Source organism: Flavobacterium sp. P1_E4 (assembly GCF_056405915.1).
The window spans coordinates 115,344-168,583 of sequence record NZ_JBFUBE010000009.1 but is presented as its reverse complement, the minus strand read 5'-3'; the positions used below and the strand labels follow the sequence as shown (position 1 = coordinate 168,583).

Sequence of the window (53,240 nt, the reverse complement as noted above, 5' to 3'; positions counted from 1 at the left end):
GCTTCAGATACTGATGGTACAGTTATGCTAGGGCAATTGGCTTGGAGCAGTAATTTCAAATTAGATTTTGAAATTGATTCGTCAAAAAATCTTCGTCTTATTGCAGGGGTTAATCCATATGCTTCTGAATATCTTTTGCCTGCGAACCAAGTTTTTAAAACACCCTCTCTGATATATGCTTTATCTAATAATGGTACTGGCGAGGCGAGTAGAAATCTTCATGACTGGGCAAGAAAATATAGAGTATTAGATGGGGAAGGAGAGCGCCTTACATTGTTGAATAATTGGGAAGCGACCTATTTTGATTTTGATGAAAATAAAATTGCAGGTTTGTTTAAAGATGCAAAAGATATTGGAGTAGATATGTTTTTATTAGATGATGGATGGTTTGGAAATAAATATCCTAGAAATGATGATAAAGCAGGTCTCGGTGACTGGAAAGAAAATGCAAAGAAGTTACCTCATGGATTAGGCTATTTAGTGAAAGAAGCCAAAAAAGAAGGTGTTAAATTTGGAATTTGGATTGAACCTGAAATGGTAAATCCTAAAAGCGAGTTATATGAAAAACACTTAGACTGGGTAATTCGCCAACCAGAAAGACCAGAAGTGTATTATAGAAATCAATTAGTGCTTGATCTGTCAAATCCGGAAGTACAGGATTTTGTGTTTGGAATTGTAGACGACCTTTTTGTAAAAAATCCGGAACTGGCATTTATAAAATGGGATTGTAATGCTGTTATTTACAACGCATACTCAGCCTATCTAAATAAAAAAGGTATTCCACAATCTAATTTATATGTTGATTATGTAAGAGGTTTGTATAAAGTACTAGAGAGAATCAGAGCTAAATATCCTAAAGTTCCTATGATGTTATGCTCTGGTGGTGGTGGACGTGGTGATTATGAAATGTTGAAATACTTTACGGAATTCTGGCCAAGTGACGATACCGAACCTATTGAAAGAATATTTATGCAATGGGATTATTCTTATTTCTTTCCTTCTATCACAACGGATAACCATGTGACTGACTGGGGAAAACAACCTTTAAAATTCAGGGTTGATGTTGCAAGTATGGGTAAGTTGGGATTTGATATTGTGGTGAGTCATTTAAATGACAAGGATAAATTGTTTTGCAAAGAAGCAATAAAAAATTATAATTCATTCAAAGATGTTGTTTGGCATGGTGATTTGTATCGTTTAGTGAATCCTCATGAAAATGATATTTCGGCATTAATGTATGTTGATAAAAACAAAGGCAAAGCAGTTGTTTTTAATTATTTGGTTAATAATCGATTTATGTTAACAGCAACGCCACTTCCGGTAGTTTTGAAAGGATTGGATCCAAATAAAAAATATGCAATAAAAGAATTGAATGTATATCCAGGAACTAGTTCGACGATACCTACTGAAAATGTTTTTTCAGGTGATTTTCTTATGAAGGTAGGTGTTAATCCGAATGTTAATTTAATGAGAACTAGTGTGGTACTTGAAATAACAGAAGTGAGATAACGCTGTTAAAAAAATAAACGGATACTCATTTTAAAAAGAAACCTCGAATGATAAGCATTCGAGGTTTCTTTTTAAAATCATAAACTGGTAGGTACTGGTATGTATAATTTAGATTTTATTCTACATTTGGATTTCAAATTTCATAATAAAACAATGGAAATAAAACGCAATTCACAAATTAAAACTACTTCTGTAAAGGATTTGTTTGGTTTAATGCCAGATGGAGAAGAGATATACTCTTACGAATTATCCAACAAAAATGGTATGAAGTTAAAGGTAATCACTTATGGGGCAACAGTAACCGAATTGAAAATGCCTTTAAAAAATGGAGAAACTGTTGATGTTGTTTTGGGTTTTGACACTTTAGAGTCTTATATACAGTCATTTAATTTGGTGAGTGCTCCTTATTTGGGTACTACGGTAGGAAGATATGCTGGTAGAATTCACAACAGCGCTTTTAATTTGAATGGACAAAAGATTGTTTTGAATAAAAACAACAACGATAACTCCTTACATGGCGGTATTATTGGATTTAGTCAAAAAATTTGGACAGTCAAAAAAGTACATTCAGGCAAGAAATCGGCAATAACCCTAACCTATTCCAGCCCAGCAGGAGAAGAGAATTATCCAGGAGAATTAACGGTTGAGCTTACTTATACACTATCAGAAAAAAACGAATTTATTATTCAATATAGTGCCAAAACTACAGCGGATACTGTTGTGAATTTGACACATCATAGTTATTTTAATCTGGACGGTCATTCATCTAGTGTGACAGACCAAGAATTAATAGTAAATACCCACCGAATGCTGGAAACTAATTCAGATAATATTCCAACTGGTAGGTTTTTAGAACTGGAAAATACCGCCTTTGATTTTTTTACACCAAAAAAATGTCCTTCCAAAATAGACAACACTTTTGTAATGGACAGAAAGGATGAATTTGCTGCGTCACTTTTTAATAAAAACAATAATTTAAAAATGACAGTGTATACCGATCAGCCTGGAGTTCATATCTATGTTGGAGGAAATTGTTTTAATACAGTAAAGGGAAAAGAAAATGCCGATTATCATCCATTAAGCGGAATTTGTTTTGAAACACAAAATTTCCCGGATGCGCCTAATCACGAACATTTTCCTAGTGCCATTCTAAAAAAAGACGAGAAGTACTCTCATAACACGATTTATAAGTTTCAATCATTTTAAAAATAGAAGCATAATGAAAAAAAACCTAATTATACTCTCACTTTTCGCTCTGCTGTCTATTCAATTTGCTTGTTCCAGCAGCGATTCTCCAGATACACCAGTTGTAGTAGATCCACCGGTTGTAACCGATGATTTCATCCGTGCTGCGGATATTTCATTTCTTCCTGAGATCGAAAGCGCAGGTATCGTTTTGAGTAATAATGGCAAAACCGAAGACATGCTTACTACTTTGAAAAATGCAGGTTGCAATACTGTCCGAATTCGTTTATGGAAAAATCCAACGGGCGGGCATTCTGGATTGACTGAGGTAAAAGCACTTGCCGCACGTGTTAAACAAGCGGGATTGAAAGTATGGCTTACTGTACACTATTCTGATAATTGGGCTGATCCAGGAACTCAAACTACCCCAGCAGAATGGAAAGATTTATCTTTTACAGATTTGAAAACGGCTGTTGCAACTTATACATCTACAATCATAACCGAGATTAACCCTGACATTATCCAAATTGGGAATGAAATAAACAGCGGTTTACTTTGGCCTCAAGGGCATTTGATTAACAAAGAAGCACAATGTATTGATTTATTAAAAACGGCTAGTGCAACCATTAGAAGCAAAGCACCAAAAACGAAAATCATGATTCATTATGCAGGCGTAAAAGCTTCAGATACGGATTGGTTTTTTGGAAAAGTAAAAACAGTCGATTATGATTATATCGGACTTTCATATTACCCGGTTTGGCATGGTACTGATTTAGCGGTTGTAAAAAGTACTATCAATGCTTTGGGAAGTAAGTATAGTAAAAAAGTTATCATTGCCGAAACTGCTTATCCTTTTACTCTTAACTGGAATGATCAGACAAATAATATCGTAGGTAACGCAGACCAATTGGTTTCGGGATATCCCGCAACGCCAGATGGACAAAAAAAATATATGCTGGCTATCAAAGATCTTGTAAAATCATCTAATTCCGGAATTGGATTTGCTTACTGGGGAGGCGAGTGGATTGCTTTTAAAGGAAAAGAGGCAACTAATGGTTCTACGTTCGAGAATCAAGCACTATATGATTTTAGCAATAAAGCATTGCCCGTTTTTGATGTTTTTAGTTTAAAATAAAAGAATATGAAAAAGTTAATATCTTCATTAGTAATTTTTTTAGTATTGGTTTTTACATATTGTACTACTAATAAAATAATACAGCAACCTAAAGAAAATTCTTTTGCCAAAGGGGCTGATGTGGGTTGGTTGCCACAAATGGAAGCCACCGGATATCAATTCTATGATGCCGACGGAACCAAAAAAGATTGCTTGCAATTGTTGAAAGACCGAGGAATGAATACCATTAGACTTCGTGTTTGGGTAAATCCTTCGAATGATAAGGCAAGTGGACATTGCAGTAAAGAAGAAACGGTAGCAATGGCAATTCGTGCACAAAAAATGGGAATGCGAATCATGATTGACTTTCATTACAGTGATTCTTGGGCGGATCCCGGTAAACAAAATAAGCCTGCGGCATGGAAAAACCATACTTTCTCAGAATTGTTGAATGATGTTTATTTCCATACAACAGATGTTCTGAAAGCTTTAAAATCTGTAGGGATTACACCAGAATGGGTTCAAGTTGGGAATGAAATTCCTGGCGGTATGTTATGGCCTGAAGGAAGTACAGAGAATTTTGGTCAATTGGCTCAATTGCTGAATAAAGGTTATGAAGCGACAAAGACTGTCGATAAGAGTATCAAAGTTATTGTTCACTTAGATGAAGGGAACAATAGTAAAAAATTTAGATGGTTTTTTGATAATGCAAAAAGTCATAATGTTAAGTATGATGTAATTGGAATGTCATATTACCCTTTTTGGATTAAAACTGATTATAAAGAAAATATTGCTGATTTGGCTAGCAATCTAAATGACATGGCTACTAGATATGACAAAGAAGTGATGGTCGTTGAGGTTGGTGGCATTGATACTTTGGAACAAAATACACATGACATGTTAGTAGCTGTTATAAAAGCCGTAAAAGCAGTGCCAAATAATAAAGGTTTAGGTGTAATTTATTGGGAACCTCAAGGAGCAAAATCATGGAGCCACTATGAATTGAGTGCTTGGAAATCAGATGGAAAACCGTCAATGGCTTTGGATGCGTTTAAAGAATAGTTTTGATTAGATAGCCGTTCTCCCTTTTGCGGAAGCGTGAAAAGAATTGAGATGAACATAGTTATTAAATAATTATAAAGATTTAAAAATGAAGAAATTGATATGTATTCTTGTTGTGTTTTTATCATTTACACAAATGGCTTTGTCTCAAACGAGAGAGGTTAAAGTGTTAGACACGAATTGGAAATTTCAAAAAGGCGATTTTGAAGATGCCTTTAAAGTAAATTTTAATGATACGAAATGGGAATCTGTAACCGTTCCGCATGATTGGGCAATTTACGGGCCTTTTGATAAAAATGTCGACATACAGAAAGTTGCCATTGTTCAAAACGGAGAAAAAGTTGCCACCGAAAAAACTGGACGTACAGGGGCTTTACCTCATATTGGGACAGCGTGGTACCGCAATAAATTTACATTGCCTAAAGATTCGAAAGGAAAAAAAATAATTTTACTTTTTGAAGGTGCAATGAGCGAACCTCAAGTGTATTTGAATGGAAAAAAAGTTGGAGAATGGGCGTATGGCTATAGTTATTTTTACTTTGATGTTTCTCAATTTATACAAGAAGGAGAGAATACATTATCAGTAAAGCTAACCAATAAAGAATTTGCTTCACGTTGGTATCCTGGTGCAGGTTTATATCGAAATGTGAGTGTTATTATAAAAAATAACGAAAGCATTGACCAGTGGGGGCAGTTTGTAACTACACCTTTTATAAGTGAAGAAGTTGCTAAAGTTAACATTAAGACAAAAACTTCTGGAGAAAACAGTCGTTTAGTTACCACTATTTTTGATGCCGAAGGGCATAAGCTAAATTCAGAAGAGTCGGATATTAAATTCGGAAGTGAGTTTGATCAAAATATAAAAGTAGAAAAGCCAAAATTGTGGAGTCCAGAAACTCCTTATTTGTATAAAGCAGTTTCCCAATTGTATGTTGGAAAAGAACTGAAAGATGAGATTTCAACGCGTTTTGGAATTCGAGAAATAAAATATGAGGCTAATAAAGGTTTTAGTCTTAATGGAAAGGTAAACAAATTTAAAGGAGTTTGTCTTCACCACGATCTTGGTCCCCTCGGAGCTGCAGTAAATAAAGCCGCGTTGCGTAGACAGATGGTAATATTGAAAGATCTTGGCTGTAATGCAATACGAAGTTCGCACAATATGCCTTCTTTCGAGCAGCTTGAATTGGCGGATGAAATGGGCTTTTTGTTTTTGGCAGAGAGTTTTGATGAATGGGCAAAGCCAAAAGTAGAAAATGGTTATCATCGTTTTTTTGATGAATATGCCGAAAAAGACATCGTGAATTTAGTGCATGCAACCAGAAATCACCCTTCTATTGTAATGTGGAGTGCTGGAAATGAAGTGCCGGATCAATGGGGAGAAGCGGGTGTAAAACGCGCCAAATGGTTGCAAGAAATATTTCATAGAGAAGACCCAACACGTCCGGTAACTGTTGGTATGGATCAAGTAAAAGCAACTATGGAATCTGGTTTTGGAGCTTTGTTGGATATTCCAGGATTGAATTATCGTGTGCATTTATATGATGAGGCCTTTTCAAAATTTCCACAAGGGTTTATTTTAGGTTCAGAAACAGCTTCAACTGTTAGTTCTAGGGGAATTTATAAATTTCCTGTGGTTCAAGAAAAAATGAAACAATATCCTGATTTTCAGTCTTCGTCTTATGATTTGGAAGCATGTGATTGGTCTAATGTTCCTGATGAAGATTTTGTGCTTCAGGATGATAAGCCTTGGGTAATTGGTGAGTTTGTTTGGACTGGTTTTGATTATTTAGGAGAGCCAACTCCTTATGATGAAATGTGGCCTTCTCGAAGTTCTTATTTTGGAATTAACGATTTGGCCGGTTTGCCAAAAGACCGTTATTATTTATACCGAAGCCGTTGGAATACAGAGAAACCAACACTACACATCTTGCCACATTGGAACTGGGAAGGACGCGAAGGACAGACAACCCCCGTTTTTGTATATACGAACTATAACAGTGCTGAGCTTTTTATAAATGGTAAAAGCATGGGAGTGCAGAAAAAAAACAAAAACACCCCTCAGAATCGCTACCGTCTGATGTGGATGGATGTGAAATATGAGCCAGGAACGGTAAAAGTTGTGGCTTTTGATGACAATGGTAAAGCTGTTGCTGAAGAACAGGTGCGTACTGCTGGAAAACCTTATCAAATTGTTTTGGATGCGGACAGGAAAACAATCACTGCCAATGGCGAAGATATATCCTTTGTAACAGTATCTGTAGTTGATAAAAATGGAATTCCTTGCCCTACAGCGACTAACCAGTTAAAATTTAAGGTTTCAGGAGCGGGTACTTACAGAGCAGCCTGTAACGGAGATGCCACTTCACTCGAAATGTTTCATAAAGACACTATGAAACTTTTTAGCGGAAAGTTGGTAGTACTTGTAAAATCGACAACAACTGCTGGCAATGTACAACTTGAAGTAAATGGTGCTGGGCTTAAGAGTGGTAAATTAACCTTGGAAGCTAAGAAATAAATAAAAAACTGAGTTGGATATTGCAACTATGTTTTTTAAATCAAAGATTTTAAAAATTTCAAAATAATAGTAATTTAAAGAAAATGAACGATTTATTAATTAAAAAAACGACTGCTTTTTTTCAGGAGAAATTTGGCAACGCTCCCGAAAAAGTAGTTCTTTCTCCGGGAAGAATTAACATCATTGGAGAACATATTGATTATAATGATGGGTATGTTTTGCCTGCAGCAATAGACAAGATTATTTGTTTTGCTTTTGCAAAAAGCAATTCAAAGCAATCCAAAATTGTAGCCATTGATTTAAATGAAGAATTTGAAGTTGATTTGACTGAAACCATTTCATTGAGTAAAGTGGTTTGGAGTAATTATATTTTGGGTGTAATCAAACAATTGCAGGATAATGGCTTTTCGTTCGATGGTTTCAATTGCGTTTTTAGTAGTAACATTCCAGTTGGTTCGGGATTGTCTTCATCTGCAGCTTTAGAATGTGGGACGATTTTCGGAATCAAAGAACTTTACAATTTGACAATTCCTAAAGTAGATATTGCTCTAATGGGACAAAAAGCGGAGCACTGGGTTGGAATCAACTGTGGGATTATGGACCAGTTTTCGAGTGTTATGGGTTTAGAAAATAAAGTCATAAAAATTGATTGCAAAACATTGGAATACGAATACCACAACGCCGATTTTAATGATTATTCCCTTATTTTATTTGATAGTAATGTAAAGCATTCTCTGTTTTCTTCGGCTTACAATACCAGAAGAGAAGAGTGTGAAGAAGGTCTTTCGATTATAAAAAGTAACTTTCCAGAGATTTCAAGTTTTAGGGATTGTACTGAAAGCCATGTGTTACAATTAAAAGATAAAATGACTCCGAATGTATTTGTGAGATGTCATTATGTGGTTAAAGAAATTCATCGTGTAGCACTTGCCTGCGAGGCTTTGGATAAAGGAGATATCGAAGCGTTAGGGAAATTGCTTTTTGAAACACATGAAGGTTTGTCCAAGGAGTATTTAGTGAGTTGTGATGAGTTGGATTTCATAGTTGATACTCTAAAACAAGAAAAAGCAGTAATTGGGTCTCGATTAATGGGAGGCGGTTTTGGTGGTTGTACCATCAACTTGATTAAAAAAGGAGAAGAGGAAGCCATTAAAACCAAACTTACTAAGTTGTACAAAGATGCTTTTGATATAGAATTGAGAATTTATGATGTAAAAATCGGAAACGGTACATCATTACATAATATGAATTAAGATGAAAAAGTTTGATATATATGAAGATCCACACAGACGTTTCAATCCATTAATTAACGAATGGGTTTTAGTGTCGCCGCACAGGGCAAAAAGACCTTGGCAAGGGCAAAATGAAACAATTCAGACCGATGCACTTCCTGAATATGATGCAACTTGTTATTTGTGTCCAGGAAACGTTCGTGCCAATGGGGAAAATAACCCAAAATATGAATCTAGTTTTGTTTTTGAGAATGACTTTGCAGCCGTAAAGCAAGAACCAATCTTGTTTGAAGAGGAAACAAAACCTACTTTCTTTAAAGCAAAACCAGAACGCGGTATTGCCAGAGTGGTTTGTTTTTCACCAAGACACGATTTGACTTTGCCAGAAATGGATCTTCCTTCAATTGAGACCATTATTAGAACTTGKCAAAAAGAATACACAGAATTAGGAAGTGTAGATTACATCAACCACGTTCAGATTTTTGAAAATAAAGGAAGCGTAATGGGATGTAGCAACCCGCATCCACACGGACAAATATGGGCGCAATCCTCTTTGCCTACCCAAGTTGAAAAAACGCAAAACAGTTTGAGAGACTATTTCGATAAAAATCAAAGCAATCTTTTGCTGGATTATTTGAAAGAAGAATTAAAACTGAAGGAACGTATCGTAATTGAGAACGAACACTTCGTGGCATTGGTTCCATTTTGGGCAATTTGGCCATTTGAAACAATGATAATTAGCAAAAGACATATCACAAAAATAACCGAGTTCACCTCAGAAGAAGTTTCGGCTTATGCTTATATTTTAAAGGCATTAACGATAAAATACGATAATCTTTTTGAGACCTCTTTTCCCTATTCTTCTGGGATTCATCAAGCACCGACGGATGGGGAATCACACCCAGAATGGCAATTTCACATGCATTTTTATCCACCGTTATTGCGTTCGGCTTCCGTAAAGAAATTTATGGTAGGTTATGAAATGATGGGAGAAGCACAAAGAGATATTACTCCAGAAAAAAGTGCAGCAGTATTGAAAGCATTACCAGAGGTACATTATAAAAACAAATAAAATGAGTAAGATAGTAGTTACAGGCGGTTTGGGTTTTATAGGATCCCACACCGTTGTCGAATTGCAAAATCAAGGTTTTGAAGTTGTCGTGATAGATAATCTGTCGAATTCTTCTATTGAAGTTTTGGATGGTATTGAACGAATTACTGGAAAAAAACCGATTTTTTCTGCAATCGATTTAAGAGAAAAATTGGCTGTTCAAAATTTCTTTATGGAACATAATGATGTTGCGGGAGTAATTCATTTTGCAGCTTCCAAAGCAGTTGGCGAAAGCGTTAAAAATCCTTTGTTGTATTATGAAAACAACTTGGGAGCTTTAGTCTATATTTTGCAGGAATTGGAGAAAAAGAAAGAAGCACATTTTATCTTCAGTTCGTCTTGTACGGTTTACGGTCAAGCCGAAGTGATGCCTATTGCGGAAACAACTCCAATTCAGCCGGCTTTATCTCCTTACGGAAATACTAAACAGATAGGTGAGGAAATTATTTCCGATGTGGTGAAAGTAAGTGGTATTAACGCTATTTTGCTTCGTTATTTCAACCCTATCGGTGCACATCCTTCTGGTGAAATTGGGGAATTGCCTATTGGTGTGCCACAAAATTTAGTTCCATTCATTACTCAAGCTGGAATGGGTTTGCGTGCCGAGTTATCAGTTTACGGAAATGATTATCCAACTGTTGACGGAACTTGCGTTCGCGATTATATTCACGTAGTCGATTTGGCGAAAGCGCACGTAATCGCTTTACAAAGATTATTGAACAAAAAGAATGTTGAGCCGCTGGAGATTTTCAATTTGGGAACAGGAACGGGAAGTTCTGTATTGGAAGTGATAGCCGCTTTTGAAAAAGTGAGCGGACAAAAATTACCATACAAAATTGTGGAAAGAAGAGAAGGTGATGTTACTTCGGCTTACGCCAATACCGATAAAGCGAATAATGTTTTGGGCTGGAAAACTATTTCGACGCTTGAAGAAGCGATGGCCAGTGCCTGGAAATGGGAACAGAAGATTCGATCTACTCCCGAATTTGCATCGAAATAATTATAATTAAACAGGATAATCGTACTGTTTTTGGTTGTTAAGGGTTAAATTTAAAATAAATGTAAAAAATACATTTATAAGTATTAAAAATAAATATTTTTATTTTACATTTGGCTTCAATAATTCATAAAAAAAGAATGGAATTAAAATACATATGATATTTTGCAGTTGATTACATTGTCAAATCGCAATGTTTTTTCTAAAAAGGAAATGTTTTAATACCAAAAAGCAGTAGATTTCAGATTACAAAATATAAGAACAAAAGAATAACCACATTTTATTAATATTAATTTCTATAAAACTATTTACTCATGAGCCAGAACCTCGCTTTTGCGGATTACGCAGTATTTATTATTTATTTTGTCGTGGTATCCACTTATGGATACATGATTTATCGCAAGCGTGAAAAAAACGAACACGATGCCAAAGCTTACTTCCTTGCAGAAGGAACATTAACTTGGTGGGCTATCGGAGCTTCATTGATCGCTTCAAACATTTCGGCTGAACAATTTATTGGGATGAGTGGTGAAGGATTCTTTTTGGGAGTCGCTGTTGCTGCATATGAGTGGATTGCTGCTATTGCTTTGATAATCATCGCGATTTGGTTTATTCCTGTTTATTTGAAAAACAAGATTTATACCATGCCTCAATTTTTGAAAACAAGATATAACGAATCAACGGCTTTAATTATGGCTGTTTTTTGGTTGTTTTTATATGTTTTTGTGAATTTGACTTCTATTTTATACTTGGGGGCTGTTGCTATCAACGGGCTTGCAGGTGGTGAATATCTACACGCAATTATGATTGGTTTGGCTGTTTTTGCTTTGCTTATCTCTTTGGGAGGTATGAAAGTGGTAGCTTATACCGATGTAATTCAAGTAGCGGTTTTAATCATTGGAGGATTAGTTACTTCTTACATTGCTTTGACTACAGTTGGACACTATTTTGGTTTTGGCCAAGATGCAATCGCTGGTTTCAAAGTATTGATGGAAAAAGCACCGGAGCATTTCAAAATGATTATTCCAAGACCTACAGCTACATCTTCTCAATTGGAAATCAATAAGTATCTTACTTTTCCAGGGATGATGTCTTATTTGGCGGGTATTTGGATTATCAATCTTAACTATTGGGGTTGTAACCAATACATTACTCAAAGAGCTTTGGGTGCTGATTTGCAAACGGCTCGTACTGGTATTTTGTTTGCAGGTATGTTGAAACTATTAATGCCTCTTATCGTAATGTTGCCAGGTATCGCTGCTTTTGTTTTGTATGAAAACGGGCATTTACCACAATTAGTTGGTGGAAAAGATGGAGCTTATTCTGCGATGTTGACGTTCCTTCCTACAGGTTTGAAAGGATTGTCTGTGGCAGCTTTAACAGCAGCTATTGTAGCCTCTTTGGCCGGTAAAGTAAACAGTATCTCTACTATTTATACTTTGGACGTACACAAAAAATACATTCAAAAAAGTGCTACAGATAGAGCTCAGGTAAATATTGGGAAATATGCTGTTTTTGCAGCGATGGTTCTTGCAGTTATGTTTACTTGGAATGACTTGCTAGGAATTGGTGGTGTGGGTGGTTTTACTTACATTCAAAAATATACTGGATTTATTAGTCCTGGGGTATTTGCAATGTTTATTCTTGGAATGTTCTGGAAAAGAACAACTGGTACAGCGGCGATTGTTGGTGTAATTTCAGGTTTCTTATTATCGGTTTTCTTCAATGAATTTGCACCTGCAATACTTGGAAATGAAACTTTGTTATATACTGCTTGGCCTAATGGAAAAGGTGGTTTCGAAATTCCATTCCATATCTGTATGGGATTGTCATTCTTGTTTACTATGCTTTTAATGATTGGAATCAGTTTTGCTGGTCCAAAAGTGAATCCAAAAGCATTCGAATTGGATACTGAAATGTTCAAAGTTAAACCGCAAACAACAGTATTGATTGTAATAACATTATTAATTATTTGTGCTTTGTACGTGAAGTTCTGGTAATAAAATTTGTTAGTTAGTTAAAAAAGGGTGAAGCTAAATTCGTTTAGTTTCACCCTTTTTTTTGGTTTGTTTTCCATAATTTTTGAAGCGAAGAGCGGAGATTTTCTGTAAGTTATCTGCTCAATTAGTGGGAGTGTAATTCTTCTTAGTGATTTCTATTAATTATCAATTTGTTTGCAAATTGAAAACTTTTAATTATATTTGTCTAATGAAAATCCTTGTAAAGAAAACGATTTTATATTATATCAAAAAATATCCAATTGCTGAAACGCAATTGTTAATTTGGTACAATGAGTTTTCAAAATTGGAGTTTGGTAATTTTAATGAACTCAAAAAAGTATATGGAAGCGCTAGCATTGTAAATAATAACAGGGTAGTTTTCAATATAAAAGGAAATGATTTTCGATTGGTGGTTTCCGTAAATTTTGCACAAACGACTTGCTATGTAATTTGGTTTGGAACGCATAAGGAGTATGACAAGATTAATGTCGAAACGATAGCTTTTAATACCACAATCTTAACCGATAAATTAATATAACTATGAACTGGAAAGTGTTAAAAACGGAAGATGATTATAATAAGGCTTCAATACGATTGATGGAAATTTTCCATGCAGAACCGAACACGCCAGAAAGTGACGAGTTAGATTTATTAATAGTTTTGGTTAAAGATTATGATGATAAGCATTATGAATTACCTGAACTCGATGCATTAGAAGTTATTAAATATAAAATGCACGAAATGGGAATTAAAGCTAAAGATCTTGAACCAATAATAGGAAGTAAAGGGCATGTTTCGGCGATTCTTTCTGGTAAACGAGAAATAACATTGAAAATGGCTCAGAAACTTAAGGATTATTTTAGTCTACCTGCCGAAGTTTTTCTACACAGTGCTTAATAGAAGTTGTACTTTATTTAGGTTTTGCCTTTTTGATAACAATGCCACAACGGGTTAAACTTAAATGGGCTTTTATCACTTATATGGTTAAAAAAAAACAGAAACACTTACACTTTCTTTATCACATAAGTGACCATTCCCCAAATGATGAGTTGGTTTTCTTCGGTGACTTTTATGGGTTCATAATTGGAATTTTCAGGCATAAGGTACAAGCAGTCTTTTTCGACCTGAATGCGTTTTACGGTAAATTCACCATCAATACAGCAAATTGCGATTTTGTTGTTTTGCGGTTCCAGACTTCGATCCACGACCAATACATCTTTGTCGTTGATACCGGCATCGATCATCGAGTTGCCTTTGACTTTGATGTAAAAAGTAGCTAGAGGATTTTCGCTTAACTCTTTGTTCAAGTCAATATTGGTTTCCATAAAATCGGCAGCAGGCGAGGGAAAACCCGCCGAAACTCCTTCATTTATGTACGGAATTCGACTGTCGCTTTCAAAGTCGGGACGGAAAAAGGTAAGCTTTTGTTCTTTTTTTATAGACATTGTATCTCGAGAATATCTTTGAAATTAGTGGTATATCTTGGCGAAAGATGATTTTGGTTCATATTCTAGGTCAGGCTTAAATTTTGGGAGGCCAATTTTATTTTGGTGTCGCCAATTTTGTGGTTCAGTCGGTCCATCACTTTCATTAAAGCTAAATGCTTTGGGTTTTCTTCTTCGAATAAATGGAATTGCTTTTGATTTTCATCAATTAATTCCGTGAGGATAACTCCCGCTTTTTTGAACCTGATTCCCTCATTGCCTTTGTGTAATTTCTTTAGCATTTCAACGGCTGCATTGGTTATGGTCAAAGTTGAATTGCTCGCATAAGGTAACGTCATAGCCATATTAAAATAATATTTGGATGTTTTAACCGAATGTTTGTCAACCACTAACATCACTATGATGGTGTGACAACAAGAATGTTGCTTGCGTAGTTTTTCGGCACAAACGGCTGCAAAAGTAGTTATACGTTCTCGTAGTAAATCATAATCGGCTATTTGTTTCGGGAAACTTCGGGTGGTGGTAATGCTCTTTTTTTGTTCGGTAGTGGGTTCCAAATCCATAACTGATTTACCTTCCAATTCATATTTTAGGCGAAGGCCGACAACTCCCATTTCTTTTTTAATCCAAGCTTCGTGTTGCGGTTGGATAAAATCGAGTGCGGTATTGATTTTGCGCAGTTTTACTTTTTTGATAGTGCGATAACCAATGCCCCAAACATCTTCAATTTTGGTCCATTTCAAGGCTTTTATGCGTTTTTCTTCGCTGTCTATTACATAAACACCTTTGGTTCTCTCCTGAAATTTCTTGGCTATTTTGTTGGCGACTTTGGATAATGCTTTTGTTTCGGCAAAGCCAATGCAAGTTGGAATACCCACCCATTTTTGGACACGGTTTTTCATTTGAAGACCATAATCGTGATAGTCTAAAATGTCCAAACCGTCAAAATTCAGGAAGGCTTCGTCGATGCTGTAAATTTCAAGGTTAGGAGTGAATTGCCCCAAAATAGACATCACTCGATTACTCAAATCACCATACAGCGGATAATTGGAAGAGAATAAGGTAATATTTCTTTCTTTGACCAATTCCTTAATCTGGAATGCCGGTGCACCCATAGGAACTCCGGCGGCTTTGGCTTCATTGCTTCTAGAAATCACGCAACCGTCGTTGTTGGATAATATCGCAACAGGCTTTCCGTTGAATTTCGGTTGAAAAACACGTTCGCAGGAAGCATAGAAATTGTTACAATCGACTAAAGCATACATGATGTAAAATTACGGAATACTGACGTATGCTTTTGGATAACGAAAGTTAATTTTTGAGATTTAATATTGTCATTTTAAAAATAATCATTAACTTGTAGTCAAATTAACCATAAGATAATTTTTTTTGGAACATATATTTTGTTATAAAAGGAGTCTTAATTAGTTATTGGATCTCCAGACCTGAAAGTGTGATTAGCTTTCGGGTCTTTTTTTTGGATATTTTCTTATGTAGATGAATGTTCTAGCCCTGATAGTAGTGAAAATCCTTATGGGCCGGGGTTCGGCCTGTAAGATTGTAACGGATAGCGGGAATAGCTCCTAAATAATAGAATAGTTTTGATATAAGTTTAAAACTCAAAGTTGAAACCCTTCTGAGTAAGTTTTTCGTAAATTTCTGGATCAAACTTATATAATTGTGCAGCACGATGTGATACGTCTTGTTGTTTTTCGTCCAATGGAACCAGTAATTTCATGTGAAGAATTTTTCGACGGAAATTGGATTTGTCCATTTCGATTCCTAAAATTTCTTCATACAAATGCATGAGTTGCAATAAAGTAAATTTTTCGGGTAACAAATTGAAGCCTAATGGCGCTTGACGCACTCTGTTGCGAAGGTTTTTTATGCTGTAGGCTAGAATTTCATTATGGTCATAAATTAAATCTGGTATTTCATTGATTTTATACCATTTGGCATCCGAAGCCGTGAAACCTGCTTTAATGTTGTAGTCTTCTCTTTTTACCAAAGCATAATATCCAATGGTAATTACCCTTCTAAGAGGAAAACGGTCGGGTTCTCCAAATGCTTTTAACTGTTCAAGATAAATATTGTCCATACCGGTAAGTTCGGCCAACAAACGGTGAGCGGCATCATCTGTACTCTCTTTCTTTTTTATCCAACCACCTGGTAATCCCCATTTTCCTTTACTGATACCTTCGGCATGTTGTACCAAAAGTACTTCCAGAATACCGTTGTCAAAACCAAATATAACACAGTCAATAGTAATGGCATTCATGGCAGATTGTTCCACAATTTGTATTAGATCCCTATCAATAATTTTTCCGCTCATAGCCTTACAAAGTTTAGTACTAAATTAATATTTTTTTAAAGAGTTCAGTCGTACACAAGAAAATATATTTTGTAAAATAATTGTGATTAAACCTCTTTTTTGATACAAACTTTTATTTTTTTTTAATTTTTAAGCTTAATTATATTTAAAATGTTAAAAATCAATATTTTAAGTATTTAAAAAATCCTAAAAACCATATAAAAAGCACTTTTTTATATAAGATATCTGTAAAATCCAATCACTTTTTTTATCAATTACAAATATTTCAATACAATTTTTTGTTAATATGAAAAATTCGTTATATACTTGTAGTCAAATTAACCATAACGTTATGGTTTGTTTGACCAAAAGTACAAAAAACAATAATAAGTCAATCATATAATATTTAAGAATATGTATTTTTTAGGAATCGATTTAGGTAGTTCATCAATAAAATTATCGGTATTTGATGCTGATAAGGGTATTACTGTTGCGGCAGTGACGGTTCCTGAATTTGAGATGGATATTGTAGCGCCTAAATTTGGTTGGGCAGAACAAGACCCTAATAAGTGGTGGGAGTATGTGAAAAATGGTATCCAATCTATTGGTTCAAAACAACATATCGATTTAAAAAAGATTGCCGGAATTGGGATTGCCTATCAAATGCATGGTTTGGTATTGACCGATGAAAATATGAATCCAGTTCGTTCTTCTATCATTTGGTGTGACAGTAGAGCAGCAATTATTGGGAATGAAGTTTATGACAGAATTGGACATGAATCCTGTCAACAGCAAATACTTGGAAGCCCGGGTAATTTTACGGCTTCCAAATTAAAATGGGTTCAAACCAATGAACCAGAGATTTTTCAAAAAGCGGTTTACATGATGCTTCCGGGCGATTTCATAGCTGCAAGACTTTCTGGAAAAGCACAAATAAGTACTTCGGGCTTATCGGAAGCCGCTTTATGGAATTTCTCTAAAGGAGCTCTGGCAACCGAAGTGTTGCAGGCTATGGGACTTCCCGTAGATAAGATTCCTGAAATTGTACCCAACTTTGGTTATCAAGCAACAGTACAGCCTGATGTTGCATCAGAATTAGGATTGAATTCAGATGTAAAAATAACGTACCGCGGTGGTGATCAACCAAATAATGCAATGTCGTTGAATGTTTTAAAACCCGGAGAAATTGCTACAACTGCAGGTACTTCTGCTGTAGTTTATGCTGTAAGTGACCAAGATGTTTATGACAAGGAAAATCGTATCAATACCTTTTTGCATGTCAATAATACCGAAGCTCAAAAAAATAACGGAGTAATGTTGTGCATCAACGGTTCTGGGATTTTGTACCAATGGCTTCGTAAAATCATGTCGACTGACAGAACTGGTTTAATCGCATATGAAGCTCTTAATGCCGAAGCGGCGAAAGTAGCGGCCGGAAGCAATGGTTTGCGTTTTTATCCTTTTGGAAATGGTGTAGAACGCATTTTTAATAATAAAAATGCCAATTCCGGTATTCAAAATTTGAATTTCAATATTCATCAGTCAGGTCATTTGATTCGTTCGGCTTGTGAAGGAATTGTCTTTGCCATGAATTATGGTTTTGATGTTATGAAATCGGTAGGTGCATCCGGGGAAATAGTTCGTGCAGGAAACGCCAATCTTTTTTTGAGTCCTGTTTTCAGAGAAATCTTTACCAATACAACACAAACCACATTAGAATTATACAATACCTCAGGATCCGAAGGTGCTGCCCGAGGAGCTGCTTATGGTTTTGGCTATTATGCTTCTTTGGATCAGGCTTTTGATGGTTTAAAATGCATAGAGAGAATTGAACCGAATCCAATATTGACGTCACAATATCAGGAAATATACCAAGAATGGAAAAATCATATTAAACTAGAATCATAATATAATGACTACAACAAAACAATCTTATTTTAAAAACATCGATACCATAAAATTTGAAGGTAGAGAGAGTACTAATCCTTTAGCTTTCAAATGGTATGATGAGAATCGCGTGGTGGCAGGTAAAACTTTAAAAGAACATTTGCGTTTTTCTATGGCTTACTGGCACACCTTATGTAACACTGGAGGTGATCCTTTTGGTGCAGGAACTGAAACATTTGAGTGGAATAAAAGCGAAGATGTTATTCAGCGTGCCAAAGATAAAATGGATGCTGCTTTTGAATTCATGAGTAAACTGGGTATACCTTACTACTGCTTTCATGACATTGATATGGTAGATGATGCACCTACTTTGGAAGAATTTGAAAAACGTGTTCAAGCTTTGGTGGCTTATGCTAAAATCAAACAAGAAGAAACCGGAATTAAATTGTTATGGGGAACTTCAAACTTATTTAGCAATCCTCGCTATATGAATGGAGCTTCTACTAATCCAAATTTTGATGTGGTGGCATATGCAGCGGCTCAAGCCAAAATTGCGATTGATGCAACGATTGCTTTAGGTGGAGAAAATTATGTGTTCTGGGGTGGTAGAGAAGGATATATGAGTCTTTTGAATACCGATATGAAAAGAGAATTGGAACATATGGGAAGATTCTTGACTATTTGTAGAGATTATGCTCGCAAACAAGGGTTCAAAGGAACTTTCCTTATTGAGCCAAAACCAATGGAACCGATGAAACATCAATATGATTTTGATGCGGCTACAACTTTAGGATTTCTACACAAACATGGTCTTCAAAATGATTTTAAGTTGAATCTTGAAGTGAATCATGCAACTCTTGCAGGACATTCTTTTGAACATGAGTTACAAGTGGCTGTAGATGCTGGAATGTTGGGAAGTATTGATGCAAATAGAGGAGACTATCAAAACGGATGGGATACGGATCAATTTCCAATTGATGTTTTTGAAATTACCCAATCTATGTTGGTAATCTTAGAAGGTGGAGGAATTCAAGGTGGAGGAATCAATTTTGACGCAAAAGTGAGAAGAAATTCAATCGATATCGAAGATAAATTCATAGCCCATATTGCTGGAATGGATGTTTTTGCCAGAGGACTTATCTGTGCAGACCATGTTTTGAAAAATACCAACTATAAAGAATTACGCGAAAAGCGTTACGGATCATTTGACGGTGATAACGGTGCCAAGTTTGAAAGAGGGGAACTCTCTCTAGAAGATCTTAGTGCCATCGCTCGTGCAAAAGGAGAACCTCAATCAATAAGTGGAAAACAAGAACTATTTGAACAAATTATTTCGAACGCGTATTAATTAGATTAAAAATCACTAACAACAAATTAACCAAATTATTAATTATTATGAAAAGCAATTACTGTATTAAACCAACAATGCTCCAGTTTTGCATGGTGCTGTTGCTTACTGTATTTTCGATACAGTCTGGTTTTGCACAAGAGCAATCCAGAACTGTAAGTGGAAATGTAAAATCGGTAGGAGACGGCATGGGAATTCCTGGTGCTACTATTACAATTGAAGGAACTAAAACATCGATAGCGACAGATTTCGATGGAAAATACAAATTGGAAGCAAAAACAGGGGATGTGATGGTAGTAAGTTTTATGGGCTTTAGAACCCAACATATTACTGTAGGAACCCAAAACACAATTAATGTTTCTTTACAAACCGAAGTATCAGACCTTAAGGAGGTTGTAGTTATAGGGTATGGTTCAATGAAGAAAAAACTGGTAACAAATGCTGTTACTCAAGTTAGTGGTGAAACTCTTGCAAAGACAAATACCACAAATGCACTTCAAGCACTTCAAGGACAGGCAGCTGGGCTTCAAATCACTTCAACTTCAGGGCAACCAGGAGAAGGTTTGAATGTGGTTATTAGAGGAGTGGGTTCTACAGGAGGTAGTACTCCTCTTTATGTTGTAGACGGTATACTTACAGGAGATATTTCATATTTGAGTAATTCGGATATTGAATCTATTTCTGTTTTAAAAGATGCTGCTTCTGCTGCTATTTATGGTTCGCAAGCTTCTAATGGGGTTATTTTGGTAACAACAAAGAAAGGGAAGCGCGGTTCTGCTGGGAAAATCACTTTTGATCAATATTATGGCATTCAATCAGTAGCTAGAAAGGTTGATTTATTGGATGCAACGGAATATGCTACGATATTAAATGAAGCTGCAGTAAATTCAGGTAAACCAGCTTATTTTACTAATGCTCAAATTGCTGCATTAGGAAAAGGAACAAACTGGATGGATAAAATGGTGGTGGATAATGCTGCAACTAAAAATTTCGCATTTGGTGCTTCAGGTGGTTCGGATAATTCTATTTATTCTACATCCTTGTCTTATTTAGGACAAGAAGGTGTTGTAGGGGGTAAAGATTTATCAAACTATAACCGTTATAATTTTAGATTCAATTCCGAACATAAATTATATAAAGACGTTGTAACTTTAGGTGAAAATTTAAGTTTTGCTTATATTGATAAAAACGGTATTGGTGTTGGAAATCAATATAATAATTCTTTAAGAAGCGCCTTTCAAACTACTCCATTATTACCAATGTATGATGCAAACGGTAATTATTATGACACTTCAAATTCAACTAGTGCTGAGCCTTGGTTAAATGGAGTCGCAAACCCTTACGCATTAATGGTTTATAATAATCAAAATGAGTCTAATAATCAAAAATTATTGGGGAATGTATATTTGCAAATTGAGCCAATAAAAAATTTGACATTTAAGACTACTTTAGGTCTTGATTATTATGCAGGTGAAAGTCATTCTTATTCTCCTGAATATCAGCTGTCAATTTATGCATTTAGTACTTTTGATAAAGTTACTCAAAGTATGAATAAAGGGAAAACACTTACTTGGGACAATTTAGCAACTTATAAGTTTAATGTTGCAGAAAATCACCATTTTGAAACTATGTTGGGTACGTCTTCTATTAATTATGACGGAACTTCTATGGGAACTACAAATACAGACGCAGTTTATAGTGATCTAGATCATGCTTGGTTAGATAATACTACTAATAAAGATGGCTCTAAAATATCATTTAATGGTAAAAAAGAGGAAACCAAAAGAATGTCTTATTATGGAAGATTGAATTACGATTATAAAGAAACGTATTTGATTAATGCAACCTTCAGAATGGATGGATCTTCTGTCTTTTCTACGGAAAACCAATGGGGTTATTTTCCATCAGTATCGGCAGGTTGGGTAATGTCAAATGAAGAGTTCTTGAAAGATTCAAAAGCAATAAACTTTCTTAAATTGAGAGCAAGCTGGGGACAGGTTGGAAATCAAAATGCAAGACCTTTTCAATATTTGTCACCAATAAAAACTGATCATACTAATTATATTTTTGGAAATGTAGAAGGTGCAAATGCTCTTACACCAGGTGCTTATCCTAATAGGTTAGCAAATCCTGACTTGAAATGGGAAACTTCAGAACAAATAGATTTTGGTTTTGATGCTAAATTTTTAGACAATGCTTTAAGTGTAACCTTTGATGCGTATCAAAAAACCAATAAAGATTGGATAATTTTAGCGCCAGTATTGGCTACTGCAGGTGCCGATGCACCATATATTAATGGTGGAGACGTAGTTAATAAAGGTTTAGAGTTGTCATTACAATACCAAAATAAAATTGGAGAATTTAGTTATAGCGTTAGCGCAAATGGTGCTTATAATGAAAATAAAGTAGGTAAAATACCTACTGATGATGGTGTTATCCACGGATTAAGTAATGAACTTTACGATAATGCGGGTGAATTTTATAGAGCAGAAAACGGACATCCACTAGGTTATTTTTGGGGATATAAAACGGGAGGTGTTTTTCAAACTCAAGAGCAAATTGATAATTATAAATCAGCAAACGGGGTAGTTTTACAACCTAGTGCAGCTCCTGGTGACCTTATTAAGGTAAATACTAACGGAGATGATAAAATCGATGATAAGGATAAAACAGAGATTGGAAAACCTAATCCAGATTTTACTTATGGTTTTACTTTATCGGCTGGTTATAAAGGTTTTGATTTTACAGCTATGGCAAATGGTGTGACAGGAAACGAAATCGTACAATCGTATAGAAATCAATCAGGTGCTTATGGCAACTATACTTCAGCTATATTAAGTCGTTGGCATGGTGAAGGTTCTTCTAATACAATGCCAAGAGTAACAGAAGACAATAAAAATTTCACAGATTTTTCAGATTTGTATATTCATAAAGGTGATTTCTTAAGAATCAGTACAGTGAGTTTAGGGTATGATTTTGCAAAATTGAAACAAGCAAAACCATTTTTTGCAAGCCAATTTAGACTTTACTTTTCAGTTCAAAATCTGTACACTTTTACTAAGTATAATGGTATGGATCCAGAAATTGGATTTGGTTCTTCAAATGATGATCAAAAATTTTCTTCTGGTGTTGATGTAGGATACTATCCAAGACCAAGAACATTTATGATGGGATTAAATGTTAAACTTTAATAAATAAAAAAATGAAAAATACATATTTATATATTTTCTGTTTGAGTTTATTGTGTCTGAGTTCTTGTAGTTTAGAAACAGAGCCTCTAACACAACAAACAGATACAAATTTTTACAAAACTACAGCAGATGCTTTTTCGGCATTAGCAGGTTGTTATGATGGATTACAAGTTGCTACTGGCGCTTATACAGATACTAAAACTGGAGTTACAGGTATTGGAGTTCCAGTGATGAGTGAAGTGATGTCAGACGACTGTTTTGGTGGAACCGGTGCTTCGGACCGTTATAATTTTGCACTCGTTGACGAATTCGATATTACCCGTTCTCCTTCAGATGTAGATTTACTTAATGGTAACTGGATTGCTTATTATAAAGCACTTTATCGTTGTAATGTTTTCTTGATGAAAATGGATCAAATCGATTGGAAAGGGGATACCGTTTTAAGAAATACTTACGAATCGGAAACTAAATTTATAAGAGCCTATCTTTATTTTGAAATGGTACGTCTATGGGGAAATGTGCCGTTATTAACGGCTCCTTCTTCTGAAAATATCCCACAAGCAACTCCAGAAGATGTTTATAAAGTTATCGCAGAAGATTTAGTATTTGCTTCAAACAATTTGCCTTCAGTAGGGTATAGTGCTACAACAAGTGGACATGCTACTAAGTGGGCTGCAAAATCTTTATTAGGTCGTGTTTATTTGTATTACACTGGATATTACGGAAAAAATGATTTGGCAGGTGTAGTAACTAAGGCACAGGCATTAGGTCATTTAGAAGATGTTATTGCTTCTAGCGGTCATGGTTTAGTTGATGATTTTTCTACTTTATGGCCAGCAGCTTCTGGTGATAATTATGCGGGAGAAAATAATAAAGAAACAGTATTTTCTATAAAATATACATATACTAGTGATTATAATGGAAATACTGATGGTAACGCTTGGATGGTAATGTTTGGAATGAGAGAGTTTTCTTCTTACCCGTATGGACATGGTTGGGGAGTTACAGTAAATTCGAAATTATGGAATGCTTACAACGCCAATGACACAAGACGTGGATCAACAATAATTGGAATTGAGGAAGAAAATATTCCGTTTGATAAATTAAATAATCAAAGAGAATATACGGGGTATTATAACAAAAAATATTCTCCAATGATTGATGAAAATGGATTAGAACTTCCTATTAAAATGGGTAGTGCATTCTGGGATATAAGTCAATTTCAAGATTATGTAGTACTAAGATACTCGGATGTATTGTTAATGGCTGCCGAATTAGGAAGCGGGAGTGCTCAGGCTTATTTTGATCAAGTTAGACAAAGAGCCTATAAAGCTAGTTTTGCACCTTTAGCTGTAAGCCAGGCAAATATTATGAACGAAAGACATTTAGAATTTGCTCTTGAAGGTATTAGATATTGGGATTTATTGCGTCAAGGTATCGGTACAGCTTCTTCAACCATTGCAGAAACTACAAGCTTGTTAAGTGGAGGAGTTGCTACTACCAAAACAATTACAGCAGCTAAAATACAAGAGACAAAAGGGCTACAACAAATCCCTAATACTCAGATTACATTGTCTGGAGGAGTTTTAAAGCAAAATGCTGGTTGGTAATTTTAACTAAAAATTAAAAAAAAATGAAAAAGACTAAATTATTAATTGCATCATTTTTGATGTTAACGGTACTGTTTTTGGTGCCGTCTTGTTCGCCTGATACGTATTCCTTAGATGGGGCGACTGATAAATCGAATATACATTTTGATATTACTCAGGATTTAGCAGTCGATGCAGGGGGAAATACTGTGATACTGAAAAATACTACCCCAGGAGTTATACTTAATTGGGACTATGGTACTGGAAAATCCAACAAAGCCATGGAAACTGTAAAATATGCTTTTAAAGGTGATTATACCATTAAAATTACGGCAGTTACTGATGGTGGTCTTGTTGAGTTAGATCCTGTTACTATCACTGTTACCCAAGATAACTTGAACTACGTCGACGATCCTCTTTGGAATTTACTTTCAGGTGGCGTTGGACATTCTAAAACTTGGCTTTTGGATTTAGATGCAAACGGTGTTTCAAAATATTTTGCCGGACCTATGTACTTTTATGGTACCGATAACGCATGGTTAGAAGGTGGAGATAAAGGATGTTATGGTTCAGATTGTTGGAATTGGAATCCAGAATGGAAAGGCAACACATGGATTGCAGCTAAAGGCGACTACGGAAGTATGACATTTAGCTTAGATGGTGGTCCATTTTTAACAACAGATCATAAAATGATGCCAAGCTATGGTCAAGAATCTGGAACGTACTTTTTAGATGCTAATGCAAAAACATTAACCACTTCCAATGCTACTATTTTGCACACCAATGAATATGAGAATTGTGTAGATAATTGGCAATCAATGAAAATTATGTCTATAACTGAAAACACATTACAAGTTGGTGTTTTAAGAAAAGGTAGTTGTGATGGGGCAGCAACATTGGTTTATAATTTTATATCAAAAGAGTACAGCGACAATTGGGTGCCAACAGCTGTTGCAGATCCAAACCCAAGTATTGATTTAAATGGTGGGACAGTGGATGATTTATTATCAACTACAACTACAACTACTAAAACTTGGCATTTAAGCAGCGACACACCTTTTAACTGGACTGACTTGAATGGAACATTCTTAAACAATTGGAATTCGGTTGCAGATTATGAAGCTGCCGGTTGGCCAGGATATGTTTCTGGTGATCAAGCTACTGTTATTAAAAACAAAATTTCATTTTCTAACAATGGAAATGTTAGCACTGTAACAAGTAGTGGCGCCACAGCTTCAGGAACCTTTGTTACAAGTACAGATGGAAAAAATATTATTACGTTTAGTGGTATAACTCCATCATTTCCAATAGGAAGTTCATGGGCAACGGTTTCAACTACAGCTGAAAACCAATGGAAAATCGTAAAAACTGCAAAAACAGGAAATGTAGTTACTGATATCTGGTTTGGAAAAAGAGACCCAAATAAGAGCGAGTATATGGTTTTTCATTTTGTATTGGATTAAAGAACTTTGGTTAGTGTAGTTTTTTGGGTTTAAAACGGGTATGCAATATCAAGAGTTGGGATTCTTATCCTACTCTTGATAGCAATCCTAAAACAATACAGATTTGTTTTAAAATTTTAAAAAAACGTATAGCCGAAAAGTAATAATATAATGTATCGGTAAGTGGTGTTATTTGTACACTTATCGATACATTTATAATACTTTAAACACCATTATAATTTTAAGTAAATGAAAAATTTAAGCAATTTTATACAAACGTTGGCACTGTTGGGAGTTACAATTCTAGTGATGTCCTATACTGGGAAAGAAAAGGGAACTATTCCCAATTCTAGAAAAGTGACATTCAATTCAGGTTGGAATTTTCATTTAAACGACAGTATAAAAGATAAAGATACAATCAACAGCTCTACAACTTGGAGAACCTTAAACTTGCCACACGATTGGAGTATCGAAGGAAAGTTTGATGAAAAAAGCCCTGCCGGTTATGGCGGAGGCGCTCTTAATGGAGGCTTGGGATGGTACAAAAAAACATTTAAGATTGCTCTTGAGAATAAAGAAAAAATTACGTCAATAGTTTTTGATGGAGTTTACAAAAACAGCCAAGTCTGGATCAACGGACATTATCTAGGCAAACGCCCAAATGGGTATATTGGTTTTCAATATGACCTTTCTCCTTATTTGAATTATGGGGATAAAAACAATGAAATTATTGTCAAAGTTGACAATTCAAAACAACCTAATTCTCGTTGGTATTCCGGTTCAGGGATATTCAGAAACGTATGGTTGGAAACAACAGATAAATTATATGTTGAACAATGGGGAACTTATATTACCACCCCAAAAGTAACTTCTAAAAATGCTTCGGTACATTTAGAAACTACAATCAAAAATCAATACGCCGCTTCAAAAGGCGCAACCATTCTAACTACAATTTTCAAAAACGACACTAAAGTAACTTCGGTTACCCAAAATATTACTATTGCTGCAAACGCAAATCAAGTTCTAAATCAAGATATCCTTGTTAACAATCCCGTTTTATGGTCTGATGAAAAACCGGAACTATACACTTCGGTTACAATAATTAGCGTAGACAACAAGATTATTGACCAATACAAAACCAACTTTGGAATTAGAAGCTTCAAATTTGATCTCAATAAAGGATTTATTTTAAACGGAAAACAAGTCAAAATCAAGGGCGTTTGTATGCACCATGATTTAGGCCCACTGGGTTCGGCCATCAATACCAGAGCCATCGAACGCCAATTGGAAATTCTGAAAGGAATGGGCGTAAATGGTATAAGAACTTCTCATAATCCACCGGCTCCGGAACTTTTGGACCTTTGTGACAAAATGGGTTTCATCGTTATGGATGAAGCATTTGATATGTGGAAAAAAGCAAAAACCAAATACGATTACAGCCTTGACTGGGATAAATGGCATACCAAAGATTTGCAGGATCAAATCCTTAGGGATCGTAACCACCCAAGTATATTTATGTGGAGTATTGGAAACGAAATTCCAGAACAATGGAGTGATGAAGGTGTAGTTATTGCAAAAGAATTATCAGGAATCGTAAAAAAACTGGATACCACAAGATTAGTGACTGCCGCAATGAATCCTGCAGTTAATATGAATATTGATGACGTAACGCTACAATTTGAAAAGTCTAAAACCTATTTCAATAAGTTAGCTACTTCGGGAGCTTTGGATATTATAGGATATAATTATGCTCATCAAACTTTTGAGCATCATCAAAAAAACTTTCCTAATGTCCCTTTCATAGCAACCGAAACTACTTCGGCTTTAGAAACACGCGGATATTATGATAATGTTTCGGATGTTGTTAAGAAATGGCCTGTAAGATGGGATCTTAAATTTACAGATGGAAATCCAGGCAATACAGTATCTGCTTACGATCAAGTTCAGGCGCCTTGGGGTTCAACTCACGAAGCGACTTGGAAAGTGATGAAAAAACACGATTTCCTTGCAGGAATGTACATATGGACTGGATTTGATTACATCGGTGAACCGACACCTTACGAATGGCCGTCAATCAGTTCTTATTTTGGGATTTTTGATTTAGCTGGTTTTCCAAAAGACGTTTATTATATGTACCAAAGCGAATGGACTAATAAAACGGTTCTGCACCTCTTCCCACACTGGAACTGGGCGGCAGGTCAAAACGTAGATGTTTGGGTATACTACAACAATGCCGATGAGGTTGAACTTTTCCTTAACGGAAAATCATTGGGAACCAAAAAGAAAGAAGGAGACGATTTACATATTATGTGGAGAGTACCGTTTCAAGCAGGAACTCTGAAAGCGGTTTCTCGTAAAAACGGAAAAACAGTTTTAGAAACCGAAATCAAAACAGCCGGAGCAGCATCAAATTTAAAATTGTCAGCTGACAGAGCAACCATAAAAGCCGATGGAAATGATTTGTCTTTTGTAACGGTTGATATTATCGATGCAAATGGTTTGCTTTCGCCAAATGCAAATAACGAGATCCAGTTTTCTTTGAAAGGAAACGGAAAAATTGTAGGTGTTTGTAGCGGAGATCCAGTAAGTCACGAATCCTATAAAGCGGACAGACACACAGCTCTTAACGGAAAATGTCTCGTTGTAATTCAGGCAGGAGAAAAAGCAGAAAAACTGGAATTGACAGCCAGTGCCAATGGTTTGAAAAGCAGTACAACAATAATTATGACTAAATAAATATTTATCCTAACCCTAACAGGGTTTAAAACCCTGTTAGGGTTAGGGTTTTAAAACTAACAACAATGAAGAAACGACAACTAATACCACTTTCCATATTTATGGTATTTGGACTTTTTGTAACTCCAAAAGGATTTGCTCAAATTCAAAATGCCGATGTTTTGAACGCACCAATAGACATCAGCAAAGATTTTCAAAATTATCTGAACACTTTTTATTTTGCTGATGAGTTAACTAGTTTTGACCCAGCAACAGGAAAAGGAACTATAAAATATTTACGTTACAATTATCAAACACGTCAGGCTTTCAACAATATGATGATGAAGCCAGGTGTTGTCCCTTCCAATGAATTTCCAACGACGGAGTATGCGGTTTCTCCTGAATTGCCTTTTCAAATTCAGTTTGTGTCGGATCGTTCCATTCGTATCAAAACGACTTCTGGACCACAATTTCGTCCTGAAAAAGAATCTTTGATGTTGGTTGATGGAGTAGCTCCAAACCACCCAGAATTATGGAAATCTTCTAAAATAGAAGGAGGTTATAAATACACGAGCAAACACGGTTCTGTTGAGATTTTGTCTAAACCTTGGCACGTGAAAATTTATGACGAAAAAGGGAAGTTACTTACTAGCACTCTTCACGATTCTGATTTTAAAAACACCTATACACCAACACTTCCGTTTTCGTTTGTTCGTAGAAACAGCGATTATTCAAGAAGTATGGGAGCTGCTTTTAGCTTAGAGCCAGATGAAAAGTTCTTTGGTTGTGGAGAATCATTTACCCAATTCAATAAACGTGGACAAAAAGTGGTTTTATGGACGGATGATGCCAATGGTATTCAAAACGAAACCATGTACAAACCGGTTCCATTTTATATGAGTAGTCGTGGTTACGGAGTTTTTATGCACCATTCAACACCAATTACTTGTGATTTTGGAAAATATTTTGGAAGTGCCAATGAAATGTATATTGGCGATGATGAAGCCGATTTGTTTTTCTTCATTGGGGAACCAAAAGAAATATTGGATGAATATACAAACCTAACCGGAAAAGCTGCAATGCCACCGCTTTGGTCATTTGGTTTCTGGATGAGCCGTATCACTTATTTTTCTGAAAAAGAAGGACGTCAGGTTGCCAAAGATTTGCGTGCATATAAAATCCCAACAGATGTAATTCACTTTGACACGGGTTGGTTTGATGTAGATTGGAGAAATAATTACGAATTTTCTAAAGATCGTTTCCCGGATGCTGTAAAAATGATGTCGGATATGAAAGATGACGGTTTCCATGTATGTTTATGGCAATTGCCTTATTTCTCTCCAAAAAATACTTTGTTCAATGAGATCATGGACAAAAATTTAGCGGTAAGAGATCGCAAAGGTAACCTTCCTTATGAAGATGCAGTATTGGATTTTTCGAATCCTGAAACTGTGACTTGGTACCAAGCAAAATTGAAACATTTGTTTGACCAAGGAGTTTCTGTTTTCAAAGTTGATTTTGGAGAAGCTGCACCACCAGACGGAATTTACCATTCAGGACGCACCGGTTTCTATGAGCACAATTTATACCCATTACGTTACAACAAAGCAGTTGCTGAAATTACCCAAAAAGAAAAAGGATATACTTTAATCTGGGCAAGAAGTACTTGGGCAGGAAGTCAACGTTACCCATTACACTGGGGTGGTGATGCCGAAACAAGTAATGGAGCGATGTCAGCCGAATTAAGAGGAGGACTTTCATTGGGATTAAGCGGTTTCAGTTTCTGGAGCCATGACGTGGGAGGATTTGCAACAAAATCACCTGAAAACTTATACAGAAGATGGGCGCCTTTCGGAATGTTTACATCTCACGTAAGAAGCCACGGGGAGCCTCCAAGAGAGCCTTGGTTGTACAGCAAAGACTTCTTGGAAGGATTTAGAAACGCCGATAATATGCGTTACGAATTAATGCCTTATATCTATGCTCAAGCCAAAGAAAGTTCTCAAAAAGGATTACCGATGATGCGTGCTTTATTCCTAGAATATCCAAATGATCCAGGAGCTTGGTTAGTTGACAATGAATACTTATTTGGATCCAGTATGTTAGTGGCTCCTTTATTTGAAGAAGTGACAGAAAGAGACGTATATCTTCCAGAAGGAACTTGGATTGACTATCAAACCAAAAAAGTGTACCAAGGCGGATGGCATAAAATCAAAGCGGGCGATATTCCAATCGTAGTTTTGGTAAGAGACGGTTCTGCGATTCCTCATATTGGATTGGCACAATCTACAAAAGATATGGACTGGAGCAAATTAACCTTAAAAGTGTATGCGACAGATGCTACCAATACAGCAACTGCTAAAGTATTCTTGCCAGGAACTGACGCTGTACAAACGATTACGGTTTCTAAAAAAGGAACCAATTTTGAACCGACTTCAAATCCATTAACTGGAAAAACCACTTTCAAAACGGAGTGGATAAAATAAATATGTTGAGTTAGTTTAGTTTTTTAATCGGGGTTTTGAAATATCTAAACCCCGATTAATTAAAATGAAGCAAGCCATAAAATAAATTACAATGATAAAGAAACTAATACTTCCCGCTTTATTACTATCCATAAGTATAGGTAATGCTCAAGGCAAAAAAACAAAATCCTATGAATTGGCTTCTCCAGAAGGGAAGAACAAAATTCAATTTCAGTTGGTTGACAGCGCACCAAAATATGCGGTTAATCACGGAAAAATTCAGGTGATTACCCCATCTGATATGGGTTTTATGCTAAAGAACAATGACGATTTAAGCAAAAACTTTGAAATCGTAAAAGTTGAGAACTCCACTTTCGACGAAACTTGGGAACAGGTTTGGGGAGAAAAGAAAAAAATCAGAAACCACTACAACCAAATGGTAGTGAAATTGCAACAAAAGAGCAATGAAAAAAGAAAACTGGAAATTCAATTCCGTGCTTTTGACGATGGTGTTGCTTTTAGATATGTGTATCCAAAGCAAGGAACAAAAGACAGTATTTTCATTATGGATGAAAAAACGACTTTTAACCTGAAAGACGAAGGAAAAGCGTGGTGGATTCCGGCTTACAAAGAAAATCGTTATGAGTATTTGTATCAAAATTCAAGTATAAATGCTATTGACACTGTTCATACACCATTGACAATCGAAAGCAAAAGCGGTTTGAAATTGAGTTTCCACGAAGCAAACTTGATTGATTATGCCAGTACAACATTGGTAAACAACACAGGAACACAATTAAAAACTGACTTGGTGCCTTGGGCTGACGGTGTTAAAGTAAGAGTAAAAGACACCTTCACATCTTCTTGGAGAACAATCCAAATTGGAGAAAAATCTGGAGACTTAATCGATTCTTATTTGATTCTAAATCTTAACGAACCTAACAAAATGGGTAATCCATCGTATGTGAAACCATATAAATACTTCGGAATTTGGTGGGCTATGCACATTGGGAAATATACTTTTTGGGAAGGAGATAAACAAGGGGCAACTACTGCTCACGCAAAAGAATATATTGATTTTACTGCCAAAGAAGGTTTGCACCATTTATTGATTGAAGGATGGAACAAAGGTTGGACGCCTGCTTGGTATGAAAATAAGATGCATATGTTCAGTTTCACTCAAAGTGCCGATAATTTTGACTTGGAAAAAGTCGTAGAATACGGAAAAGAAAAAGGGGTTGAGCTTATTGGGTACCACGAAACGGGTTCGAATTTGATTAACTATATGAAACAAATCGATGCTGGTTTTGCTTTATACAAAAAATTAGGAATCCATACCGTTAAAATCGGTCACGTAGGTTCAAAACTAAATATGAAAGAATGGCACCACGGACAATTTGGAGTAAACTATTTCAGATATGTTTTGCAAAAAGCAGCCGAATATGATTTAGCTGTTTTCTATCACGAACCAATCAAAGACACTGGAGAACGAAGAACTTATCCAAATATGTTGGCTAGAGAAGCGGCAAGAGGTCAGGAATACAACGCTTGGAGCGAAGGAAATCCGCCAAGTCACGTTGTTATTTTGCCATTTACCAGGATGTTATCTGGACCAATGGAGTATACTCCTGGAGTTTTGGATGTTGAAATCAAACAAGGATATCCTGGAAAAAGAGTTCACGGAACAACAGCACAGCAATTGGCAATGTATGTAACATTTTATTCGCCTATTCAAATGTTAGCCGACCTTCCGGAAAATTATGCAGTACCAGCTTACCAATTCCTAAAAGACGTTCCAACTGATTGGGCGGACACTAAAGTTTTGAATGCTGAAATTGGAGAATACCTGACAACTGTTCGTAAAGACGAAAACAGCGAAGATTGGTATTTGGGAAGTATGACCAATGAGAAATCAAGAGATTTAGAGGTTTCATTGTCATTTTTAGATTCTAAAACTACTTACGAAGCTCAGATTTACGCTGATGCCGAAGGTACAGACGAAACACACAATCCATCAGCGGTTGCTATTTCTAAAAAAACTGTAAAAGCTTCAGATGTATTGAAATTGCATTTAGGAGGAGCTGGAGGTACAGCCATCCGATTCAAAAAATTGTAAGGCACAGTTATTTTTAACCCAATAGGATTGAAATTCTATTGGGTTATTTTCTGTAGCGATTTAAAGCAAACATAATTTTCTAATGAAAAATAACTTAGCAATAGTTTTTATTTTAATTATTCTAAACAATGTCAATTTGTTTGGACAAGGTTCGAACACAATAAAATATGACACTAGAATTATAAAAGTCGATTACAATAAAACGGCCGGAAAGTTGAATACGATGTTCAAAGAATGCATTGGAGCTGGTCGTGCCAATGAGGGATTACGCGCCGATTGGCAACAGCAACTGGCTATGGTAAAAAAGGAATGTGATTTTAAATATATCCGTATGCACGGTTTATTGACCGATGATATGGCGGTTTACCGTGAAGACAATAAAGGAAATCCGGAATACAATTACCAATATATTGATGCCTTGTACGATTTTCTTTTGAGTATAAAAATAAAACCTTTCGTAGAATTAGGATTTATGCCTTCGGCTTTGGCCAGCGGAACCCAAACCATTTTTTGGTGGAAAGGAAATGTAACTCCTCCTAAAGATTATAAAAAATGGGAAGACTTAATTCGCAATCTAACACAGCATTTTACCGAACGTTATGGTGCCGATGAAGTGAAGACTTGGTATTTCGAGGTTTGGAATGAACCCAATCTGTCGCCAGGTTTTTGGACAGGAACCCAAGAGGAATATTTCAAATTATATGACTATACGGCTAGAGCTATCAAAAGCGTAAATCCAGCTTATAAAGTGGGAGGTCCTGCAACTGCCGGAGCGGCTTGGGTACCGGAAACAATTGAATTTGCTACTAAAAACAATGTGCCTTTAGATTTTATCTCTACACACGCTTACGGAGTTGGTCAAGGCTTTTTAGATGAATTTGGAGGTTCTGGAACCGTTTTGAATAAAGATGCGTCGAGTGTGAGTGGAGAAGTAATTAATTCACGCAAGCAAATTTCAAGTTCGGCTAAACCAAACTTGGAATTACATTACACCGAATGGAGTTCATCATATACTCCGGCAGATCCAATTCACGACAGTTATCATTCAGCTGCCTATATTCTTCAAAAACTGAAACAAGTGGGCAATGCTGCAAACTCTATGTCGTATTGGGTTTTCACCGATATTTTTGAAGAACCTGGACCAAGATTTACACCTTTTCACGGTGGTTTCGGATTGTTGAATACCCAAGGAATTAAAAAGCCAGCCTATTTTTCGTATTCTTTTTTAAACAAATTGGGAGAAACAGAACTTCAAAATACGGATACATCTTCTTGGGCGACTAAAAATGCAAAAGGTAATGTACAAGTTTTGTTTTGGGATTTCACCTATACTTTGCCGGATGCTACAAATAATCAGCAATATTATATAAAAGATTTACCATCAAAACCAAAAGGAGCTGTAAAAGTTGAAGTGGCTGGACTTCAAAAAGGGAGCTATACTTTAGAAATATACAAAGTTGGCTACAAAGTGAATGACGTATTCACCGATTATTTAGGAATGAATAAGCCGAATCAACTTAACCTTCAACAGGTGAATACTTTGAAACAACGAAATAATGGTGCGCCGATTGCAACAGAAAAAGTTACAATCGATTCCAAAGGAATGTATAGCAAAGAATTTAACATAAATGAAAATGATGTGCTGTTGCTGAATTTTATAAAGCAGTAGTTATAAAAAATAAGACCAAAAATTACCTAGTTATGAAAAATCAAATAATAAAATTATCCTTTTTTTCAATGTTATTGGTTGCAGGATACAATGCCAATTCACAAACGGTTAAAAATACAAAAGCCAAAGAATCTACTGTGGCAAAATCTATAACTTCAAAATATGATTCCGAAATCGACCAGCTGATTTCAAAAATGACATTGGAAGAAAAAATAGGTATGCTGCACGGTAACAGTATGTTTGCTAATGGAGGTGTAAAACGTTTAGGTATTCCAGAATTAAAAATGGCCGATGGACCACTTGGAGTTCGTGAAGAAATTTCTCGTGATAGTTGGGCTCCTGCGGGATTAACCAATGATTTTGCGACTTATTATCCAGCAGCGGGAGCTTTGGCTGCAACTTGGAATCCTTTGTTAGGGTACACTTTTGGTAATAGCGTGGGGCAGGAATTGCGTGCTAGAGACAAAGATATGCTGCTTTCGCCTGCAATTAATATTGTGAGAACTCCACTTGGAGGAAGAACGTATGAATATATGACCGAAGATCCATTTTTGAACAAAAAAATGGCTGTACAAATGGTTATTGGTTTACAGGATAACGATGTTATGGCTTGTGTAAAACACTTTGCTGCCAATAACCAAGAAACCAACCGTGATTTTATTGATGTTCAAATGGACGAGCGTACCCTGCGTGAAATTTATTTGCCAGCATTCGAAGCGGCCGTAAAAGAAGCTAAAGCGTATAGTATAATGGGAGCCTATAACAAGTTTAGAGGCGAATATTTATGTGAAAATGATTATATGCTAAATAAAGTATTGCGTGACGAATGGGGTTTCAAAGGAGTAGTTGTTTCTGATTGGGCTGCGGTGCATTCCACAGTAAAATCTTTGAATAGCGGTTTGGATATCGAAATGGGAACACCTACAACAAAGTTCAACGAATTTTTCTTGGCCGATAGATTAATTGCCGCTGTCAAAGCTGGAGAAATTTCAGAAGCCGAAATTAACAAACACGTAAAAAGAATATTAGGAGTCTTATTTCAAGTAAAAGCAATGGGCGGTAAAGACCGTGTTAAAGGGAGTATTGCTACTGAAGCACATTACCAAGATGCCTATAAAATTGCAACAGAATCAGTGGTTTTGTTGAAAAACGAGAATAACGCATTGCCTTTGAAACTAGATGGTGTTAAGTCTATTGCAATAATTGGAAATAATGCAACCAAGAAAAATGCCTTGGGCGGATTTGGCGCAGGTGTAAAAACCAAAAGAGAGGTTACACCTTTGGATGCATTGAAAAGTAAACTGCCAAGCTCAATCAAAATCAACTATGCTGAAGGCTATTTAGAGCGTTACGAAGAAAAAAAGGTTGGTAAATTAGGAGATATAACTATGAATGGCCCTATAACCATCGATCAATTGGATCCTGCTAAATTTGAGGAAGCAATTGAAGCTGCCAAAAATTCTGATGTGGCAATTGTTTTTGCGGGTTCCAATCGTGATTATGAAACCGAAGCCTCTGACCGTAGAAGTCTAAAGTTGCCATTTGGACAAGAGGAATTGATTCAAAAAGTATTGGCTGTAAACCCAAGAACCATTGTGGTTATGGTTGCAGGCGCGCCTTTTGATATTGAAGCAATAAAAAATAAAACGAATGCTTTGGTTTGGAACTGGTTCAACGGATCTGAAGGAGGAAATGCATTGGTTGATGTATTGTTAGGAAAAATTAATCCTTCTGGTAAATTACCTTGGACTATGCCAAAAAACATTATGGATTCACCAGCACACGCTACAAACAGCTTCCCTGGTGGTAAAACGGTAGATTATGCCGAAGGAATTTTGGTTGGATACCGTTGGTTTGATACCAAAAAAATTGAACCTCTTTATCCTTTTGGATACGGATTGTCATACACGACTTTTGCTTTCGATAATGCAAAAACAGATAAAAAAGAATACGCAGCTGATGAAACAATTTCAGTTTCTGTAACAGTTAAAAACACTGGAAAAGTTGACGGTAAAGAAGTTGTTCAATTATACGCTTCTAAATCGGATTCAAAAATTACCCGTGCTGATCAAGAATTGAAAGGTTTCCAAAAAGTATTGGTTAAAGCTGGAAATTCTGCAACAGTAACGGTTAAAGTTCCTGTAAAAGAATTGGCTTATTACAATGTGGAAACCAAAAAATGGACAGTGGAGCCAGGAAATTACACTTTGAATATTGGAAGTTCTTCTCGTGATATCAAGAATAAAATTGATGTTACCATAAAATAACAATTGCTATTAATTAACCAATAACAAATACTATTATGAATAACAAGATTAAAAAATATGGATTTATTTTTTTTCTATGCTTTGCTTTTTTAAGTATTGTTGCCTGTAGCTCAGATAATGGAACTCCAGAGGAAACAAAACCAGCAGCGAAAACACTTACAACAGATGTTAACAAGATAGATTTTGTTGCCAAAGGAAATTCTGCGAGTGTGGCCGTTACCACTGACGCTAAGGCATGGGCTATTTCTTCAACCGTTGCTTGGATTCAATTAAGTAAAACTTCGGGAACAAATGGGACTAGTTTAGTATCAATTACTGCTTTAGAAAACACAACTACCGTTGCAAGAACTGCTACAGTAACTATAAGTTCAAGTGAAGCTGAATCAGTGAAAATTTCAGTTTCACAGGCTGCAGGTACCGGTACCGTTGTTACGGGTTTATACCCTGGTTATAATACTAATCCAATCGCAGATGATGCAACAGGAATGGCAAGTACAGCTGTAGAATTGGCCGCCAAAATGAAATTGGGCTGGAATATTGGAAACACTTTGGAAGCCACACCTGGAGGCGAAACAGCTTGGGGGAATCCAAATGTTACCAAAGCCTTGATTGATTTGGTTAAAGCAAATGGATTTAATGCTATTAGAATTCCTTGCTCCTGGAATCAGTTTGCTAATGCAACAACCGCACAAATCACCGCAGCAAGGTTAGCTAGAGTAAAAGAAGTAGTGCAATATTGTATTGATAATGATATGTATGTTATCGTTAATATCCATTGGGACGGCGGATGGCTGGAAAATAATTGTACCGAAGAAAAGAAAGAAGCAAATAATGCCAAGCAAAAAGCTTTTTGGGAACAAATAGCAACCAGTTTACGCGATTTTGATGAGCATTTGCTTTTTGCTAGTGCTAATGAACCAAACGTTGAAAATGCAACTCAAATGGCAGTCTTGAATTCGTATCATCAGACATTTATTGATGCTGTTCGTTCTACAGGTGGAAAAAATGCATATCGTAACTTAATTATTCAAGGGCCATCCACAGATATCGAAAAAACAAATAAATTAATGACTGCTTTGCCAACGGATAAAGTAGCTAACAGAATGATGGCTGAGGTTCACTTTTATCCTTATCAATTTTGTCTTATGACAGAAGATGCTGATTGGGGTAAAATGGCTTATTATTGGGGAGCAGGAAATCATTCAACTACCGATACTGCTCACAATCCAACTTGGGGAGAAGAAGCTGATGTGGATAAATTTTTCCTATCGATGAAAACACAATTTGTAGACAAAGGAATTCCGGTTATTTTGGGAGAATTTGGTGCAATAAGACGTTCAAATTTAACAGGTGATGCATTAACATTACATCTAAAATCAAGAGCAGATTTTTACAAGTATGTCGTAAAACAGTCAAAAGTAAATGGCTTAATACCTTTTTACTGGGATGCTGGAAATTTAGGGTTAAACACGATGTCTTTGTTCGATAGAAGTACTAATACGGTTTTTGATGCTCAGGCATTGACTGGATTGAAGGATGGATTGAAATAAAATAGCTGTATAAAATCTTTGATTTAAAGGTTTTTCATGAACTAAAGGATGGTCATATTGTTTAATGTGATAATTAATTGTTAAAAACATTAATTTAATTATCGTAAAGATTAATTAAATTATAATAAACAATAATTTAATTGTTATATAGATTAATTTAATTATCATAAACAACAATTTAATTGTTATTAAAAACAAATAAATTGTTTTATGTATTAATTAAATTGTTGTTTATGACTATTTGTTGTTCTAAAACCATCATTATCTGATACTGGGGAGTCTAGTGCTAATTACGGACAGCCCTATTATAAAAAATACTATATTATTATCGTTTCAAAAAAGTAAAATAATTATAATTTATTATGAAAAAGTTTATAAATACAGGGCTACTGGCCCTGTTTCTTGTATTCCACTTGGTAGCTAATGCAAATGTCCGAATGCCGTTGTTGTTTTCTGACGGAATGGTTTTGCAACGCAACAAAATAATTCCTGTTTGGGGTTGGGCAGATGCAAATGAAAAAGTTGAGGTTCGCTTTAATAAGCAAATCAAAACTGTTCAAGCAGATAGAGACGGTAAGTGGACGATTGGCTTAAATGCCGAAAAGGCAGGAGGACCTTTTGAACTAATCATAACAGGGAAAAACAAAATTGTCATCAAAGATGTTTTAGTTGGCGAAGTCTGGATTTGTTCGGGACAGTCCAATATGGAGTTTCAGGTGTATAAAACAATGAATGCTCAAGCAGAAATAAACGATTCAAATTATCCTATGATTCGTCATTTTGGTGTGGCTCAAGATTTGAGCGGTGTGCCAAAAGAGGATTTAAAAGAAGGAAAATGGGCCGTTTGCAATAAAGAAAATGTCAAAGATTTTACGGCAGTGGGTTACTTTTTTGCCAAAAAATTATATGCCGAATTAAAGATTCCAATCGGAATCATCAATACTTCTTGGGGTGGAACTTGTGTAGAAACTTGGACAAGTCGTGAAGCTTTTCAGAAGAGTGATGAATTTAAAGAGATGATTGCCGGTGTACCTTCGGTAGATATGGATGTTATTTTTGAAACATACAAAAAATCACTTTTAGACAATATCAAAAAAATTCAGGGTTTTGAAGTGACGGAAGCTGATCAAATTCAGTTTAAAGAATTGAAATTTAATGATACCAACTGGCCAGAAATAAAAGTGCCTTCTCTTTGGGAAAATCAGCAAATTGGAAATATTGACGGAGTGGTTTGGATGCGAAAAACCATTGTTTTGTCTGCAGAACAAGCAAAAAAAGAAGCCGTTTTGTATTTGTCTAAAGTTGATGATGAAGACCAGACTTATGTCAACGGAGTACAAGTAGGAACCAACAATATTTGGGATTCAAAAAGAGTTTATAAAATTCCAGTTGGTGTTTTAAAAGAAGGATCAAATGTAATCGCTGTCAAAATTACTGATTATAGTGGAGGTGGCGGTATTTATGGTGATCCAGCCGATTTGAGAATCGATTTCAAAGATTTCAATTTGCCCATTGATGGACTATGGAAATTTAATGTGGTACAGATAAAAATTTCGGTTTCGCCAAACAGTTATCCTTCGTTATTGTATAATGCGATGGTAAATCCATTAATTCCATATGCTTTTGAAGGAGTTCTGTGGTATCAGGGCGAAGCCAATGTTTGGAGAGCCAATCAATACAAAAAAGCATTTCCGTTGATGATTACCGACTGGAGAACCAAATGGAATCAGGGCAATTTTCCTTTCTATTTTGTGCAGTTGTCAACCTTTGATGAGTTTGGAGGAAACAGTAAAAAAGGCAGTCGTTGGGCAGAACTTCGCGAAGCACAAACCGAAACGTTGAAAGTGCCAAACACCGGAATGGCAGTAACTACTGATATTGGAAATGCAAAAGACATTCACCCAACAAACAAGCAAGATGTTGCAAAACGTTTAGCAGCTATTGCCTTGAACGATGTTTATGGTAAAAAACAAGTTTGCAGTGGGCCAATGTACAAAGCAATGGACATCAAAGGAAACCAGATTACAGTAAGCTTTGCGTCCATTGGGAGCGGTTTGTCAACAACTGATATAAATGGAAATCTGAAAGGTTTTGAAGTTGCAGGAGCCGATAAAGTTTTTTACCCTGCAAAAGTTAGTATTAAAGACAACAAAGTAATCGTTTTCAGCGAAAGCGTGACAAATCCAGTTGCTGTTCATTACGGTTGGGCAGATGATGATACAGAAATCAATCTTTTCAATAAAGAAAATTTCCCTGCATCCCCTTTTAGAACTGATAATTGGGAAATGATAACGGCTAATGAAAAATATAATGTCAGTAAATAATTTTCGAATAGCTTTAAACCGTTTATTTATAATGTGTTAATTGGTTACAAGAGTTTAAAATTTGGACGTTCTGCTGTGGAACAAGAGCATATTGTATTTAAAAATTTTGTATATATGCCTAAAATAAATAAATGCAAAAATTCCAAGGGAAATATCGTGTTGAAACTGCCAGAGCCAAATGGTGGGATTACAATAATGAAGGAAGTTATTTTATCACAATCTGTACCAAAAACCGAGGGCATTTATTTGGATATATAAAAGATGGTGATATGATTTTGAATGAATATGGGATGATAGTATCCGAATGTTGGTTTGATTTGCCTAATCATTATAGTAATATTGTATTGGGAGCATTTCAAATAATGCCCAATCATATTCATTGTATCGTAAGCGTGGATAATTCAAAAATAGCGATTCCCAATTGCATTGTACAGACGGGTTTGAAACCCGTCTGTACTACGGATGATTCCATCTGTGCAGAAAATACAGATAATTTTGAAAAAAAGGCGCACGGAGTATTTGAATTTATGCGTGCATTAAAATCATTTTCATCCAGAAGAATTAATGAAAACAGGAATTCAAAAGGAGTATCCAATTGGCAGGAACGTTTTCATGATCATATAATCAGGAATGAATCGGAATATCATAGAATAGAAAATTATATTATAAACAATCCAAAAAAGTGGAAAGAGGATTGTTTTTTTTGATAGATTATGCGGTGGTGATGGTGGTAGAGACGGGTTTGAAACCCGTCTGTACGTACGAATCCGTCTGTACCAATTCAGATAAAATAAATAAATATGAAAAATTTATACCTATTTTTTTTTGTTGCCATTTTTTCAGTAAAAAATACAGCGCAATCCTCCAATGTCCTTTGGTACAAACAGCCCGCAGAATTTTTTGAAGAAAGCCTAGTTTTAGGAAACGGGAAAATGGGTGCAACTGTTTTTGGCGGTGTGGAATCAGATAAAATTTATCTGAATGACATCACGCTTTGGTCGGGAGAACCCGTAAATGCCAGCATGAATCCGGAAGCCTACAAAAATATACCAGCCATTCGCGAAGCGTTAAAAAACGAAAACTATAAACTGGCAGAAGAATTGAATAAGAAAGTTCAAGGCAAGAATTCGGAGTCTTATCAGCCACTTGGAACGATGGAAATTAATAATTTCCACACAGGAAAAGCTTCCAATTATCATAGAGAATTGGATATTTCTAATGCTGTTTCCAAAGTCAGTTATGAAATTGACGGTGTAAAATATACCCGAGAATATTTTGTTTCGGCACCAGACCAAATTATGGTTATCAAATTAACAAGCAGTAAAAAAGGCGCTTTAAATTTTGACATTAAATCCAGTAGTTTATTAAAATCGGATGTTGAGGTAAAAAACAATCTGCTTACTATGACCGGTGTAGCACCGATTCATGAAAACGAAGGCTATTCAGTTCCACTTCTTTTTCTGGCGCAAAAAGAAAGAGGAACACGTTTTACTAATTTGATAAGAATCAAAAGTACAGATGGCGCAATTGTAAGCTCCGCCAATAGTTTGGGTTTAAAAGACGGAACCGAAGCCTTGATTTACGTGTCCGTTGCAACCAGTTTCAATGGTTTTGACAAAAATCCCGCAACCGAAGGAATTAATGATAAAGCAACAGCATCGACCAATTTGAACAAAGCTTTTGCAAAATCGTTCGATAAATTAAAACAAGCACACATTGCCGATTATCAAAAATATTACAGCCGTGTAAGTTTAAATCTAGGAAAAACAGCAGCTCCTGATTTGCCTACTGACGAACGCTTATTGCGATACGCTGACGGAAACGAAGATAAAAATTTAGAGATTCTGTATTTTCAGTATGGTCGCTATTTGCTAATCAGTAGTTCTAGAACCAAGGGAGTTCCTGCCAATTTACAAGGGCTTTGGAATCCGCACTTAAATGCGCCTTGGAGCAGTAATTACACGATGAATATCAATCTGGAAGAGAATTATTGGCTGGCAGAAAACACCAATCTTTCCGAAATGCATTTGCCACTTTTGAGTTTCATTAAAAACCTTTCGGTAACGGGTAAAGTAACGGCCAAAACTTTTTATGGAGTTGACAAAGGTTGGGCAGCAGCACACAATTCAGATATTTGGGCAATGACTAATCCCGTGGGGCAGTTTGGTAAAGAAGACCCAATGTGGGCTTGTTGGCCAATAGCGGGGGCTTGGCTAAGTACGCACATTTGGGAGCATTATGTTTTTACTGGAGACAAAAATTATTTAAAAAAAGAAGGCTATCCATTGATGAAAGGAGCAGCCGAATTCTGTTTGGATTGGTTGGTTACTGATAAAAACGGAAATTTAATCACTTCACCATCTACTTCACCCGAAAATCAATACGTCACTCCCGATGGTTTTGTTGGAGCAACCCTTTATGGCGGAACGGCTGATTTGGCGATGATCAGAGAGTGTTTTGATAAAACAATAAAAGCATCAAAAGTTTTAGATATTGATGCTGATTTTAGGTCAAAACTAGAAACTGCTCTTTCTAAATTTTATCCTTATCAAATAGGTAAAAAAGGTAATTTGCAAGAATGGTATTTTGACTGGAATGACGAAGACCCAAAACACCGTCATCAATCACATTTGTTTGGACTTTTTCCAGGTGACCATATTACGCCATTAAAAACGCCAGAATTAGCGAATGCTGCCAAAAAAACACTTGAAATAAAAGGCGATGAAACAACGGGTTGGTCAAAAGGTTGGCGCATTAATCTATGGGCAAGATTGTGGGATGGAAACCGTGCTTATAAAATGTTTAGAGAATTACTTCGATACGTAGATCCTGATGGAAAGAAAACGGAAAAACCAAGAAGAGGAGGAGGGACATACCCAAATTTATTCGATGCGCATCCACCGTTTCAAATAGACGGTAATTTTGGAGGAGCCGCAGCCGTTGCCGAAATGCTGGTGCAGTCCAATGAAAATGAAATCAGATTATTACCTGCATTGCCTGATGCTTGGGAAAGTGGATCTGCAAAAGGAATTTGTGCCAGAGGAGGTTTTGAAATTGCGTTGGAATGGAACAATAAAATACTTCAAAAAGTTACTGTTTTATCTAAAACTGGAGGAAAAACAACGCTTATTAGCGGAGACAAAAAGAAAAATATTACTTTGAAGAAAGGCCAAAAGATTGATTTGACTTGGTAATCTTGATCATTGGTTTAAATAAAAACAGAGGCAGTTAATTTTAACTGCCTCTGTTTTTATTTTATGATCTGAGCTCGATTCCAATTGTAAATAATAACAAAAAAGCCAAATGTTTGTCTTTAGCCCCGATAGTAGTGAAAATCCTTTTTGTTTTTCTTTAAAAATAAAAAGATTATAACGGATAGCGGGAACCATATAACCAAAAAATACCTGATGCTTTTGCTTCTATATTAAATTGTAAACGAAATTTAGTTTCCAATGATTTGATCCATAACCCAGCTGGTATGAGTCGCTGTGAATGCGTTGGATGGATGTTCTTGATTTCCTAAAAGATGTTCGCGCATTTGTTCTACGTGATATAGCTGAATATTTTCTGGATGTTCTATTTGGTGTTTAGTTTCTCCTTCTTCAGTTTTAAGAATTAATGGAATATTTTCGAAAACAGAGAAAGTGATTTTACCTTTTCTGCCATAAATTTCAACTACATCTTCACGTTCAAAAGTACCAAAATTCCAACTTCCGCTCCCCGTTATTCCAGATTCATGTAGCCAGTTTGCTACACAGGCATCTTTTGAAGAGTATAATCCTTGTTGATTAAGACTTATTCCAGAAACCTCTTTTATTGGTCCAAAATAATGAATAAACAAATCCAGTCCGTGACTTGCTAAATCATCAAAATAGCCTCCTGTAGCGATTTTTATGTCGGTTCTCCAATTATATTCACCAGAACGGTCTTGATCAGTTGTTGGCTTGCTTAAATGCCATCTGATATGCCTGATTTCGCCAATGGTTTTCGAATCAATCCATTTTTTTATTTGTTCAAATCTTGGAAGAGTTCGTCTGTAATAAGCAACAAATACAGGGATGTTTTTTTCTTCAAAAGCCTCAGCAATGGCTAAGCAATCTTGATGGTTTGGCGCTAATGGTTTTTCAATACAGCATGGTTTTCCCGCTTCTGCTACTTTTAGTCCGTAATATTTATGGGTGTCGGGTGGTGTTGCAATATAGACAGCATCAACTTCAGGATCATTTATTAAGGCATCGGCATCAGTATAAAACTTAGGAATGCCATGTCTTTTGGCGTAATCTGCTACTTTTTCGGGATCTCTGCGCATTACTGCTTCAATAGTAAATCCTTCGATTTTTTGATAGGCTGGACCACTTTTTAGCTCGGTTACATTGCCACAGCCAATTATTCCCCAACGAATTGTTTTGGTATTTTCACTCATATTCTATTACAATAGTTTTAGTCACATCCGTCGATACCACAACTATTTTCATCTGTTGTGTTTTGCAGGACAATGTTTGAAGTATAACCACCTTCTTTCCAGGTTTTTTCAAGAGTATTCAAAAATACTTCTGGGGATTGGGCCCCTGAAACGGCATACTTATTATCAAATACAAAGAAAGGAACTCCTGTTACACCAATAGCTTGTGCTTCTTCTTGATCTTTAATTACTTCTTTGGTATAACTATTTGAATTTAAAACAGATTCAATTTGTTCTCTTTTTAATCCTACTTTAATTGCGAGTTGTGTTAATGTAGGTTTGTCATCTACATCCTTTCCTTCTGTAAAATGGGCTTTAAACAAAAGTTCTTCAAAAGCATCTCCAAGATTGTTTTTCTTTGCTAAATGTGATAAACGATGTGCATTCAAGGAATTGGCAAGAATCAGTTTTTCAAAATGATAATCCAGTCCCACTGCTTTAGCTTGTTGAGTAACACTGTCATGCATCGCTACTGACCATTCTCTATCGCGATTGTATTTTTTGGCTAGATAATCTATGCTGTTATTTCCAGGTTGAGAGCTTGATGTAGGGTCTAATTGAAAGCTTTTCCATTCGATGGCAACAGAATCTTTATTTTCAAAACGCGAAAGTGCTTCTTCCATTTTTCTTTTTCCGATATAGCAAAACGGACACATTACATCAGACCAGATTTGTATTTTTAATTGATTTTCCATTTTAATTTTTTTCAGGCAAAGCCAAATGATTTGAACTGCAAAATTAAGAAATTGAGTTTCGAAGCTTTCTCTTTTAGGATTTTATTGTGAAAAGGCAGAGAATTGATTTAGTCTTTTTTGTTTTTTTTATCAGGAAATTGATAGTTGTATTGTTTCAAATATATTTTGTCTTCCTTTTTCTTTTTTGGGTTGGTCTTTATAGGTATTGTTTCTTTTTCATTAGAGATTGCCCTATTCGAAAGATAATTGGTCAAATATTTTTTAAGTATTTGTATTTTGTCAACTTCAATAGAATAAATAGTTTTCTTTCCTTCGTTTTTTACGTTTAATAAATTAGCTTTTTTTAATTCCAATAAATGCTTGGATATCGTTGATTGAGCCAATGGAATTAAAGCAACAATTTCACCACAGGTTCTATTGTTTTTTTTCCATAATAAGGTCATAATTTGCATACGTGTAGGATGGCCTAGTGCTTTGCAGATTTCAGCTATCGCATTTGTTTCTAAATCGAAATCTAAGTGTTTAGTAGTTCCCATAATCTGCCAATTAATACATATCGTAATTTAACGATTATATTTTACATACAGTATCTTGTTTGCATTTTTTCTTTTCCTTTAATTTTCTATTATCTAATTTTTTTCTGAGTTTATGTTAAATACATATGATTTACACATTAAAATTCACGTATAAATACGTATAAATGAGAATTTTTTAATTGATAGCTTTGAAAATATCAAAAAAGTATTAAGATTTTTAAATAGTGAGATTGATTTTTTTTAGAAGGTTTTGGTTCTTTGTTTGATTCATGTAGTGTCCCAACATTTGCCTTTTTTATTAATTTAAACTACCATTTATGAAAAGTATTTTTAAAACCCTTTTTAGTTTGTTATTGTTTATTCCTTTGACTTATGCTCAAAAAAATGAAATTAAAGCCGCTCAAAAGGAATCAAAAGCTGGTAATTCGGAACAAGTAATTGCAATTTTGTCTCCAGTTGAGTATTTGATTAGCAATGCTTCGGATGAAGATAGAATTCATTTTTACTATCTAAAAGGAACTGCTTTATTGGATTTGGTTAATAAAAATATTAATACTTCCAAAAACCTTTCACAAGCTGTTACTACATTTAATGACTTGATTGAAGTTGAGAAAGAATCTAATCAATATAAATATACTTCTGAAGCAATCGAATCATTGGGTAAAATAAAAGAAGGACTTGTTAATAGTGCCAATGAGGATTTAACAGTTGCGAATTTTACTGAATCTTCCAGTAAATTTTATCAAGCTTATTTAATAGATAAAAAAGATACGCTGCAACTATATAATGCTGCAGTTAGTTATAAAAGAGCTCATGAAAATGGAATGGCCTTAAAATGTTATGAAGAATTAAAAGCTATTAATTATTCTGGAAATATTGAAGTTTATATCGCTTACAGTAAAAGTAAATTGAAGGATGAATATTTTGTTACAGTTAAAGAAAGAAATGCTCAAATTCAAAATGGAACCCATTTCAGACCTAGACAAGAATTTCAATCTAAAAAGGCTGATATCTATAAAAGTATTGCTATGATTTATGTGCAAAGTGGCTATAAAGAAAAAGCAATGAAAGCAATTTCACAGGCTAGAAACTTAGATAGTCAAGATTTATCTTTAGCGTTGGTTGAAGCTAATTTATATTTAGAAACAAAAGATTATAGTTATTTCGATAATCTTGTGTCGGTTATTATTGAATCAAATCCCAATAATGCAGAATTAGTTACCAATTTAGGTGTGAATTGCCAAAATGAACTGTATTATGAGGGAGCAGAATACTATTATAAAAAAGCTATTGAAATGAATCCTAAATATGCAGAGGCATATGTGAATCTTTCAGCATTATTGGTTGAGAAAAGTATTAAAATTGGGAACCAAATGAATGAGTATTTGGGAACTTCAGATTCTGATAAAAAAACTTTCGGAGAATTGAAAATGCAAAAGGAACAAATTGTAAAAAGTGTATTTACAAATCTTCAAAAAGTTGTTAGTATTGATCCTTACAATAGTAGTGTAAAACAATTAATGAACACTATGAATACTACAAATATTAATAATTCATCTAGAGGAGCTTTGGCATCTGGTGAATAAAAGATTTATAATATCGAAAATATAGTCAGCTGATTATATGAAAATAATAGCTAGAAATAGCGAGCAATAATTGTTAAGTTTTGAGTTAAATTAGATTAGGGTAAAAAACCATCAATTATTGTAATTGGTGGTTTTTTTTATGGTAAAATAAAAAAGTCACTAATAAAATCACTAGTGACTTTAAAATATAATTCTTTTAATAGCTTAAGCTAATAGATCTAAAACTAGTGAAGGAAACATACCTATAATGATATTAAGAACAATTGCAAGAACGGCAACTGCATAAATCAAGAATGGTTTTCCTGTACGAGTTTCGTTTGGTTCTTTGGTATACATTGCCAAAATCAATTTGAAGTAGTAACCAACGCTTATGATTGAGTTGATAACTGCAAATATAACCACCACTAAATAACCTGCTTGAATCGTTTGACTAAACAAAACCAATTTAGCAAAGAAACCTGCAAATATTGGAATACCAGCCATAGAAAGTAATGATCCAGTTAAAATAGCGGCCAACAATGGATTTGTTTTTCCTAAACCGTAGAAGTTTACAACATCTTCGTTTTCTCTGTTTTTACATACATATAATATAACGCTGAAAGCAGCAATTCCAGCCAATGAATAAGCCGAAGTGTAATACAATAAACTTCCTGCAGAAGTAGATAAACTCAATAAAGTCATCAACATAAATCCGGCATGCGATATACCTGAAAAAGCCAGCATTCGTTTTACATTGACTTGTCTCAATGCCATGATATTTCCAACAGTCATAGAAGCAATTGAAACAACTACCACAACAATTTGGAATGAATAATTGATATCGGCATGCATGCTAGACAATAATTTATAAAGTGTCGCTATTGCCACAACTTTTGCCAAAGTGCTCATTAAAGCTGTAGTCAGAGTTGGAGAACCTTCGTAAACATCAGGCGCCCAGAAATGAAATGGAACTGCTGCGATTTTAAATAACATTCCTATAGTAACCAAAACAATTCCGATTGGGAACCAAATAGGAAGCTCAGCAGATTGAGACATATCGCTAATTTCAATGATGTCGAATGATCCCATTGCTCCATAAATCATACAGATACCAAATAAAATAATTCCTGAGGCAAAAGACCCCATCAAGAAGTATTTCATACCAGCTTCATTACTTTTTACATTCACTCTATTGCTTGCTGCAAGAACATAAAGTGATATGGATAATATTTCAATTCCTAAAAAGAACATGGCCAAATTTCCAAAAGAGACCATGGCAACTGCACCAGACAATAAGAATATTTTAATGGCGATATAATCAGAAAGCTTACTTTGGTGATTGTCATAGAAATTATGACCCAATGCCACCAAAAATATAGTTAGTACTATAAACAAACTTGAAAAAGAAACTGAAAATTTACTTACTACAATCATGTTGTTGTAGTAACTCGCTGGAGAATTAAATTCAGAAACGGTAAGTCCTAGAATGGCTAATAATCCAATAATTGATATTGGAATAATGGCTTTTCTAAAATCGAAGATTTCAAATATAAGGCATAAAACACCTAATCCTATTATAGCTATTAATGTTGTCATTTATATTATGCTTTTTTACTTAATTGTATTTATTAATAGTTTTTAAAATAGTCTCTAGACTTGGTGTTATCAAATCATTGATTGGTTTTGGGTACATTCCGAAGAAAAATAAAACCGCAATAATAATTACCATTGTCAAACCTTCAGAGAAAGTAATGTCGGCAAATACTTTTGTGTTAGTTTCTCCAAGCATTACGTGTTGGAACATTTTCAACATATAATAAGCTCCCAAAATAATTGTTGTTCCACCCAAAAGTGCAAACCAAATATTTATTTGAGAAAGGCTATATAATACTGTAAATTCCCCAATAAAGTTAAAAGTTGTCGGTAAGGCCACAGAAGCCAATACCAAAATTAAAAACATAGAAGTGAATTTTGGTGATTGGTAACGAATACCACCCATTTCTGAAATTAGTCTTGTTTCGTATCTTCTAAAAATGATTTCAGCAGCAAAAAACAATCCAACTACCACAAAACCGTGGGCAATCATTTGTAAAACGGCACCTCTAAAACCATCAAGGTTTAAAGCATAAGTTCCGGCAGCAATTAATCCAACGTGAGCAAGGGAAGAATAAGCCAATAATTTTTTCAAATCTTTTTGTCTCAATGCAACAATTGATCCATAGATAACACCGGCAATGCCTAAGCCAATGAATATGTACATGTATTCTTTGGCTGCTAAAGGAGCCAAAGGCAATTGCCAACGGATAAGACTATACAATCCCATTTTTAGCATTATACCAGATAAAAGCATAGTTCCAAGAGTTGGAGCTTTTTGGTAAACATTCGCCTGCCAAGTATGAAAAGGAATTAAAGGAATCTTAATTGCATATGCTAAGAAGAAAGCCGTAAAAATCCATTTTTGTTCATTAATTGTTAAGTCTAATTTGTATAAATCTTCAATTAGGAAGCTTCCCGCTTTTTGATACATATAAACAAAAGCAACAAGCATGAATAACGAACCTGCAAGAGTATAGATAAAGAATTTAACTACTGCTTTTTTACGCTCTTCAGCATCTCCATTACCCCAAATCAAAGCGATAAAGTAAATAGGGATCAATGATAATTCCCAGAAGATGTAATATAAAAGACCATCACTTGCCAAGAAAGTTCCTGTCATTGCAAATGACATAAACAATATAAGAGAATAAATCGCTTTTGAATTTTTGAAATCATTACCAAAAGAAGATAAGATTATAATGGCTGTTAAAACAGTTGTCAATAAAACCATGGCCAACGACAACCCATCCGCTTGTAATGCAAATGAAACTTTAGGTAATGTAATCCATTGGCTGATGTAGCTTATGTTTTCGCCTAAATTAAAATGGTTTAACAAAACTATTGAGCAACCTGCAGCCGCTAATCCGAAAAACAATGCCACTTTTGAAGCTAGCTTGTCACCAGCTAAATAAGTTGCAAATGCGCCAACTAAAAGGATGATTAATATTAGAGATACATTCATAGTATATAATTATTGAGCTAGAAATAAAAATGAAACAATGGCACACATGCCTAAAACAAAAGCAAATAGGTATAGCCCAACACTTCCATTCTGCAATTTTTTACCTTGGTAACTAAGTTCACTGGTTACTTTTCCTAATCCAAAAACTAGGGAAGAAATTCCTGTTTCAACATAGTCCCTAAAGAATTTTGACAAACTGTTTACAGGTGCTACAAACAATGAATCATATATTTCATCAACATAGTATTTATTGTAAAGTACTTTTGATAATCCAGTAATTTCAGCATCCTCACTCGGTACTGTATTTTGTTTAATGTATTTAGCATAAGCAATACCAATTCCAACTAATCCACCAATAACGGCAATTGCCATTAGCATATATTCAGTTGTTCCCAATCCATGCTCTTCTGATGTTGCTTTCGCAAAAAGTGGAGCTAAATATTCATTCAACCAACTATTACCAGGTAAACTAATCACACCTCCAATAGTAGCCAAAATAGCCAATACAATCAAAGGGAATGTTATTAAAGCAGGACTTTCATGTAAATGATGTTTTTGCTCTTCTGTTCCTCTAAAATCATTGAAGAAAGTTAGGAATATCAATCGGAACATATAGAAAGCTGTCATAATAGAAGCTACAGAACCAACAACCCATAGTGGGATGTTATGATGGAAAGCCGTCATCAAGATTTCATCCTTAGAAAAGAAACCTGAAAACAAAGGAACTCCAGAAATCGCTAAAGATGATATAAGCATTGTCCAAAAAGTAATTGGCATTGCTTTTTTCAATCCCCCCATTTTGCGCATATCCTGTTCTCCATGTAAACCATGAATTACAGATCCAGATCCAAGGAACAAACAAGCTTTGAAGAAAGCGTGAGTGATTACGTGAAATATGGCTACTTCATAAGCACCGAAACCTAATGCCAAAAACATTAATCCCAATTGGGAAACGGTAGAGTAGGCGAGTACTTTTTTAATATCATTTTGAACCAGACCAATAGTTGCGGCAACTAATGAAGTTACACCTCCAATTACGGCAATTATTGTCTGTACTTCTGGTGTTAAGTCAAATAAGAAATGCATTCTTGATACCATAAAAATACCTGCAGTAACCATTGTTGCAGCATGTATCAATGCCGAAACCGGCGTAGGTCCTGCCATCGCATCAGGCAACCAAGTATATAAAGGAATTTGCGCCGATTTTCCACAAGCTCCAATAAACAAAGCCAAAGCAGCGATGCTTAACCAAAGTGTATCAACATTTGAAGCTCCAGTAATAGCTGTTTTCAAAGTAGCAAAATCCAATGTAGAGAATAAACTTCCTAAGATAAATATCCCGATTAGCAATCCTAAATCCCCAATACGATTCATGATAAATGCCTTTTTTGCAGCATCATTGTAATCTTGGTTTTTATACCAAAATCCAATTAATAAGTAAGAACAAAGTCCAACTCCTTCCCAACCAATGAACATTACCAATAAGTTGCTTCCAACTACTAGGGTAATCATAAAGAAGATAAAGAGATTTAAATAAGCAAAGAAAGAATGCATTTTTTCGTCATCATACATATAGCTGATAGAGTATAAATGAATCAGTGAACCAATTCCGGTTACAAACAATAACCATAAAACTGATAATTGATCCAATAAAAATCCAAAACTAACATTGAAGTTACTAATTTGAATCCAATCAAATAATTGAATTGTTATAGCTTGTTTGGTTTGATTGATTTGTAGAAAAAAGGAAACCGTAACAATAAACGAAATCACTACCGAAAGTGTTCCGATGATTCCCGAAACAGATTTTCCTAAACTTTTTCCAAAGAAAACATTAATTAAAAATCCTAAAAAAGGAGTTAATAGTAAGACTAAAGCTA

At 35.3% G+C, this 53,240-nt stretch carries 36 protein-coding genes (1 of these 36 only partly in view); 26 read left to right on the top strand and 10 right to left on the bottom strand.

Annotated features, from left to right (window positions below; translation table 11 throughout):
- From AC1DY0_RS11025 to AC1DY0_RS10975, 11 genes are all read left to right on the top strand, one after another.
- A partial coding sequence (locus AC1DY0_RS11025) for an alpha-galactosidase (RefSeq protein WP_477188649.1) occupies positions 1 to 1,509 on the top strand: 1,509 nt, incomplete at its 5' end.
- A gap of 153 nt (positions 1,510 to 1,662) precedes the next feature.
- On the top strand, positions 1,663 to 2,715 hold the full coding sequence (locus AC1DY0_RS11020) for an aldose epimerase family protein (RefSeq protein ID WP_477188648.1): 1,053 nt from the start codon (positions 1,663 to 1,665) through the stop codon (positions 2,713 to 2,715).
- Positions 2,716 to 2,728: 13 nt separating this feature from the next.
- Positions 2,729 to 3,829: a glycoside hydrolase family 53 protein gene (locus tag AC1DY0_RS11015; RefSeq protein ID WP_477188647.1), complete on the top strand. Its 1,101-nt coding sequence runs from the start codon at positions 2,729 to 2,731 to the stop codon at positions 3,827 to 3,829.
- A gap of 6 nt (positions 3,830 to 3,835) precedes the next feature.
- Positions 3,836 to 4,870 (top strand): glycoside hydrolase family 53 protein, encoded by a 1,035-nt coding sequence (locus AC1DY0_RS11010; protein ID WP_477188646.1) that lies wholly within the window; start codon positions 3,836 to 3,838, stop codon positions 4,868 to 4,870.
- A gap of 88 nt (positions 4,871 to 4,958) precedes the next feature.
- The gene (locus tag AC1DY0_RS11005) at positions 4,959 to 7,385 is read left to right on the top strand and encodes a DUF4982 domain-containing protein (RefSeq protein WP_477188645.1); all 2,427 of its coding nucleotides are present in this window, start codon (positions 4,959 to 4,961) and stop codon (positions 7,383 to 7,385) included.
- An 83-nt stretch (positions 7,386 to 7,468) separates the two neighbouring features.
- Entirely contained in the window at positions 7,469 to 8,638 is a 1,170-nt protein-coding gene (gene galK, locus AC1DY0_RS11000) for a galactokinase (protein ID WP_477188644.1), read from the top strand.
- 1 nt (position 8,639) lies between these two features.
- Positions 8,640 to 9,689: a UDP-glucose--hexose-1-phosphate uridylyltransferase gene (locus AC1DY0_RS10995; protein WP_477188643.1), complete on the top strand. Its 1,050-nt coding sequence runs from the start codon at positions 8,640 to 8,642 to the stop codon at positions 9,687 to 9,689.
- A gap of 1 nt (position 9,690) precedes the next feature.
- Entirely contained in the window at positions 9,691 to 10,728 is a 1,038-nt protein-coding gene (gene galE / locus AC1DY0_RS10990) for a UDP-glucose 4-epimerase GalE (protein WP_477188642.1), read from the top strand.
- Between the two features lie 311 nt (positions 10,729 to 11,039).
- Positions 11,040 to 12,725 carry a sodium/sugar symporter gene (locus AC1DY0_RS10985; RefSeq protein ID WP_477188641.1) on the top strand — a complete coding sequence of 562 codons (1,686 nt, stop codon included), beginning with the start codon at positions 11,040 to 11,042 and terminating at the stop codon, positions 12,723 to 12,725.
- A 208-nt stretch (positions 12,726 to 12,933) separates the two neighbouring features.
- On the top strand, positions 12,934 to 13,263 hold the full coding sequence (locus AC1DY0_RS10980) for a type II toxin-antitoxin system HigB family toxin (RefSeq protein WP_477188640.1): 330 nt from the start codon (positions 12,934 to 12,936) through the stop codon (positions 13,261 to 13,263).
- Positions 13,264 to 13,265: 2 nt separating this feature from the next.
- The gene (locus AC1DY0_RS10975; RefSeq protein WP_477188639.1) at positions 13,266 to 13,622 is read left to right on the top strand and encodes a helix-turn-helix domain-containing protein; all 357 of its coding nucleotides are present in this window, start codon (positions 13,266 to 13,268) and stop codon (positions 13,620 to 13,622) included.
- Between the two features lie 107 nt (positions 13,623 to 13,729).
- On the opposite strand, the gene AC1DY0_RS10970 is transcribed toward AC1DY0_RS10975, so the two are convergent.
- The 4 genes from AC1DY0_RS10970 to AC1DY0_RS10955 form a co-directional block, all read right to left on the bottom strand.
- Positions 13,730 to 14,170: a LexA family protein gene (locus AC1DY0_RS10970; RefSeq protein WP_477188638.1), complete on the bottom strand. Its 441-nt coding sequence runs from the start codon at positions 14,168 to 14,170 to the stop codon at positions 13,730 to 13,732.
- Positions 14,161 to 14,232 carry a DUF4113 domain-containing protein gene (locus tag AC1DY0_RS10965; RefSeq protein WP_477188650.1) on the bottom strand — a complete coding sequence of 24 codons (72 nt, stop codon included), beginning with the start codon at positions 14,230 to 14,232 and terminating at the stop codon, positions 14,161 to 14,163. Before AC1DY0_RS10965 ends, AC1DY0_RS10970 begins: the two co-directional genes overlap by 10 nt.
- A 3-nt stretch (positions 14,233 to 14,235) precedes the next feature.
- Positions 14,236 to 15,435 carry a Y-family DNA polymerase gene (locus AC1DY0_RS10960; protein ID WP_477188637.1) on the bottom strand — a complete coding sequence of 400 codons (1,200 nt, stop codon included), beginning with the start codon at positions 15,433 to 15,435 and terminating at the stop codon, positions 14,236 to 14,238.
- 347 nt (positions 15,436 to 15,782) lie between these two features.
- Entirely contained in the window at positions 15,783 to 16,502 is a 720-nt protein-coding gene (locus tag AC1DY0_RS10955) for an NUDIX hydrolase (protein WP_477188636.1), read from the bottom strand.
- 393 nt (positions 16,503 to 16,895) lie between these two features.
- Between AC1DY0_RS10955 and AC1DY0_RS10950 the strand changes: the two genes are divergently transcribed.
- The 14 genes from AC1DY0_RS10950 (at position 16,896) to AC1DY0_RS10885 (ending at position 44,238) form a co-directional block, all read left to right on the top strand.
- Positions 16,896 to 18,389: a xylulokinase gene (locus tag AC1DY0_RS10950; RefSeq protein WP_477188635.1), complete on the top strand. Its 1,494-nt coding sequence runs from the start codon at positions 16,896 to 16,898 to the stop codon at positions 18,387 to 18,389.
- A 4-nt stretch (positions 18,390 to 18,393) separates the two neighbouring features.
- A complete protein-coding gene (xylA, locus tag AC1DY0_RS10945; protein ID WP_477188634.1) occupies positions 18,394 to 19,716 on the top strand; it encodes a xylose isomerase in 1,323 nt (440 codons plus the stop codon).
- A 47-nt stretch (positions 19,717 to 19,763) separates the two neighbouring features.
- Positions 19,764 to 22,907 (top strand): SusC/RagA family TonB-linked outer membrane protein, encoded by a 3,144-nt coding sequence (locus AC1DY0_RS10940; RefSeq protein ID WP_477188633.1) that lies wholly within the window; start codon positions 19,764 to 19,766, stop codon positions 22,905 to 22,907.
- 11 nt (positions 22,908 to 22,918) lie between these two features.
- Positions 22,919 to 24,517: a RagB/SusD family nutrient uptake outer membrane protein gene (locus AC1DY0_RS10935; RefSeq protein WP_477188632.1), complete on the top strand. Its 1,599-nt coding sequence runs from the start codon at positions 22,919 to 22,921 to the stop codon at positions 24,515 to 24,517.
- Positions 24,518 to 24,540: 23 nt separating this feature from the next.
- A complete protein-coding gene (locus AC1DY0_RS10930) occupies positions 24,541 to 25,959 on the top strand; it encodes a hypothetical protein (RefSeq protein ID WP_477188631.1) in 1,419 nt (472 codons plus the stop codon).
- A gap of 228 nt (positions 25,960 to 26,187) precedes the next feature.
- On the top strand, positions 26,188 to 28,674 hold the full coding sequence (locus AC1DY0_RS10925; RefSeq protein WP_477188630.1) for a glycoside hydrolase family 2 TIM barrel-domain containing protein: 2,487 nt from the start codon (positions 26,188 to 26,190) through the stop codon (positions 28,672 to 28,674).
- 65 nt (positions 28,675 to 28,739) lie between these two features.
- Entirely contained in the window at positions 28,740 to 31,139 is a 2,400-nt protein-coding gene (locus AC1DY0_RS10920; protein ID WP_477188629.1) for a glycoside hydrolase family 31 protein, read from the top strand.
- A gap of 91 nt (positions 31,140 to 31,230) precedes the next feature.
- Positions 31,231 to 33,234, top strand: coding sequence for a glycoside hydrolase family 97 protein (locus AC1DY0_RS10915; RefSeq protein ID WP_477188628.1), 2,004 nt, complete (start codon positions 31,231 to 31,233; stop codon positions 33,232 to 33,234).
- 82 nt (positions 33,235 to 33,316) lie between these two features.
- Positions 33,317 to 34,903 carry a GH39 family glycosyl hydrolase gene (locus tag AC1DY0_RS10910; protein WP_477188627.1) on the top strand — a complete coding sequence of 529 codons (1,587 nt, stop codon included), beginning with the start codon at positions 33,317 to 33,319 and terminating at the stop codon, positions 34,901 to 34,903.
- A 32-nt stretch (positions 34,904 to 34,935) separates the two neighbouring features.
- Positions 34,936 to 37,170, top strand: coding sequence for a glycoside hydrolase family 3 C-terminal domain-containing protein (locus AC1DY0_RS10905; protein ID WP_477188626.1), 2,235 nt, complete (start codon positions 34,936 to 34,938; stop codon positions 37,168 to 37,170).
- Positions 37,171 to 37,205: 35 nt separating this feature from the next.
- Positions 37,206 to 38,720 (top strand): cellulase family glycosylhydrolase, encoded by a 1,515-nt coding sequence (locus tag AC1DY0_RS10900; RefSeq protein WP_477188625.1) that lies wholly within the window; start codon positions 37,206 to 37,208, stop codon positions 38,718 to 38,720.
- A 362-nt stretch (positions 38,721 to 39,082) separates the two neighbouring features.
- Entirely contained in the window at positions 39,083 to 41,044 is a 1,962-nt protein-coding gene (locus tag AC1DY0_RS10895; protein ID WP_477188624.1) for a sialate O-acetylesterase, read from the top strand.
- Between the two features lie 131 nt (positions 41,045 to 41,175).
- Positions 41,176 to 41,751 carry a transposase gene (locus AC1DY0_RS10890; protein WP_477188623.1) on the top strand — a complete coding sequence of 192 codons (576 nt, stop codon included), beginning with the start codon at positions 41,176 to 41,178 and terminating at the stop codon, positions 41,749 to 41,751.
- A gap of 93 nt (positions 41,752 to 41,844) precedes the next feature.
- Complete coding sequence (locus tag AC1DY0_RS10885) at positions 41,845 to 44,238, top strand: glycoside hydrolase family 95 protein (RefSeq protein WP_477188622.1); 2,394 nt, start codon at positions 41,845 to 41,847, stop codon at positions 44,236 to 44,238.
- Positions 44,239 to 44,486: 248 nt separating this feature from the next.
- Here the strand turns inward: AC1DY0_RS10885 and AC1DY0_RS10880 are convergent, their stop codons facing one another.
- The 3 genes from AC1DY0_RS10880 to AC1DY0_RS10870 all read right to left on the bottom strand — a co-directional run bounded on the left by AC1DY0_RS10880 (position 44,487) and on the right by AC1DY0_RS10870 (position 46,737).
- Positions 44,487 to 45,467, bottom strand: coding sequence for a Gfo/Idh/MocA family protein (locus AC1DY0_RS10880; RefSeq protein WP_477188621.1), 981 nt, complete (start codon positions 45,465 to 45,467; stop codon positions 44,487 to 44,489).
- 17 nt (positions 45,468 to 45,484) lie between these two features.
- Positions 45,485 to 46,201 (bottom strand): DsbA family oxidoreductase, encoded by a 717-nt coding sequence (locus tag AC1DY0_RS10875; RefSeq protein WP_477188620.1) that lies wholly within the window; start codon positions 46,199 to 46,201, stop codon positions 45,485 to 45,487.
- Between the two features lie 107 nt (positions 46,202 to 46,308).
- Positions 46,309 to 46,737 carry an ArsR/SmtB family transcription factor gene (locus AC1DY0_RS10870; RefSeq protein WP_477188619.1) on the bottom strand — a complete coding sequence of 143 codons (429 nt, stop codon included), beginning with the start codon at positions 46,735 to 46,737 and terminating at the stop codon, positions 46,309 to 46,311.
- A 317-nt stretch (positions 46,738 to 47,054) separates the two neighbouring features.
- Between AC1DY0_RS10870 and AC1DY0_RS10865 the strand changes: the two genes are divergently transcribed.
- Positions 47,055 to 48,323 (top strand): tetratricopeptide repeat protein, encoded by a 1,269-nt coding sequence (locus AC1DY0_RS10865; protein WP_477188618.1) that lies wholly within the window; start codon positions 47,055 to 47,057, stop codon positions 48,321 to 48,323.
- Between the two features lie 204 nt (positions 48,324 to 48,527).
- Here AC1DY0_RS10865 and AC1DY0_RS10860 read toward each other — a convergent pair whose 3' ends face one another.
- The 3 genes in view from AC1DY0_RS10860 to nuoL are tightly spaced (at most 19 nt apart) and all read right to left on the bottom strand, a layout consistent with a single transcriptional unit that may run on beyond the window.
- Positions 48,528 to 49,898, bottom strand: a complete 1,371-nt coding sequence (locus AC1DY0_RS10860) for an NADH-quinone oxidoreductase subunit N (protein WP_477188617.1) — start codon at positions 49,896 to 49,898, stop codon at positions 48,528 to 48,530.
- Positions 49,899 to 49,917: 19 nt separating this feature from the next.
- Complete coding sequence (locus tag AC1DY0_RS10855; RefSeq protein WP_477188616.1) at positions 49,918 to 51,360, bottom strand: complex I subunit 4 family protein; 1,443 nt, start codon at positions 51,358 to 51,360, stop codon at positions 49,918 to 49,920.
- A gap of 9 nt (positions 51,361 to 51,369) precedes the next feature.
- On the bottom strand, positions 51,370 to 53,240 hold the 3' portion of the coding sequence (nuoL, locus tag AC1DY0_RS10850) for an NADH-quinone oxidoreductase subunit L (protein ID WP_477188615.1). 13 nt of this gene lie beyond the right edge of the window; the window shows 1,871 of its 1,884 coding nt (coding positions 14-1,884); the start codon falls outside the window, past its right edge — the gene reads right to left on this strand; its stop codon occupies positions 51,370 to 51,372.

Coding starts and splice junctions, on each gene's coding strand:
- AC1DY0_RS11020 (WP_477188648.1), top strand. CDS start 1,663: ATGGAAATAAAACGCAATTCACAAATTAAAACTACTTCTGTAAAGGAT.
- AC1DY0_RS11015 (WP_477188647.1), top strand. CDS start 2,729: ATGAAAAAAAACCTAATTATACTCTCACTTTTCGCTCTGCTGTCTATT.
- AC1DY0_RS11010 (WP_477188646.1), top strand. CDS start 3,836: ATGAAAAAGTTAATATCTTCATTAGTAATTTTTTTAGTATTGGTTTTT.
- AC1DY0_RS11005 (WP_477188645.1), top strand. CDS start 4,959: ATGAAGAAATTGATATGTATTCTTGTTGTGTTTTTATCATTTACACAA.
- galK (WP_477188644.1), top strand. CDS start 7,469: ATGAACGATTTATTAATTAAAAAAACGACTGCTTTTTTTCAGGAGAAA.
- galE (WP_477188642.1), top strand. CDS start 9,691: ATGAGTAAGATAGTAGTTACAGGCGGTTTGGGTTTTATAGGATCCCAC.
- AC1DY0_RS10985 (WP_477188641.1), top strand. CDS start 11,040: ATGAGCCAGAACCTCGCTTTTGCGGATTACGCAGTATTTATTATTTAT.
- AC1DY0_RS10980 (WP_477188640.1), top strand. CDS start 12,934: ATGAAAATCCTTGTAAAGAAAACGATTTTATATTATATCAAAAAATAT.
- AC1DY0_RS10975 (WP_477188639.1), top strand. CDS start 13,266: ATGAACTGGAAAGTGTTAAAAACGGAAGATGATTATAATAAGGCTTCA.
- AC1DY0_RS10970 (WP_477188638.1), bottom strand. CDS start 14,170: ATGTCTATAAAAAAAGAACAAAAGCTTACCTTTTTCCGTCCCGACTTT.
- AC1DY0_RS10960 (WP_477188637.1), bottom strand. CDS start 15,435: ATGTATGCTTTAGTCGATTGTAACAATTTCTATGCTTCCTGCGAACGT.
- AC1DY0_RS10955 (WP_477188636.1), bottom strand. CDS start 16,502: ATGAGCGGAAAAATTATTGATAGGGATCTAATACAAATTGTGGAACAA.
- AC1DY0_RS10950 (WP_477188635.1), top strand. CDS start 16,896: ATGTATTTTTTAGGAATCGATTTAGGTAGTTCATCAATAAAATTATCG.
- xylA (WP_477188634.1), top strand. CDS start 18,394: ATGACTACAACAAAACAATCTTATTTTAAAAACATCGATACCATAAAA.
- AC1DY0_RS10940 (WP_477188633.1), top strand. CDS start 19,764: ATGAAAAGCAATTACTGTATTAAACCAACAATGCTCCAGTTTTGCATG.
- AC1DY0_RS10935 (WP_477188632.1), top strand. CDS start 22,919: ATGAAAAATACATATTTATATATTTTCTGTTTGAGTTTATTGTGTCTG.
- AC1DY0_RS10930 (WP_477188631.1), top strand. CDS start 24,541: ATGAAAAAGACTAAATTATTAATTGCATCATTTTTGATGTTAACGGTA.
- AC1DY0_RS10925 (WP_477188630.1), top strand. CDS start 26,188: ATGAAAAATTTAAGCAATTTTATACAAACGTTGGCACTGTTGGGAGTT.
- AC1DY0_RS10920 (WP_477188629.1), top strand. CDS start 28,740: ATGAAGAAACGACAACTAATACCACTTTCCATATTTATGGTATTTGGA.
- AC1DY0_RS10915 (WP_477188628.1), top strand. CDS start 31,231: ATGATAAAGAAACTAATACTTCCCGCTTTATTACTATCCATAAGTATA.
- AC1DY0_RS10910 (WP_477188627.1), top strand. CDS start 33,317: ATGAAAAATAACTTAGCAATAGTTTTTATTTTAATTATTCTAAACAAT.
- AC1DY0_RS10905 (WP_477188626.1), top strand. CDS start 34,936: ATGAAAAATCAAATAATAAAATTATCCTTTTTTTCAATGTTATTGGTT.
- AC1DY0_RS10900 (WP_477188625.1), top strand. CDS start 37,206: ATGAATAACAAGATTAAAAAATATGGATTTATTTTTTTTCTATGCTTT.
- AC1DY0_RS10895 (WP_477188624.1), top strand. CDS start 39,083: ATGAAAAAGTTTATAAATACAGGGCTACTGGCCCTGTTTCTTGTATTC.
- AC1DY0_RS10890 (WP_477188623.1), top strand. CDS start 41,176: ATGCAAAAATTCCAAGGGAAATATCGTGTTGAAACTGCCAGAGCCAAA.
- AC1DY0_RS10885 (WP_477188622.1), top strand. CDS start 41,845: ATGAAAAATTTATACCTATTTTTTTTTGTTGCCATTTTTTCAGTAAAA.
- AC1DY0_RS10880 (WP_477188621.1), bottom strand. CDS start 45,467: ATGAGTGAAAATACCAAAACAATTCGTTGGGGAATAATTGGCTGTGGC.
- AC1DY0_RS10875 (WP_477188620.1), bottom strand. CDS start 46,201: ATGGAAAATCAATTAAAAATACAAATCTGGTCTGATGTAATGTGTCCG.
- AC1DY0_RS10870 (WP_477188619.1), bottom strand. CDS start 46,737: ATGGGAACTACTAAACACTTAGATTTCGATTTAGAAACAAATGCGATA.
- AC1DY0_RS10865 (WP_477188618.1), top strand. CDS start 47,055: ATGAAAAGTATTTTTAAAACCCTTTTTAGTTTGTTATTGTTTATTCCT.
- AC1DY0_RS10860 (WP_477188617.1), bottom strand. CDS start 49,898: ATGACAACATTAATAGCTATAATAGGATTAGGTGTTTTATGCCTTATA.
- AC1DY0_RS10855 (WP_477188616.1), bottom strand. CDS start 51,360: ATGAATGTATCTCTAATATTAATCATCCTTTTAGTTGGCGCATTTGCA.